The organism is Vibrio cholerae (assembly GCF_008369605.1).
Lineage (GTDB): Bacteria > Pseudomonadota > Gammaproteobacteria > Enterobacterales > Vibrionaceae > Vibrio > Vibrio cholerae.
Genome location: NZ_CP043554.1, coordinates 1 through 57,671 on the forward strand (window position 1 = coordinate 1; position 57,671 = coordinate 57,671).

Below are 57,671 nucleotides of genomic sequence, written 5' to 3' on the forward strand. Positions count from 1 at the left end.
GTGTTTGACACAACAGTTTATCTCGCTAAAATGGCCGCCTCTTCTGAAGCAGACCGCTAAGAAGAACGCTCTTTAACAATATAAACCAATCAATCTGTGTGGGCACTCGTTGATGATAATCAAAAAAGATTTATCAATGAACTGAGTGACCATTTGAGTGAGCAATCATTCAGCACAGTCAATTCACTATCGAAAGATAGTATCAGTATTCATTGAGCCGAAGCGAAAGCTTCACAAAACTTTTAATTGAAGAGTTTGATCATGGCTCAGATTGAACGCTGGCGGCAGGCCTAACACATGCAAGTCGAGCGGCAGCACAGAGGAACTTGTTCCTTGGGTGGCGAGCGGCGGACGGGTGAGTAATGCCTGGGAAATTGCCCGGTAGAGGGGGATAACCATTGGAAACGATGGCTAATACCGCATAACCTCGCAAGAGCAAAGCAGGGGACCTTCGGGCCTTGCGCTACCGGATATGCCCAGGTGGGATTAGCTAGTTGGTGAGGTAAGGGCTCACCAAGGCGACGATCCCTAGCTGGTCTGAGAGGATGATCAGCCACACTGGAACTGAGACACGGTCCAGACTCCTACGGGAGGCAGCAGTGGGGAATATTGCACAATGGGCGCAAGCCTGATGCAGCCATGCCGCGTGTATGAAGAAGGCCTTCGGGTTGTAAAGTACTTTCAGTAGGGAGGAAGGTGGTTAAGCTAATACCTTAATCATTTGACGTTACCTACAGAAGAAGCACCGGCTAACTCCGTGCCAGCAGCCGCGGTAATACGGAGGGTGCAAGCGTTAATCGGAATTACTGGGCGTAAAGCGCATGCAGGTGGTTTGTTAAGTCAGATGTGAAAGCCCTGGGCTCAACCTAGGAATCGCATTTGAAACTGACAAGCTAGAGTACTGTAGAGGGGGGTAGAATTTCAGGTGTAGCGGTGAAATGCGTAGAGATCTGAAGGAATACCGGTGGCGAAGGCGGCCCCCTGGACAGATACTGACACTCAGATGCGAAAGCGTGGGGAGCAAACAGGATTAGATACCCTGGTAGTCCACGCCGTAAACGATGTCTACTTGGAGGTTGTGCCCTAGAGGCGTGGCTTTCGGAGCTAACGCGTTAAGTAGACCGCCTGGGGAGTACGGTCGCAAGATTAAAACTCAAATGAATTGACGGGGGCCCGCACAAGCGGTGGAGCATGTGGTTTAATTCGATGCAACGCGAAGAACCTTACCTACTCTTGACATCCAGAGAATCTAGCGGAGACGCTGGAGTGCCTTCGGGAGCTCTGAGACAGGTGCTGCATGGCTGTCGTCAGCTCGTGTTGTGAAATGTTGGGTTAAGTCCCGCAACGAGCGCAACCCTTATCCTTGTTTGCCAGCACGTAATGGTGGGAACTCCAGGGAGACTGCCGGTGATAAACCGGAGGAAGGTGGGGACGACGTCAAGTCATCATGGCCCTTACGAGTAGGGCTACACACGTGCTACAATGGCGTATACAGAGGGCAGCGATACCGCGAGGTGGAGCGAATCTCACAAAGTACGTCGTAGTCCGGATTGGAGTCTGCAACTCGACTCCATGAAGTCGGAATCGCTAGTAATCGCAAATCAGAATGTTGCGGTGAATACGTTCCCGGGCCTTGTACACACCGCCCGTCACACCATGGGAGTGGGCTGCAAAAGAAGCAGGTAGTTTAACCTTCGGGAGGACGCTTGCCACTTTGTGGTTCATGACTGGGGTGAAGTCGTAACAAGGTAGCGCTAGGGGAACCTGGCGCTGGATCACCTCCTTACACGAAGATTATCGTGATGAGTGTCCACACAGATTGATTCGGTTTAGATTTGAGCATTAAGTGGGGCTATAGCTCAGCTGGGAGAGCGCTTGCATGGCATGCAAGAGGTCTGCGGTTCGAACCCGCATAGCTCCACCATCTTTAAGCGTTTTCGCTGAGAATGTTTAAAAATGGTTTTCATCAGAAAATCTTGCTCTTTAACAATTTGGAAAGCTGACAAAACAACAAATTATTGTTGTTTGTAAAGTTCTCAATGTTTATCGAAAGATAAACACCAACAACACATTCAAGTGTGCTTGGTATCGAATAAGACTTCGGTCTTGTTCAAAATTTGAGTCCGGCAAAATCTGTCTCGCACTCATGTAAATTAAACGCGAGACAACTTAGGTTGTTTAAACAACAACCCGAAACTCCTTCGGGTTGTATGGTTAAGTGACTAAGCGTACACGGTGGATGCCTGGGCAGTCAGAGGCGATGAAGGACGTACTAACTTGCGATAAGCGCAGATAAGGCAGTAAGAGCCGTTTGAGTCTGCGATTTCCGAATGGGGAAACCCAACTGCATAAGCAGTTACTGTTAACTGAATACATAGGTTAACAGAGCAAACCGGGGGAACTGAAACATCTAAGTACCCCGAGGAGAAGAAATCAACCGAGATTCCGGTAGTAGCGGCGAGCGAACCTGGATTAGCCCTTAAGCACTCGGTGAAGTAGGTGAACAAGCTGGAAAGCTTGGCGATACAGGGTGATAGCCCCGTAACCGACGCTTCATCGAGCGTGAAATCGAGTAGGGCGGGACACGTGATATCCTGTCTGAATATGGGGGGACCATCCTCCAAGGCTAAATACTCCTGACTGACCGATAGTGAACCAGTACCGTGAGGGAAAGGCGAAAAGAACCCCTGTGAGGGGAGTGAAATAGAACCTGAAACCGTGTACGTACAAGCAGTAGGAGCACCTTCGTGGTGTGACTGCGTACCTTTTGTATAATGGGTCAGCGACTTATATTCAGTGGCAAGGTTAACCGTATAGGGGAGCCGTAGCGAAAGCGAGTCTTAACTGGGCGCTCAGTCTCTGGATATAGACCCGAAACCGGGTGATCTAGCCATGGGCAGGTTGAAGGTTGAGTAACATCAACTGGAGGACCGAACCGACTAATGTTGAAAAATTAGCGGATGACTTGTGGCTAGGGGTGAAAGGCCAATCAAACTCGGAGATAGCTGGTTCTCCCCGAAAGCTATTTAGGTAGCGCCTCGGACGAATACTACTGGGGGTAGAGCACTGTTAAGGCTAGGGGGTCATCCCGACTTACCAACCCTTTGCAAACTCCGAATACCAGTAAGTACTATCCGGGAGACACACGGCGGGTGCTAACGTCCGTCGTGGAGAGGGAAACAACCCAGACCGCCAGCTAAGGTCCCAAAGTATTGCTAAGTGGGAAACGATGTGGGAAGGCTCAGACAGCTAGGATGTTGGCTTAGAAGCAGCCATCATTTAAAGAAAGCGTAATAGCTCACTAGTCGAGTCGGCCTGCGCGGAAGATGTAACGGGGCTAAGCAATACACCGAAGCTGCGGCAATATCTTTTAGATATTGGGTAGGGGAGCGTTCTGTAAGCCGTTGAAGGTGAATCGTAAGGTTTGCTGGAGGTATCAGAAGTGCGAATGCTGACATGAGTAACGACAAAGGGGGTGAAAAACCTCCTCGCCGGAAGACCAAGGGTTCCTGTCCAACGTTAATCGGGGCAGGGTGAGTCGACCCCTAAGGTGAGGCCGAAAGGCGTAATCGATGGGAAACGGGTTAATATTCCCGTACTTCTGACTATTGCGATGGGGGGACGGAGAAGGCTAGGTGGGCCAGGCGACGGTTGTCCTGGTTCAAGTGCGTAGGCTTGAGAGTTAGGTAAATCCGGCTCTCTTTAAGGCTGAGACACGACGTCGAGCTGCTACGGCAGTGAAGTCATTGATGCCATGCTTCCAGGAAAAGCCTCTAAGCTTCAGATAGTTAGGAATCGTACCCCAAACCGACACAGGTGGTCGGGTAGAGAATACCAAGGCGCTTGAGAGAACTCGGGTGAAGGAACTAGGCAAAATGGTACCGTAACTTCGGGAGAAGGTACGCTCTTGATGGTGAAGTCCCTCGCGGATGGAGCTGACGAGAGTCGCAGATACCAGGTGGCTGCAACTGTTTATTAAAAACACAGCACTGTGCAAAATCGCAAGATGACGTATACGGTGTGACGCCTGCCCGGTGCCGGAAGGTTAATTGATGGGGTTAGCGCAAGCGAAGCTCTTGATCGAAGCCCCGGTAAACGGCGGCCGTAACTATAACGGTCCTAAGGTAGCGAAATTCCTTGTCGGGTAAGTTCCGACCTGCACGAATGGCGTAATGATGGCCACGCTGTCTCCACCCGAGACTCAGTGAAATTGAAATCGCTGTGAAGATGCAGTGTACCCGCGGCTAGACGGAAAGACCCCGTGAACCTTTACTACAGCTTGGCACTGAACATTGAACCTACATGTGTAGGATAGGTGGGAGGCTATGAAGACGTGACGCCAGTTGCGTTGGAGCCGTCCTTGAAATACCACCCTTGTATGTTTGATGTTCTAACTTAGACCCATTATCTGGGTTGAGGACAGTGCCTGGTGGGTAGTTTGACTGGGGCGGTCTCCTCCCAAAGAGTAACGGAGGAGCACGAAGGTGGGCTAATCACGGTTGGACATCGTGAGGTTAGTGCAATGGCATAAGCCCGCTTAACTGCGAGAATGACGGTTCGAGCAGGTGCGAAAGCAGGTCATAGTGATCCGGTGGTTCTGTATGGAAGGGCCATCGCTCAACGGATAAAAGGTACTCCGGGGATAACAGGCTGATACCGCCCAAGAGTTCATATCGACGGCGGTGTTTGGCACCTCGATGTCGGCTCATCACATCCTGGGGCTGAAGTCGGTCCCAAGGGTATGGCTGTTCGCCATTTAAAGTGGTACGCGAGCTGGGTTTAGAACGTCGTGAGACAGTTCGGTCCCTATCTGCCGTGGGCGTTGGAAGATTGAAGGGGGCTGCTCCTAGTACGAGAGGACCGGAGTGGACGAACCTCTGGTGTTCGGGTTGTGTCGCCAGACGCATTGCCCGGTAGCTAAGTTCGGAATTGATAAGCGCTGAAAGCATCTAAGCGCGAAGCGAGCCCTGAGATGAGTCTTCCCTGATACTTTAAGTATCCTAAAGGGTTGTTCGAGACTAGAACGTTGATAGGCAGGGTGTGTAAGCGTTGTGAGGCGTTGAGCTAACCTGTACTAATTGCCCGTGAGGCTTAACCATACAACACCCAAGGGGTTTTGTAGTGGACTCAAAGCTAAGCGCATAAGAATGTGTGTGAGAACGAAAACAGCTTTCCAGAATTGTTGGTTATCACTTTTTAAGAAAAAGTGAAATCAAAAACAGAATTTGCTTGGCGACCATAGCGTTTTGGACCCACCTGATTCCATCCCGAACTCAGAAGTGAAACGAAACAGCGTCGATGGTAGTGTGGGGTCTCCCCATGTGAGAGTAGAACATCGCCAGGCTTTTAATTTGGTCTAACCAGACAGCGGAGCGGTAGTTCAGTCGGTTAGAATACCGGCCTGTCACGCCGGGGGTCGCGGGTTCGAGTCCCGTCCGCTCCGCCACTTATTCGAGCTTAAGCTCAAAAAACTACAGGGGTGTAGCTCCAATTGGCAGAGCAGCGGATTCCAAATCCGCGTGTTGGGAGTTCGAATCTCTCCACCCCTGCCATATATTGAACCTCAGCAGAAATGCTGAGGTTTTTCTTTATCTGCCATTTAATTAATCTCGTCCTAAGAGTTTTTGTAATTAAGTGACGCATGTAACTTTTCTATTTTTCTCCTTATTGTTAACGGCAATCCGCCACATTGTTTTTGCTCAATCTATTATTTCGTTGAAGTTTTGCGCTTTATCCCGAGGAGTGTTTAGAATACCCTCTTAGTTGGTAGATAAAGGAATCGGCATGTCATTCGCGATATTGGGTTTTATTGCTTTAGGCGGCGCGGTTGGTGCTTGCGCTCGTTTCTTAGTGTCCGAAATATGCATCACTTTATTTGGGCGTGGTTTCCCGATTGGGACACTGACCGTTAATGTGGTGGGGTCATTTATTATGGGGGTTTTGATCGCTTGTGTTGAAAATGAGTGGTTAAGCCCTTACCCATGGAAACAAGTGATTGGCCTTGGTTTTCTCGGAGCATTAACGACTTTCTCGACGTTTTCTATGGATAACGTCCTTTTAATGCAGCAGGGCGCTTTTTTTAAAATGGGGGCGAATGTACTGTTGAATGTTATTTTAAGTATTTCTGCTGCTTGGATTGGTTTTCACTGGTTAATAAAAAGTTGATCAATGAAACAGCCATTTTACTTGGTTAACGAATAAGCTTTATCTATAATGCTTCCACTTGTCGGAGTGCCATTGGGCTGAGACCGTTTATTCGGGATCCGTTGAACCTGATCAGGTTAATACCTGCGAAGGGAACAAGAGAAGACTCTCTTAGGTGAGCTATTATTATTAATAGCGTACCTACCTGTCGACTCATCTCTCATAGCATCTTTCCGTCAAGCATTTCTCCCTCTTATTAAAAAGGAAATGCTATGTCGAACCGTAAACAAGCAAGACTGGAAGCGAAGCGCTTTATTGATACCCTTTCTGTTGAACCCTATCCGAACTCTCAAAAATCTTACCTATTAGGCTCTCGCCCTGATATTCGGGTACCTGTCAGAGAAATTACTCTCAGCGATACTTTGGTCGGTGGCAGTAAAGATGCACCCATCTTTGAGCCCAATGAGCCTATCTGTGTGTATGACACATCTGGTGTCTATACAGACCCTTCACATGATATTGATCTCTACAAGGGGCTTCCTAAGCTCAGAGAGGAGTGGATTGAAGAGCGTCGAGATACGCACATTCTGCCTAGTATGAGCTCTCATTTCGCCCGTGAACGCTTAGCGGATGAAACTCTAGATGAACTGCGTTATGGCCATTTACCGCGAATTCGCCGAGCGATAGGCAAGCATCGAGTCACTCAGTTACATTACGCACGGCAGGGAATCATTACGCCGGAAATGGAGTTTGTGGCGATCCGTGAAAACTCTCGTCGTCTTGCTCATCAAGATCCAAGTCTACTTCAGCAGCATGCTGGGCAGAATTTTGGCGCTCATTTACCCGATCTGATTACTCCTGAGTTTGTGCGTCGTGAGATTGCGGAAGGGCGCGCCATCATCCCATGCAATATTAATCATCCTGAATCTGAACCCATGATTATTGGCCGTAATTTCTTGGTTAAGGTGAATGCCAATATCGGTAACTCTTCTGTTAGCTCTTCTATTGAAGAAGAAGTCGAGAAGTTAGTTTGGGCGACCCGCTGGGGCGCAGATACTGTGATGGATCTGTCGACAGGGCGAAATATCCATGAAACCCGCGAGTGGATCTTACGTAATAGCCCCGTGCCAATTGGTACTGTACCTATGTATCAGGCGCTGGAAAAAGTGAATGGTGTAGCAGAAAACCTCACATGGGAAGTGATGCGCGATACCTTACTAGAGCAAGCTGAGCAAGGTGTGGACTATTTTACAATTCATGCGGGCTTGCTATTGCGTTATGTGCCGATGACAGCGAAGCGCGTAACGGGCATCGTTTCTCGTGGCGGCTCGATTATTGCGAAATGGTGTCTTTCTCACCATCAGGAGAATTTCCTTTATACCCATTTTCGTGAAATCTGTGAGATTTGTGCGCAATATGATGTGGCTCTGTCTCTAGGGGATGGACTTCGTCCTGGCTCGATTGCTGATGCTAACGATGAAGCGCAATTTGCTGAGTTACGTACCCTTGGTGAGCTAACCAAAATAGCTTGGGAATATGATGTTCAGGTCATGATTGAAGGGCCGGGGCATGTACCTATGCACTTAATTAAAGCCAATATGGATGAGCAGCTTAAGCATTGTCATGAGGCGCCATTCTACACCCTTGGTCCATTAACGACCGATATTGCTCCGGGTTATGATCACATTACCTCCGGTATCGGTGCGGCCATGATTGGTTGGTTTGGCTGCGCCATGCTCTGCTATGTCACACCTAAAGAACATTTGGGGCTGCCAAACAAAGAAGATGTCAAAACAGGATTGATTACTTATAAGTTAGCGGCTCATGCTGCTGATTTGGCGAAAGGGCATCCGGGAGCACAAATTCGTGATAATGCATTATCAAAAGCACGTTTTGAGTTTCGTTGGGAAGACCAGTTCAATCTTGCGCTTGATCCTGTCACAGCACGCGCTTTCCATGATGAGACGCTACCGCAGGAATCGGGAAAAGTCGCGCACTTTTGCTCTATGTGTGGCCCTAAATTCTGCTCGATGAAGATCTCGCAAGAGGTCAGGGATTACGCAAATAACCAGACATTAGACACCACGGTCATTGACTTGGTTATGCCTGCAGAATCTATACAGCTGGCGATGCAAGATAAGTCTCGTGAGTTTTTAGCCTCAGGTGCTGAACTCTATCATCCTTTGGTGAAAGAGCCGATCGAGGAGTAAGTCATGGTACGTTTGGTTTTTCCACGTCACCTATCAGCCTTAATCGGTCACGTGCAATACGCACTGTTGCAAGCCAAGGAACAAGGGTTCGCTATTCAGCATATCCGTTTGGATGTGGGCTCTGAGGCTCAGTTTATTTTAGAGAAGAGTGAAGAGTCTTTGCGAATTGGCAGTAGTTTGTGCTCTCAAGAGGAGGGTTTTGAGCCTTGCGACTACTACCTAGACTATGTGTCTGAAAACCGAGTGTTAGCCGAGGCAATGGTGTGTAACGCTCGCTGCACTGTGACTGTAGGTCTTCATTATGAATATGGTTTTACGCTGGATAAGTGGCAGTATGGGCATGCTGCAGAGCAACTTATTATTTATCCATCAGAGAACTATCGATTAAATAGTAAGTTAAATCAGCATCTTGCTTGGGTTTTAGCTACGTTGACCTTAGATTTTCCGATTGAAGATGGTTTGTGCATTGCAAGAGCGGCAATCACTCAAGGGGATAGCGTTTCACGTGAAACATGGCCAACGCAATTCGAGCGTTTCCCAGCGATGCAATCGAATATTCGCGCTCTATCTAACCAAGTATTTCCGACCACTAGAGCATTTCCAACGATAGATAAAGCAAAATTTAATCTCTATCCCGTAGTGGATGATGTGAATTGGATTGAGCATCTTCTGAAGCTCGGTGTTAGAACGGTTCAGCTGCGAATTAAAGATCCTAAGCAGGGTGATTTGGAAGCGCAGATTATCCGAGCCATCGCGTTAGGTCGTGAATTCAATGCACAGGTTTTCATAAATGATTATTGGCAATTAGCCATTAAGCATCAGGCTTATGGTGTGCACCTTGGTCAAGAGGATTTGACGAGTGCGAATTTAACCGAGCTATTAGATGCAGGTATTCGATTGGGGCTTTCGACGCATGGTTATTATGAGTTACTGATAGCCGCAGGAATACAGCCTAGCTACATCGCCCTTGGGCACATTTTTCCCACGACCACTAAACAGATGCCATCAAAACCACAAGGGCTAGTGCGATTGGCCGCCTATCAGCGGTTGGTTAATCAAATGCCTTACCAAGGACAACATGGCATTCCAACGGTGGCGATTGGTGGTATTGACCGTAGCAACATTCGCGATGTTCTCGATTGTGGCGTCACGGCGGTTGCAGTGGTGCGGGCTATCACCGAGTCACCGGATCCTAGCCTTGCAGTACAAGCATTGAGTTCTGTTTTTGCAGATTTTGTAGATGCGGAGTACAAGTTGATGCCAGCCAGCGAGTCATGCGAGCCACTCAGTTGCTTGGCTAGGGAGGTAGCGGATGCTCACAGATAAACAGTTTCTCCGCTATCAAAGACAGATCAGCCTTGCTGAGCTTGGAGAGGAAGGGCAGCAAAAACTGCTTAATTCACGTGTGTTGATAGTTGGCTGCGGGGGGCTCGGTAATGTGGTTGCCCCTTATTTGGTTGGTGCAGGTGTTGGACAAGTCATTATCGCGGATGGTGATAGGCTGGAGTTACACAACTTACACCGTCAGATTTGCTATCACGAGACACAAGTTGGTCACAATAAAGCCGAGCTTCTTGCTCGGCACTTACGTGAACTCAATTCAGAAGTACGAGTGCGGGTGATTGCTCGGGAAGTAGATGAGCTGATCCTGAACTTAGAAATCAACCAAGTGGATTTGGTGCTGGATTGTAGTGATAACCTTCCAACCCGGCACGCAATTAATCGAGCCTGTTATGCAGCGCAGCGGCCACTCGTCAGCGGTGCCGTCATTGGGTGGGAAGGGCATCTCATGGCGTTTGACTATCGTCAATCTGCACCTTGTTATCAGTGTGTCGTACCTGATATGGCAGAGCGCCAAGGCTGCAGTGACCGAGGCGTTGTTGGCCCTGTTGTCGGTATGATTGCTAACGGACAAGCCTTAATCGCACTGCATGCTCTGGTGGGGAGCGCCCATTTTCCTGCTAACCAATTACTGCGCTTTGACGGTAAGTCTATGAACTGGCAGAGCCTACAGCTTCATCAAGATAAGGTTTGTCCAGTTTGCAGCGTATCGTCACCTGTACAACAGAAGGAGCCGCAACCGTGCTAATGACTATCTACTTGAATCAGCAAGCCATCCAGACCGATATCTCTAGCTCATTATTCCATTTACATGCGCAGCTCAGTCTGCCTAGCCAAGGTTGCGTCTTCAGTCTCAATGGGCAGGTTGTCCCAAGAAGTGAATGGCAACACACCAAGCTTAATTCAGGGGATGAGATTTCCCTTTTCCAAGCGATAGCAGGAGGCTAAATCAGATGCTCAAGATTGCAGATAAAACGTTTCAATCCAGACTGTTTACCGGGACTGGAAAATTCTCTAATCGCCATGTCATGGCTGAAGCATTGGCCACCTCAGGTTCCGAGTTGGTGACCATGGCGTTAAAGCGGATTGATTTGGCTCAGCGCGACGATGACATTCTTGCGCCGCTACTCAGTATGCAGATGAATCTCTTACCTAACACATCTGGAGCCAAAAATGCTGCTGATGCGGTGTATGCCGCCGAGCTAGCCCGAGAAGCCTTAGCCACGAACTGGCTTAAATTGGAGATTCATCCTGATCCCAAATATCTAATGCCCGATCCCATCGAAACCCTGCTTGCGGCTGAGCAATTGGTGAAGCTAGGTTTTATTGTGTTGCCGTATTGCCATGCTGACCCTGTCTTGTGCAAAAGATTGGAAGAGGTTGGCTGCGCTGCGGTTATGCCGCTCGGTTCACCGATTGGCAGCAATCAAGGCTTAGCGTCGAAAACCTTTCTTGAAATCATCATTGACCAAGCCAAGGTGCCGGTCATTGTGGATGCGGGGATTGGGTCGCCATCCGATGCTGCGCAAGCGATGGAGCTTGGCGCCGATGCTGTGTTAGTGAATACCGCTATTGCCGCGGCGCATGACCCCATCGCTATGGCAAAAGCCTTTAAGTTAGCGGTCGAAGCGGGGCGAATGGCTTATGAGTCGGGCTTGCCATCACGAGTAAAAATGGCGACGGCATCAAGTCCATTAACTGGATTTTTGGATTTTGTATCATGAGCTTCATTACCCACTTCCAACAATTAGGCTGGGATGACAGTCGGCTATCGATATATGGTAAGACAGCGCGGGATGTTGAACGCGCTTTATCTTCACCTAAACGGACGTTAGACGATTTCAAAGCGCTGATTTCACCTGCCGCAGAGCCTTATCTGGAAACAATGGCGCAAATGGCTTATCAGGCCACTCGTCAACGTTTTGGCAATACCATGTCGATGTACATTCCGCTCTACCTCTCTAATCTCTGTTCGAATTCCTGTACCTATTGCGGTTTTTCAATGGATAACCGAATCAAGCGTAAAACACTGAATGAAGTGGAGATTGAACGAGAGATCGCGGCGATTAAACGAATGGGTTTTGATAGCGTTTTGCTGGTGACTGGGGAGCACGAAACCAAGGTGGGTATCGAATACTTCCGTCGGGCACTGCCTATCATCAAGCAAGCTTTTCATTATGTTGCGATGGAAGTTCAGCCGTTGCAGCAAGAAGAGTATGCCGAGTTAATTGGGCTAGGCTTGGATGCGGTGATGGTTTACCAAGAAACGTACCATCCGTCGACTTATGCGCAGCATCATTTGCGAGGCAATAAAACCGATTTTCAGTATCGACTAGAAACACCCGATAGGTTGGCTAGAGCGGGCATCGATAAAATTGGTATTGGCGCGCTGATTGGGCTTGAGGACTGGCGAACTGACAGCTTTTTTGTTGCGGCGCATCTGGATTATCTTGAGCGACAATATTGGAAGACGCGCTACTCAATTTCTTTTCCGCGTTTACGCCCGTGTGAGGGCGCTTTACAGCCTAAATCAGTGATGACGGATCGACAGCTTGTGCAGTTGATTTGTGCATTTCGTCTGTTCAATAGCGAGGTTGAGCTTTCTTTGTCTACCCGTGAGTCACCGATGTTTCGTGATCAAGTGGCTAAGCTCGGGATTACCTCAATGTCGGCAGCGTCTAAAACTCAGCCGGGAGGGTATTCAGACCCTAAGGTTGAGTTAGAGCAGTTTGCGGTAAGTGATGAACGTTCTGCCGCAGAGGTGAGTAGCGCGTTAATGGAGCAAGGTTTACAAGTGGTATGGCATGACTGGCATCGAGCCTATTCAGGCTAATGTTTCACTCAAATTAATGTTTCACGTGAAACCCAAAGCTTGTATTTTACAAAAGCGGCATTTGAGATTCGGATAGAGCCTTTTCTGGGTTGAAACTTGGAGTAGAACTGCGATTTCTCGAGGCTAAATCCCATCCACGATAGCGACAAAACAAATAGCAGCAACAAAAAGAAAACCGCCATACGACGGTTTTCTTTTCTATTCTATGCGGATAACCAGCCAGTTTATACGTGACTCAAGGGTGAGGTGGCTTGTTGCAACCACTCACGAACGTGAGCCTCTTTGATAAGCGGACTCACTTCATCCCACACTTTTTGATGATACTGATTGAGCCAATGGAGTTCCGGCTTAGTCAGCAAATTCACCTCAATCGCACGTTTATCGATAGGGCAACGAGTCAATGATTCAAAGCCAAGTACAGAGAAATCGCCCTGAGTTGCAAACTCGGTGACCAGTTCTAAGTTCTCGATTCGAATACCAAACGCATCGGCACGGTAATAACCCGGCTCATTGGAAAGCACCATTCCGGGGCGCAAAGCCACACTATTGTGAACCTTCGCGATACGCTGTGGCCCTTCATGTACACTCAAGAAATGGCCGACACCATGGCCAGTACCATGATCGTAGTCGTAACCTTGTGCCCATAAGTGCTGTCTGGCCAAAACATCAAGTTGTGAACCTGTTGTGCCTTTCGGGAAGCGAGCGCGAGCCAAGGCAATGTGACCTTTGAGTACTAAGGTGAATTGTTGCTTCATCTCTGCGCTGACCTGACCAATCGCCAACGTGCGAGTAATGTCTGTGGTTCCATCAAGGTACTGGCCACCAGAATCGACTAAATACAGGCTATCCATAGAAAGCTGACCCGGCTCAGGCTGATTTTGGTGGTTGTAGTGGCACATAGCGGCGTTTGTACCAGCTGCTGAAATCGTATCAAAACTCAAGTCAACCAAGGTTGGGTCTTGGCGACGGAAGGCTTCCAGTCGATCCGCCAGCTCGGCCTCATTATGCAGGCGACCATTAGCCACTTCATTGTCCAGCCAAGCGAGAAATTGCACCATAGCCGCACCATCGCGAATATGACAGGCACGCATGCCTGCAATTTCCGTGTTATTTTTTGCCGCTTTCGGCAGGAGGCATGGATCCGCTTCGTTGAGCAGTTCAGCGCCCGCATTTTGTAAGGTGAGTGTGAACCATGCATTGCTGGTCGCAGAATCGAGCATGACGCGGCGACCAGAGAGTTGATGCAGTTGAGCTTCAAGCTGATCCGGATGATGCACGCGAACCGTACCTGCTACATGGGCATCAAAATCGGTTGCCAAGCGCGCCGGATCGAAAAAGAAATCCACACTGCTATCGTTATGGACAATGGCGTGAGAAAGCAACACGGGTAAGCGAGATACATCTAAACCGCGGATATTGAGTAGCCATGCGATAGAATCTAGCTCGGTCAACACGACACAATCGGCGTTTTTGTCGCGCAGAGTGCTGGCGATCGATTGACGCTTTTCAAGGCTGCTTTGTCCAACACGATCAAGAGGCATTAAGCGCATTTCAGAGGCTGCGGGAACTGGACGATCCTGCCAAAGCACATCAATCGGGTTACTGCTGACTGCACACAAGTTAATTTTTCCTGCGAGCTGTTTTTGTGCCTGTGTTAGCCAGCTACCACGGTGCATGCGAGGATCGTACCCCACTTTCGCTCCTGCGGGCAGTTGAGTGACGAGCCAGTTTAAATAAGGTTGTTCGATCAAGTGGCAATATTCGAATAGCTCACTAGACACTTGTTTGCGGACTTGAACGGTATAGCGGCCATCAACAAAAATCGCTGCGCCGGAGACGGTAACGATGGCGGCTCCCGCGGAACCTGTAAACCCAGTTAACCAGTGTAAGCGCTCATTATGCTCAGGAACGTATTCCCCAAGATATTCATCTTCATGAGGAACAATGAAGGCATCAAGTTGCTGGGTGTGTAGCCAGTGGCGAAAATCCGCGAGGCGTTGAGAGTGTAGGTTTGACATCTGAAGTGATCCTTTTTCTAAACAGTCCTTGTTATCTCTTGTGTATGGATTATACGAACCACATACAGCAAGTGGACGAGAGCGAATAAGCTACTCTTTTTGTGTACGCTGCGCAAATATCCGACTATCAACTCAGCGTAAATGAAGCGTATTGGTTTGTATCAGTTCTCGTAACCAGCGCAGCGCAGGGTCATTCTCTCGTTCACGATGCCAAAACAGTGTGTATGCCATAGGTGGAAACTCCATCGGTAATGGTAATTCAACCAGATCCATCTGCTTGGCGACCCAGTGAGTAAAGTGGCTCGGTGCGGTGAAAATAAAGTCCGTATAGGTGCACAAACTGGCTGCACTATTGAAGTCTGGTACGGTAATCGCGATGTCGCGCTCATAGCCGAGATCGGCTAATCGATAATCCAGCAGCCAGCGATCATTTCCATCACAGCGCACTTGTACATGACGGAGGTTAAGATAGCTGGATAAATTCCAATCATACTGAAGTACCGGGTGGCCGCGGCGCACCACGCAGCGCTGATTATCGCGGTAGATCTCTTGTTCACAAATGTCAGCAGGAGGCAATAAGGTTAACTTCGCATCATTGATATCAATGTCTTTACCAGTCAGACCGAAATCCAGTTCGCCAACTTGCAATTTACGGAAGGTTTGTTCAGTCCATGCATGGGTGCTGATGCTCAGATGAGGGCCGTGGCGAAAAATCGTCGGTAAAAAGTAGGGCATGATCAATGGATAAACACTTTCGACCGCCGCGATCTGAAAGCGATATTCGCTGGATTGGGGGGAGAAATGTGCGGGCTGAGTGAGTAGCTCAAGTTGGTTCACCAACACATCCAGTTTGGGTTTTAAGAAGAGCGCCTTCGGGGTCGCATTCAGTCCATAAGACGTGCGAACAAACAACGGGTCGTCGAACTGCTCGCGTAGCTTGGCTAAGGATTTACTCACGGCCGATTGGCTCAGACATAAACGTGCAGCCGCGCGAGTGACACTTAACTCTTCAATCAAGACTTTTAGACAGACCAGTAGATTGAGATCGATACGGGCCAATTTTTCAATTTGCATGAGTTTTTCCAAAATAGAATAACAGCAATGACGATATACCACTGTTTAGCATATCTTGAGCCACGTATCATGCATCGATCTTTAAAATTCAGTCGGAGTGTGAAGTGAAACAAGCAATGCCATCTCAGGTCAGTAAGCAGCAAATGGTGCTACTGACACTACTCGTTCTATTTAGCCCATTGGCGATCGATATTTATCTACCGGCATTGCCTCAAATATCACAAGCGTTTCACGTGGAACACGCTTTAGCACAAGATACGATTACCTGGTTTTTGTTTGCGATGGGCGTCGGACAGTTATTTGCTGGCCCATTAGCAGATAAGTATGGTCGACGAACTGTTGCATTAGGGGGCATTAGCATTTATGCCTTGAGCGCTTTATTGGCGTGGAGTGCTCAAAGTATTGAATGGATGTTAATGGCTCGGTTGCTACAAGGCTTAGGAGCGTGTGCGACTTCCGTAGCAGCTTTTGCAACAGTTCGCGATTTATTTGGGCCGCAACGCAGCGGTAAGATGATCAGTTACCTCAATGGAGCGATCTGTTTTATTCCGGCACTCGCGCCGATTCTGGGCAGTTGGTTAACTCAGCAATTCGGTTGGCGAGCAAACTTCAGTTTTATGACCGGATTTGCGCTGCTGGTAGGGTTAGCCATGGCTTTACGTCTGCAGGAGAGTAATCCGTACATGGGCAGTCGACCTGCCGTCTTTAAGCTCTCTCGTTATGCCGCCGTATTAAAAGCGCCGACCTTCCTCTTCCACGCATCGCTGTGTCTGCTGGCGATGGCGGTGATCCTCGCTTACGTGACCTCCGCGCCAGTGATTCTCATGGAGCGTTTACAGCTCAGCATGAATGAATTCACCTTCTGGTTTGGCGTTAATGCGGTGATCAATATCATTGCCTGCATGACGGCCCCCAAAGTGATGGATAAATTGGGTACTCGTTGGTCTTTGATCATTGGCATTACTACGTTAATGATCGCTGGCAGTCTAATGCTGGTGCTGCGTAATCAGGCAAGTGCACTGGCGTTCATGTTGCCAGTGTTTTTATCATCGATTGGTTTTGCATGGATACTGGGCGCAGCCGCCGGTAAAGCGTTAGCTCCGTTTGGCGATAAAGCCGGTACGGCGGCGGCATTGCTCGGACTATTCCAGATGAGTGGTTCTGGGCTATTGGTCGGTACGCTGCAACGCATTATGCCTGAGCCGCAACTACTGATCGGTTTGACCATGTGGTTAGCGGCACCTGCGTTACTCATTTTATTCTCACCGCTTGGTTTTCGTTGGCACGCCAGTGTCTCTGAGTGTTGATAGAACAAGATAAATTCACGCTGAGGCTATTTTACTCAGCGTGCATCCTGTGTATATTGTTTGCCTCTTCGATACTGACTAACCGTTTGGAATCCAAAACACCATGTCTCTAACCACCTATGAAATGGCTCGCATTCTGGAACAACTTGATGAATCTCCAGAAAAGGTGATGTATGGCAAGTTGCTTAATGAATTAGGCAATCAAAGCAGTGAACGTATTCGCAGTGCGGCCAAGCAAGTGCCACTGACCGTGCTACGCGATCTGGTTTACCAGTTCCAGCAAGTGATCGAGTCACGCAAGGGCGAGCAAGTCGAAACCATGGCTAAAGAACTCGCTAAACAGGGCATCTCTGCGGAAGAGCTTCTGAATTACTTACAAAAACGCTAATCGAACGCTCGTTCCCTATATCGCCTTGTTCGTGTACCACGATAAGTCAATGACAAGGCTTAGTGATACTCAGTGAGCCGTTATGCCGTTAAGGATTAACGTTACGGCTGATCGGGTTTTGCAGGGAAATCAGCGTTTCGGTGGATTGTACTTCATCGATGGCTTGCAGTTTATCGATCAATACATGCTGCAGTTCTTCAATCGAGCGGCACATCAGCTTGACGAAAATGTTATAAGCTCCGGTGGTGTAATAAGCTTCAACCACTTCATCCAGTGCATTCAGTTTGGCGAGCGCTGAATGGTAATCACGCGCGGCATTCAAATTAATCCCAATAAAACAACAGACGTCATAGCCGAGCTTTTTGGTATTTACGACCACTTCGGTGCCTTGGATAATATCGGCCGCTTTCATCTTCTCTATTCGCACGTGAATCGTAGCTGGACTAACATTAAACTGTTTGGCCATTTCTGCGTAAGGCGTGCGAGCATCGTCCATTAGAATTTTCAGGATGGCGCGATCCAATTCATCGAGTTTGGTGGTGGTTTGCATTGTCTTTCCTGACAGTCATGCCGACATGAAATTAAAGTGTGCTTACTTTACCACCATTAAAACGATTGTTTAACCTTGGAGTCTGACTTGAGCCGATTGCGACACTGGTACAACAAATACGCGCTGCCTCTTGCTGTTGGGTTGGGCTGCTTTTGGACGGCCAACCTAGTCGCGCAAGAACCAACCTTATCGAGCCAACCGTTAGACAATCTAGGAACGAGTCGCGTACCATGGGACAGCGAGCTTGCAGCAAACGCCATGTTGTGGATTGTGGTGCTTGTCGCCATCATGGTTTTAAGCATCCTAACAGTGCGCCAGTACCACTATATTCAACGCTTACGCACCAACCAAAAATTACTGGAGTCGATCTTTGATCAAAGCACACACTATATCGGTATCTTTGACTTAGAAGGTCGGATTATTTCCTGCAATGGCAAGTTACAGGAACTGCTGTATCGACATGGTGAAAGTTTGCTAAGACCGATCTGGCAGCACAAAGGTTGGGAGGATTCAGCGGTCGAACACATTCAGAACTATTTCTCTGAGTCCGTGCCGCAAACTCGCCAGTTTAACGCCGAAATTTGGCATCCTGAGCTTGGAGCCATCGTGCTGGAGTGTCAGTTTAAGCCGCTACCGACTCGCGAAGAGTCGCAAATTCTGCTTGAAGCACAAGACATTACTTGGCGAAAAATTACCGAAGATAAACTCTTTCAACGTGAAGCCAGCCTTCGCCATTATTACGATCAGCAGCCAGTGATGATGCTAACCTTGGATGAGCGTAACCACATTCAACAAGTGAATCATTTTGCTGAACAGCTGCTGGGTTATCCCGCTGATGCCATGCTTGGGCACCATATCCGCGATTTTTATCAAGATGAAGAGGTACTGACACCAAGGCAGATGCTACTGCTACCGAGCCGCCATGCTTCTTCTGTTTGGCGGCGAGAAGTGTGTTATCGCCATCACTCCGGTGAAACGGTGTGGGTACGGGAGAACATTCGTCCGCTGGTCGAAACGGGCACGCTGTTAATCGTTGGGGAAGACATTACCGAAACCCGCCAGCTTGCCGACCAACTGGCGTATCAAGCTCGCTATGACTTATTGACCCACACTCTAAACCGAAACCAGTTTGAGCTAGAACTGGCCAAGGCGCTGAAAGAAACCGAAAGTCAATTACGCACCCACGCCATGCTGTATCTCGATCTCGATCAGCTTAAAGTGCTCAACGATACCGCGGGCCATGATGCAGGCGATGGAGCGATTCAGTTCTGTGCCAGCATGCTGGAAGATGTGTTGCCCTTTAAAGCCACCTTGGCGCGTATGGGCGGCGATGAGTTTTCCGTATTACTGCGTGATTGCACCGAGCGTGATGCAGTGTTGGTGGCGCAAAGTATTATCCATGCGCTCAGTGAAGTGGCGTTTGTCTGGGAGCATATTCGTTTTAATCTGACCTGTTCGATCGGGATCCGTATGATTGACCATACCGCGACATCACCACAAATGGTGCATGCACAAGCGGATACGGCGTGCCATGCCGCCAAAGAGGAAGGACGCAATCGCTTCAACCTCTATCGGCAGGATGATGAGGATTTGCGCCGGCGCCAATTGGAAATGGAGTCGGTGAATCTAGTGCACGATGCGCTCGCCAATGAGCGAATTGAGCTATTTGCTCAGCGCATTGTGCCGCTCAATCAACCCGATGTGTTGCTTCATTTCGAAGTCTTAGTGCGAATTAAAAACGCCGCAGGGGAGTACGTTTCACCGGGCATTTTCGTTCCCGCCTCTGAGCGTTATAACTTGGCGCACCGTCTGGATCGGAAAATTGTCGAGCAGACCTTTAACTGGTTGGAAGCGCGTCCGCAAGTGTTAGATAAACTGGGGCGCGTTTCGATTAACCTATCGGGTAACTCGATTGGCAATCCAGATTTTGTGGCCTTCCTGCTCGAAAGATTGCGCGATAGCCGCATTCCATGCAGTAAAGTCTGTTTTGAAATCACCGAAACGGCTGCGATGCGCAATCTCAATCAAGCGATCAAGGTGTTATCTCAGCTCAAAAGCTTAGGTTGCGTGTTGGCTCTGGATGATTTTGGCTCGGGGCTCTCCTCGTTCGGTTATCTGCAGAAACTGCCGGTCGATATCGTCAAAATTGATGGCATTTTTGTGTGTGATATGGACAAAAATGAGATGGATCGCTTGATGGTCCGCTCTATCCATGAATTGACCAAGCAGATGGGCAAAAGCACCGTGGCGGAGTTTGTTGAAAACCAGCAGATACTTGAGGCTTTGCAGCAGATTGGTGTGGATTACGCGCAAGGCTATCTATTCAGCCGTCCACAACCGATCGCCGATTGGGTTGCCGAGCAACTCAAAGAGAAAGCGTAGGGTTTGCCGATAAAATCCGCTACACTGAGCGCCGTTTTATCTCGGTTTTCGGAGTTCCCTTGTTGATTCAACTGATTTGCCAAGCGCCTCACCGTGCGCAAGAGTTGGAGCAGATTGCTGCGCGTTGGCAACTGCAAGCCAGTGATGATAGCCCATTTGCTTTGGTACTCAGCGAAGAGCGCCTTGAGCTACGCAAATTAGATGAACCTAAACTGGGGGCCATTTACGTCGATTGGGTAGAAGGTGCAGTCGCACACCGCCGCAAATTTGGTGGTGGTAAAGGGCAATCGATCGCCAAAGCGGCTGGGCTAAATAAAGGCGTCACGCCAGTGGTTTTAGATGCAACGGCGGGTTTAGGCCGTGATGCGTTTGTGTTGGCGTCTTTGGGTTGTCGGGTACAGATGGTAGAACGACATCCTGTGGTTGCCGCCTTACTGGAAGATGGCTTACAGCGCGCCAAACAAGATGATGAAATCGGTGCTTGGGTCAGTGAGCGCATCAGTCTGCTGCACGCCTCAAGTCATGATGCACTGCAGCAATTGGCCTCCGATCCGAATTTTGTTGCACCCGATGTGGTCTACCTAGACCCCATGTATCCACACCCCGAAAATAAGAAAAAAACCGCCTTGGTCAAAAAAGAGATGCGCGTATTTCAGTCTCTGGTGGGGGCGGATAATGATGCCGATGCTCTGCTTGAACCTGCGCTGCAACTGGCGCAAAAACGGGTTGTGGTTAAGCGGCCTGATTACGCGCCTTGGCTGAGTAATCGTAAACCGAGCATGGCGATGGAAACCAAGAAAAACCGGTTTGATGTTTATGTGATTGCCGCAATGAGTGGCGAATAGCGCGCTGGCCAATCAAGCCGCTTTACTCACGAAGCGAGGGCACACCACAATCTGACTTGTGTTTTTGGATGAAGGACGTAATATCTGCGTCTGAGAATAATTCGTATTTTAGCTGGAGTGGTTGTGGCTAAACGTCTATGCAAACTCAGTCGTCATGAGATTGCGACTTCCCTAAGTGAAATTGAGCGTCTGGTCGCTGAGCCGCAGTTTTTGTGTCGGGATTGCGCGCGTGTGGCGGGGGATAAAAAAAGCTTGTGTAAACCGCAAGCCATGAGTCTTCCGGCGCCCGTAGCGACTGTGGTGGCACTTCCTGCTCATGAAAGTGGGGTGGTCAGCCTGCTTCCCAAAGCCAGCCTTAAAAAGCAGCGCAAATTCCACAAAAAGCTGGAAAAAGTGCTTAAAAAGCAGCGTAAGTTAATGAAAAAGCAGCAACTGCTAGAAGGCAAAGTTGGACCAAGGCATCCAACACCAGTGGTAGAGAGAGCGACAGCGCAGAGTATGCATTGAGCCGAATCATTGCGCTGAAGTGTCAACTATCGCAGATCTAAAAAAGCCCATCTCCGATGGGCTTTTGCGTCTCTTGATGAGTCATTTCATCTCGGTTAGAGCAAACCTTGACGCTGATAATCCCTTTCTACTCGGCGTTTCACCCAAGTTTCATTAATCCACAGCGAGCCAAGAATAATCGCACCACCTAGCGATAAGCGCACCAAATCGACTTCGCGGTTCCAAATCAGAATATTTACCACCAAGCCAGCGGGTACTAAAGCGTTATTCATGATGGCTAAGGCTCCCGCGTTGACCATGCAGGCGCCTTTGTTCCAAGCAAAGTAACCAAGCCCAGAAGCAATCAGTCCCAAATAGATCAAGATGCTCCATTGTACTGAGGTCGTCGGAAGCTTTTCCGGATTACCCAGCAGCAGAAAAGCAACGCTGGCCACCAGCAAAGCGCCAAGATAGAAATAGCCAAATACCGTGTGTTGGGGTAATTCGGTAGACTCTTGTTCCATCACATATTTGTAGCCGACTTGGCCAATCGCAAAGCAGAGGTTGGCTCCCTGCACGACAAGAAAACCGGTCACGAAGTGTTGATTAATGCCAGCGAATTTAATGAACACGGCACCGAGCACAGCGATGAAAGCGGTCACTAAATACCAAGGCGAGAAACGCCCTTTAAGAAAATCGTAAATCAGCGTGACATAAATCGGGGTAAAAACGGTAAACAGTAAGACTTCGGGAACCGAGAGCAGCAAGAAAGACTGATAGTAGAAACAGTACATCAAGCCAAGCTGAACGCCGCCAATCGCCATTAATTTGGCAATCAGGGCGCGCGGTACACCTTTGAAACGCAGAAAGGGAATGAAGACTAAACTCGCGAGAGCCACTCGCATCCAAACGGCAAACCAAGAATCAACTTGACCGGCGAGATAAACGCCGATCAGGCTAAATGAAAATGCCCATAACAGGGTGACTGCTGAAAGATAAACCATAACGCTATTGAATGAGTGAATGGAAATCAGCAGTCTACCTGAGTATTTTCTGTTCGTCAGTCGTTGAGTGGAATGACTAACATATCCACTGGCGAGCTGTTGATCAGTTGCCGTGTGGAAGAGAGCAGTTTGCTCCAGAAATCTTGGTGATGGCCACACACCAGTAAATCCACGTTAAACTCGCTGATGGTTTCGCACAGCTCATTGGTTAAATCGCCGCTACCGACCAAGGTATGCTTGATGGGGTAATTGGCATGCTGCGCCAAATCCTGCAGTTGCTTTTGTGACGCTTCCATCGCGTGATGTTGCGTTTCGGCCAAATTAATGTCGATAAGGCCCGTGTACAGCTCGGCGTAGTTTACGTCGATATGAATAAATGAGACTTCCGCATTGAGAGGTTTGGCCAGAGCCACCGCTTTTTCAACCAGCAGTTTGCTGTCTTCAGACAGGTCGACCGCAACCAAAAGATGTTGATAACTCATTGTACTGACTCCTATTCGGGTGACTAAACACAGCGTAGCACTGGAGTGGCGATTTTTTTGTCGCAGCGATCTCAGTTTGATGGCGATGGGTTAGGTGATGACTACAATAACTACCGAACATGCTATAGTGCGTTCAAATAGTTAGAGTGAATCAGGAGTTTTTTATGTTGTCGCAAGCGATGGTAGAACATCTCAATGAGCAAATTAACCTCGAATTTTTTTCATCCAATCTATACTTACAAATGAGTGCTTGGTGTGAAGACAAAGGATTTGACGGAGCTGCAGAGTTTTTACGCGCTCACGCGGTAGAAGAAATGCAGCACATGCAGCGTCTGTTCACTTATGTGAGTGAAACCGGTGCATTGCCAATCCTTGGTGCGATCGCTGCGCCACGCCACGAATTTGCTTCACTGGGTGAAGTGTTTCGTGAGACGTACCTACATGAACAGAAGATCACCCAACAGATTAATAAACTGGCTCATGTGGCGTTCACCTCCCAAGACTACTCAACATTTAACTTCCTTCAGTGGTACGTGGCTGAACAGCACGAAGAAGAGAAGTTGTTTAAAGGGATTTTAGATAAGCTAGAGCTGGTCGGTGAAGATGGTAAGGCGTTGTTCTTTATCGATAAAGATCTAGCTGCATTGGCAAAAAAAGGCTCATCTTCTGTCATGGATGCCCCTGCTGAGTAAGATCAGCAAAAAGACAAACTGAAGCGATCGTCTTTTTCTCTGGGCATTCTCAACACAAGATGTAGGGAGGAAAAGATGATCAGTGGAGATACCATTCTATTTGCGCTTATGCTCGTGACTGCGATTAATGTGGCACGTTATGTGACAGCGCTGCGCTCGCTTATTTACATCATGCGTGAAGCTCACCCGCTCCTTTATCAACAAGTCGATGGGCGCGGCTTTTTCACCACCCATGGCAATGTGACTAAGCAGGTGCGTTTATACCATTACCTGAAAAGTCGTGAGTATCACCACCATCATGATCCTGTGTTTACTGGTAAGTGCGATCGGGTACGTGAGCTGTTCATTTTGTCGGGTTCACTGTTGGTGCTCACCACAGTCGTCGCGTTTATGCTTTAGTGCGCCGGAGAGCTTTTCGAATGCGGTTTGCCAACACGTGCATTGCGTTGGCAGAGTAGCGATTTGCCGTTAGAATAGCCGCCCAAGTGAGTAAGGATGTGCACTCAGCACATCCTTTTTTTATGCGATTAGGTGGCAGTGATGAGCAAAACAGTCGATGTGGTAATTATTGGCGCAGGTGCGGCGGGATTGATGTGCGCAGCACAGGCGGCGCGACGCGGCCGTCAGGTATTGCTGCTCGATCATGCTAAAAAACCGGGTCGAAAAATTCTGATTTCCGGTGGTGGACGCTGTAATTTCACCAATTACGATGTCTCGGCGGCGAACTACTTGTGCCAAAACCCACACTTTGTGAAATCGGCGCTGTCGCAATACACCAACTGGGATTTTATCTCGCTGGTCAGCAAATACGGTATTGCCTTTGAAGAGCGCGATCACGGTCAGCTGTTTTGTCTTGATTCGGCCAAAGAGATTGTGGACATGCTACTCAGCGAGTGTAACCAACCGAATATCGAGCAGCGCTATCAAGTTGAAATCAGCGCAATAGCCCACACCGAGCAAGGTTTTACTCTGCAAACCACCATAGGTGAGATTGAGTGCGCGTCACTGGTGGTTGCCACCGGCGGTTTATCGATGCCGAAACTCGGTGCCACGCCGTTTGGCTACAAAATCGCAGAGCAGTTTGGCTTGCCCGTGATCAGTACCAGCGCAGGTTTAGTGCCATTTACGTTGCATGTGCAAGATAAGGAAGATTTCGCGCCGTTATCGGGTGTGGCGATTCCTGTTGAGATGCGCGCAGAATGCGGCAAAACCTTCAAAGAAGCCTTGCTCTTTACTCACCGCGGCTTATCTGGCCCTGCAGTACTACAAATTTCCTCTTATTGGACGCCAGGACAAACAATTACCACCAATTTAGTCCCCGACGTGGATTTGGCTGAGTTGTTGAGCCGTGAAAAAGAAGCGCACCCGAACCAGAGTTTGAAAAACACCTTATCGAAAGTGTTGCCCAAGCGGCTGGTTGAAGTGCTGATTGAACGCCAACTGTTTGCCGATAAACCGCTGAAACAGTATTCCCCCAAAGAGCTCGACGCATTGCAAACCCGTTTAGAGCAGTGGTCGATTGTGCCAAACGGTACCGAAGGTTATCGCACCGCAGAGGTGACGCTTGGTGGAGTGGATACCGATTGCCTCTCATCCAAAACCATGGAGTGCAAAACCGTCAAAGGCTTATTCTTTATCGGTGAAGTGATGGATGTGACTGGCTGGCTCGGCGGCTATAACTTCCAATGGGCTTGGTCGAGTGGCTACGTCGCCGGCCAGTGGGTTTAGGGGTTCAGTTTTGCTTCGCTAGGTTGCGCTTTACGGCCTTGCCACTGCTGAACCACAAGCCCCGCAATAATCAGCACTAAACCGATCAAAGTGGTTGGGTGGATCGCTTCGCCAATGATGGTCGCGAGTAGAAACAGCGAAATAAAAGGCGAAGCAAAAATCAGGTTACTGATGCGCGCGGTGTTCTGAGTATTTTTCAGTGCGCTGAGCCAGAGTACAAACGTAATGCCCATTTCAAACAGTCCCACGTAAGTGACCGCTAACCAACCTTGGGTGGTGATGCCTTGCCAATTGAGGTTTTCGTGCCAACACAGCGCCAGTGCAAACGGGATGGCGAGCAGAAAGCCGAGTAACACCCCAACGATCGGATCAGCTTTATTTTTGGTGTTGAGAATCCAATATCCCGCCCACAGCAGAGTCGACAGCAGGGCGAGACCAACCCCGAGTGGACTTTCAAATTGCAAACCGAGTAAGTCACCTTTCGTGGCAATCACCACCACACCAAAGTAACTCAGAGCACAGGCGATCCAATCTTGTTTACGAATACGTTGGCCGAGAAACAGCGCCGCCATCAAGGTGAGGGTGATCGCCCAACTGTAGTTGATGGCTTGTGCTTGTGAGGCGGGCAGCAGCGAATAGGCTTTAAACAAAATCAGGTAATAGGCGAGTGGGTTAATCAGCCCAAGCAACAGGTAGTAAAACGGATTGGCCAGTAAAGTGGGGACGATCAGCTTAAGCTTGCCCATCGCAGCACAAATCACCAGTAACGCGAGTGCGGAGACAATGCTCGCCACGGTCACCATTTGCAGCGGGTTTAACTCGGCCAGCGTTAATTTAAAGGCAGTCGCGACTGTTGACCACAACAGCACCGAAGCCAAGCCCAAACCCAATGCGCGTTTTTCATTCATCCTGAAACTCTCTTATCCTTGTTTTTCGCTAGTCTAGGGGAGAATAAACGCGCAACAAACTGGACATTTATCCAGTGTCGAAATACCATTTTGATCGAGATAAATCACAGTAAGTGTTCAACATGCAATGGATTTTTGAAAATCAAAGCGCATTGTGGTCGGCGTTAGTGAGTGCAGGTGCCACTGGGGTGGCGATCGGCTGGTGGGTCAAGCAGCGCTACCAACTGAAAACCCAATTGCTTGAGCAACAACTTGAGCAGCAGAGTCACTGGCATGCGCAGCAAATTCAGCAACTTAATGAGCAGCTCACCACAGCGCAGCAAGAGTTAGATGAGCTGGATGCGTTACGTGACAAAAACGAATTTGAACTCAAGCAATCACACGGCAAGTTAATGGCAGTGCTGGAAAAGCTGCGTTACTTTGAGGCGGTGAAACAAGAGCGCCAGCAGTATGCCGATGAGCTAAACCAAGTACGCGCCGCGAAAGCCGAGTTAGAAAGCCAATTGCGTGAACAAGAAGCGCGTCATCAGCAACAGTTGGTGGCGAGCCAAGAAAAATTGCAACTGCTTGAACGAGCCGAAGAGCGCCTAAAGCAGCAATTCGAGCATTTAGCCAATCAGGTGTTTGAGCACAAAACCGCAACGGTCGATGTGCAAAACCGCCAGAGTTTGGAAGGTTTGCTCACACCACTTAAAGAGCAGCTCGAAGGTTTTAAAAAGCAGGTCAATGATAGCTTTAACCATGAAGCCAAAGAGCGTCACACCTTAGTGCATGAACTGCGTAACTTGCAGCGCCTTAATGAGCAGATGGCCAAAGAAGCGGTCAACCTGACTCAAGCGCTGAAAGGGGATAACAAGCAGCAAGGCAACTGGGGCGAAGTGGTGTTGGCGCGTGTGCTGGCAGAATCTGGGCTGCGCGAAGGGCATGAATACCAAACTCAAGTCAGCTTACAAAACGAAGCGGGTAAGCGTTATCAGCCAGATGTGATTGTCCATTTGCCGCAAAACAAACAGGTAGTGATCGACTCGAAAATGGCTTTGGTGGCGTATGAGCGTTACTTCCATGCTGAAACCGATAGTGAGCGAGATCGCGCATTACGTGAGCACTTACTTGCGCTGCGTAACCATATTCGTGGGCTAGGGCAGAAAGATTACCATCAACTCAAAGGCATTCAGAGCCTCGATTACGTGCTGATGTTTATTCCGGTTGAACCCGCGTTTCAAGTCGCGATTCAAGCCGACCCAAGCTTGGTCAAAGACGCGATGGAGCAGAACATTATTTTGGTCAGCCCTACTACTTTGCTGGTGGCGCTGCGCACCATTGATAACTTATGGCGCAACGAGCGGCAGAATCAAAATGCGCAGGTGATCGCCGAACGTGCTAGCAAGTTGTACGATAAGCTGCGTTTGTTCGTAGAAGATATGGAAGGGCTAGGCGGCGCGCTGGATAAAGCCAATCAGAGCTACCAAGGGGCGATGAATAAGCTGGTGACTGGGCGTGGTAACGCCATTCGTCAGGCGGAAAGCTTCAAACAGCTTGGGGTGGAAATCAAACGTTCTATCCCTCAGCCATTGATTGAACGCGCACAACAAGCGCCGGATCAGGAAAATGCCCCTTTAGTAGAAAGACATCCGATTGAGGATAAAGTAAACTAATCGCCCGCAGTCGCCGCAGTCATGACGGCCAAAGAGGAAAAATAATGACGGACACCAACGTGCTAGCAAACTCTGCAACAGACAATCAGGAAACGACCCATTTCGGGTTTGAAACCGTACGTAAAGATGAAAAAGTACATAAAGTCGCGCAAGTGTTTCACTCGGTTGCGGCCAAATACGACATCATGAATGACCTGATGTCGGGCGGTATCCACCGTTTATGGAAGCGCTTTACCATCGATTGTTCAGGCGCACGTCCGGGACAACGCATTCTCGATTTGGGCGGCGGTACAGGCGATTTAACCGCGAAATTCTCGCGTATTGTGGGCGAGAAAGGCCATGTGATTTTGGCCGATATCAATAACTCTATGCTCAATGTTGGCCGCGATAAACTGCGCGACAGCGGCGTGGTAGGCAATGTGCATTATGTGCAAGCCAACGCCGAAGAACTGCCTTTCCCAGACAACTATTTTGACTGCATTACCATCAGTTTCTGTCTGCGTAACGTGACCGACAAAGATAAAGCGCTGCGTTCGATGTTCCGTGTATTGAAACCCGGCGGCCGCCTGTTGGTGCTGGAGTTTTCTAAGCCGATCCTTGAGCCGCTGTCTAAGCTTTATGACACTTACTCGTTCCATATTTTGCCTAAGATGGGGCAGTTGATCGCCAATGATGCAGACAGCTATCGTTATCTCGCTGAGTCGATCCGCATGCATCCGGATCAAGAGACTCTAAAAGGCATGATGGAAGAGGCGGGTTTTGAACAAACCACCTATTACAACCTGACCGGCGGCATTGTGGCGCTGCATCGTGGTTACAAATTTTAAGGGCTGCTATGTCATTGCTTGCAACCATGCCACTGTCTCCTTTGCTGACCGCAGTGATTGAAACCACGCTCAATACGCTCATCAATGATGATCCGGCGTTAGGCCGCAAACTGCTGCGCCTGAAAGGCAAAGTGATTTCGCTGCATCTGCGAGAGTTAAATCAATCCCTGACCTTTGTGTTCAGTCAGCGCATCGATGTGATGACCGGCTTTGAAGGCCAGCCGGATTGCTATCTGGCATTAAACCTCTCGATTCTTCCTCAGTTGCGTGAGCAAGCCAATATTACCCAGTTGATCAAGCAAGATAAGCTAGAGCTGGAAGGCGATATCCAACTGGCGCAGAAGTTTTCCGAGCTGATGAGCGATTGCAAACCGGATGTGGAAGAGTGGTTATCGCGCATCACGGGTGATGTGGTGGCACACAGTGTCGTGCATGGTGTGAAAAGCATCGCCGGCGCGCTAAAACAGCAAGCGCATAAGCATCAAAACCACTTGGCACAGGTGCTCACCGAAGAGTGGCGGATTGCGCCGCCACCGTTGGAAATTGCCCATTTTTGCGATCAAGTGGATGACGTGAAAAGTCACGCTGCGCGTTTAGAAGCGCGTTTGAACCAGTTACTGGAAAAAGCATGAAACCTGCAGAGCTGAAACGTTTATACCGGATAGTTAAAGTTCAACTCGAATATGGCTTAGATGAGCTGTTGCCAGAGCATCATCTGACCCGAGCGCCGCTACTGGCGCGTAAATCTCTTTTTTGGCTGCGCAATCAACACGCCGATAAAGCGTTAGGTGATCGTTTACGTTTGGCACTGCAAGAACTTGGCCCGGTGTGGATCAAGTTTGGGCAGATGATGTCGACTCGCCGTGATTTGTTTCCGCCGCACATCGCCGATCCCTTGGCCATGTTGCAAGATAAAGTTGCGCCGTTTGATGGCCTACAAGCCAAGCAATTGATTGAAAAAGAACTCGGCGCGCCGCTGGAAACTTGGTTCGATGACTTTGATATCAAACCGTTAGCTTCCGCTTCGATTGCCCAAGTACACACCGCCAAGCTCAAGAGTAATGGTCGTGATGTGGTGCTGAAAGTGATTCGTCCGGATATTCGCCCGCAAATCGATGCCGACATCAAGCTGATGTATCGCGTGGCACGCATTGTGGCTAAAGCGCTGCCGGAAGCACGCCGCTTAAAACCGGTGGAAGTGGTACGCGAATACGAGAAAACCTTGCTCGATGAGTTGGACCTGCGCCGTGAAGCGGCCAATGCGATTCAGCTGCGCCGCAACTTCGAAAACAGCGAAGAGTTGTATGTCCCTGAGGTGTTAACTGATTTCTGTAATGAAACTGTCATGGTTTCTGAGCGAATATACGGCATCCAAGTTTCTGACTTGGCAGGACTTCATGCCAACGGTACCAATATGAAGTTACTGGCGGAACGTGGTGTGAGTGTGTTTTTCACCCAAGTGTTTCGCGACAGTTTCTTCCATGCGGATATGCATCCGGGTAACGTGTTCGTCAATCCTAACCATCCTGAAAACCCGCAATGGATTGGTTTGGACTGTGGCATAGTCGGAACACTGAATAGCGAAGATAAGCGCTATCTGGCCGAAAACTTCCTCGCCTTCTTCAATCGTGACTATCGCCGCGTAGCGCAACTGCACGTCGATTCCGGTTGGGTACCACTGGATACCAATGTTGATGAGTTTGAAGTGGCGATCCGCATGGTGTGTGAGCCGATTTTCGCCAAACCGCTGTGTGAGATTTCATTTGGTCACGTGTTACTGAATCTGTTTAACACCGCGCGACGCTTCAATATGGAAGTGCAGCCGCAGTTAGTTTTGCTGCAAAAAACACTGCTGTATGTCGAAGGCTTGGGGCGTCAGCTCTACCCACAACTCGATTTATGGCAAACCGCCAAACCGTTTTTAGAAAAGTGGATGGCTAACCAAGTGGGGCCACAAGCTTTCTTGCATGCATTGAAAGAGCGTGCACCCTTATGGTTTGAAAAAATGCCTGAGCTGCCAGAATTGCTGTATGACAGCTTAAAGCAAGGTCGTAACTTGAATCAGCGTTTAGATAATCTTTATCAAGGTTATCGCCAATCCAAACGCCAACAAGGGACGGGAAAGTTTTTGTTTGGTGTTGGAGCCACATTAGTCGTATGCTCGGCGATATGGATCTCCAACCAATTAGAACCTTTAGCGATCGGTAGCGCGACCATTGGCGTGTTATGTTGGCTATTGAGTTGGCGAGCTTATCGCCAGTAAGCGCCTTGTCGCGTCGATAAGTTCGAAGATTTGTTCACACATAACCCGAGGTAAAAGAGATGGGTGGTATCAGTATTTGGCAACTTCTTATCATTGCAGTGATCGTGGTATTGCTGTTTGGCACTAAGAAACTGCGCGGTATTGGCAGTGATTTGGGCAGCGCGGTCAAAGGCTTTAAGAAAGCCATGTCGGAAGAAGAGTCAAACAGCGCAGCAAATCAGAAAGATGCTGACTTCGAAACCAAAAATCTTGAGCAGGCCAAAACCAATGCGTCTGCTGAAGTGAAAAAAGACAAAGAGCAGGCATAAGTCGTGTTTGATATCGGTTTTTGGGAACTGGTATTGATCGCTATTGTGGCGCTGGTGGTGCTTGGCCCTGAGCGATTACCCCATGCAATTCGCAGCGTGGCAAAGTTTGTCTCTGCAGCGAAAAGCATGGCCAATAGCGTGAAGGATGAGTTAGCGCATGAGTTGAAAGTGCAGGAGTTGCAAGAAAACCTGCGCAAAGCCGAGCAGATGGGGATGCAAAATTTATCTCCTGAACTGCAAAAATCGGTGGAATCACTCAAGCAAGCCGCGCAGGAAGTGCAGCGTCCTTACGCCGCAACGCCGAGCAGTGAAGCTAGCTCTACCAGTAGCAACCCCAGTTCGGCTACAGAGCCCGATGTTCGCCTCGATAGCGCATCGCAACCGGCGGAAAAAAAGGCCGAATAAGCGTTTTTTAAGCTCTCTTTATCAAGAGTTATCCTAGGTTTCAGTACTGATGTGATAACTCTTTTTTGATCTGTTACATGAGGTTTGCATGTCTTCCGTTGAACAGACCCAACCTTTGATCAGCCATTTGCTGGAACTGCGTAATCGCCTGCTGAAAGCGGTGGCGGCTGTGGTGGTGATATTTATTGGCTTGATCTATTTCTCGAATGAAATTTACGAGTTTGTCTCAAAACCCCTAGTCGAGCGACTTCCCGCGGGCGCAACCATGATTGCGACCGATGTGGCATCACCGTTTTTCACACCTTTAAAGCTGACGTTGATTGCCGCTGTGTTTCTCGCGGTGCCTTTCATTTTGTATCAGGTGTGGGCGTTTGTAGCGCCAGGCTTATACAAGCACGAACGGCGTTTAATCTTCCCGCTGCTGGTCTCTAGCTCGCTGCTGTTTTACTGCGGTGTCGCGTTTGCCTATTTTGTGGTGTTTCCGCTGGTGTTTGGATTTTTCACCGCCATTTCACTCGGTGGTGTGGAGTTCGCGACCGATATCGCGAGTTATCTCGATTTTGTATTGGCGCTGTTTCTAGCCTTTGGTATCGCGTTTGAAGTGCCAGTTGCGATCATTCTGCTGTGCTGGACGGGCGCAACCACGCCTAAAAGCCTATCGGAAAAGCGTCCATACATTATCGTTGGTGCGTTTGTAGTTGGTATGTTACTGACGCCGCCGGATATGATTTCGCAAACGCTACTCGCCATACCTATGTGTTTGTTGTTTGAAGTTGGTTTGTTCTTCGCTCGTTTTTATACCCGTGATGAACCCGATGAAGCGCAAGAAGACGAATAAAACCATGGCATCAATGATGGCGTAAGCGATTGATGAGAATAGGGAGCACATGTGTGCTCCCTACTTTTTAGCTAGATTGCAAGAAGGTGCCAGCGCGCCATTGGGCTGCTAAAGCGATGCCAAGTGTCACGCCACGCAGTGCCATAAAGCTGAGCATGGCTAGCCACAGAGCGTGATTACCGTAGTGGGTCATAAACCCGTAAATGGCAAAGAAGGCGACGGCCGAAATAGCCATGCTATTTCGCATCTCTTTGCCTTTGGTCGCGCCGATAAACACACCATCCAATAGAAAACACCACACGGCGATTAATGGCATGGCGACCAGCCAAGGCAGATAATGTTCCGCCGTTGCTTGAACGCTCGGAATGTTAGTGATCATCTGGATCAGATCCGATCCAAAACCTAAGAAGATCAGGCTTAACAGCAAACAGATCATGGTCGCCCAAAAGGTACTGCTAATCATGGCAGTACGCAGTTGGCGATCATCCTTGGCACCAATTGCTTTACCGACCATGGCTTCCATCGCGTAGGCAAATCCATCCATACCGTAGGAAATCATCATCAAAAAGCTCATCAACACCGCATTAGCAGCGACGATGTCATCTCCCAACGCTGCGCCTTGAAAGGTCATAAAGCTAAATACGGCTTGCAGACAGAGTGAGCGTAGGAAGATGTCGCGATTGAGCGCCACTAAACGGGAAAGCTCTTTGCTGAGAGAGGAGATGAAAGAGAAAGGGGCTGGGAGCTGATGCTGCCGCCAGTAACGCACCACGCACAGGAGGCCAAACAAGAGACCAGCATAATCGGCGATAACCGACGCAATGGCGGCTCCTTCGACTTTCAGCCCAAGCCCGAGTACCAACAGTAGATCGAGCACAATATTGGTCAGGTTGGTAATGATCACCATCCACATCGGGGCGCGGGCATTTTGCGTACCGAGTAACCAGCCCAATAGCACAAAGTTAAGGAGTGCGGCTGGAGCACTCCAAGCACGAAGGTAGAAATATGTTTCAGCGTAGGTTTTGACTTCGCTGCTGGCATCGCTGAAGTGAAAAATCAGTTCGGCGACAGGGCGATGAAACAGTAAAAACAGTGCGGCTAAACCCAGTGCAATGACGCTGCCTTGCAGTAAAACTCGAGCAAGCTGCTGTGAATTTTGCGCACCGTGCGCTTGGGCGGTCAGGCCTGTGGTCGACATGCGTAAAAAGCCGAGCAGCCAGAATGTCACGCTAATCATAGTGCTGCCGAGTGCCACGCCGCCTAAATACCAAGCGTGTTCGAGATGACCGATCACCGCGGCATCGACCAAGCCGAGCAGTGGAACGGTAATGTTAGACAGCACCATAGGCAGCGCGATCGCCAGCACTTGGCGATGCACGTTCGGTTGTTTCAACGTTTGCAAAATCAGTGACACACAGAAAACCTCAGTAACGACTTGCGGTTAGTGTAACTGAGTGGGGATGGTTGGGCTATGACATGACCGATATGGCGAGTTACCAATCCAGGTTAACAACAACAGGAGTTAAGCGTGTTTTGTAAATGCCGGAGCGTGCAATCGCGCGTTGCCAAAATTTCCAGCGATCACAATGGCGATCCAGTGGGGAAAATGTGCGTACCGATTTCGCCCACGGCAAGCAATTGATGATGGCATCACCTGCGCAGGTAAACCCGTGGGCATAAGCTTCACAGCCCAGTTTTTGGCCTAGATAGCTAGAGGTTTTATCTCCCGCCACCACAAGGCAGGCGCTGGCTTTGGCAAAATGCAATCCGATAGAGCGCACGAAACGCGCCACTTGCTGAGCATCGCAATCGAGCAAGGCATGTTCACAGACCAACAGCACAGGAGCGAATTCAGGGATCGGCAGTTCGGCAAGTCCTTGTGGTTGCATCACATCACCACACACCAGTTGATAGCGCTCACTGCGGTGAAATAGCTTCTCTCGCCATAAAAGGTTTTCAGTGATATCCCACTCAATCCAGTGGCAGCGGCCGTTATCTACTCGATAAAAACGGGTGTCGAGGCCTGCACCGACATTAATGATCCAGCCATCAGGATGAGTATCAAGAAAATGGCGAACTTGTTGGTCACAAAGCTGAGTTAGCGTGACATGCAGTAACTGCTTTTGAGCGATATCGCCCGTCAGGCAGTCTTGCGCTAAAGCGCAACGACGACAAGCATTGGCGGCAATCGGATCATACACCAAGCCATTATCGACCAAGCTTTCTCGGCTGCGTAGCCAAAGTGGCTGAACCAAATTCGCAGGAACTTGGTATGGGTCTGAGGTGGGTGAATCTGAGTGGCGCATGCTCATCTTCCTATGCTGGGATAGGAAGATGATAATGAATCTCAAATAAGAAGGCAAGTTGTTGAGAATTTATCTCAACAATATTCACATCCAAGTGCTGTTGCGAATGACGCCTACTGCAATGCCTTCAATGGTGAGCGATTGCGCGGCTAAATCGACTTCGATTGGCGCAAACTCTTCATTTTCCGCATGCAGGAAAACTTTGGAACCTTTGCGTTCCAGACGTTTCACCGTGACGTCATCTTCTACGCGCGCCACCACCACTTGGCCGTTGCGTACATCTTGCGTTTTGTGCACAGCAAGTAAGTCACCATCGAGGATGCCGATGTTCTTCATACTTTCGCCATGTACACGCAGCAGAAAATCGGCTTGCGGGCGGAACATGCTTGGGTCGACTTGGTAGTGTGCTTCCACATGCTCTTGGGCAAGAATCGGTTCACCTGCGGCAACGCGGCCAATCAAAGGCAAGCCAGTTTCGGCTTCTTCTTCGTTCGCGGCATTATCGACGAGGATGCGGATCCCGCGTGAGGCGCCGGGCACCATTTCAATCACTTGTTTACGAGCCAGCGCTTTGAGGTGTTCTTCAGCCGCATTGGCCGAACGAAAACCCAGCTCTTTAGCAATTTCGGCGCGGGTTGGGGGCATTCCGGTTTCATCGATCTTACTTTTGATCAGATCAAACACTTCTTGTTGGCGAGGGGTTAACGGCTTCATGAGTCACCTGTCTTTTTATACAGTTGACTGTGAGTATATCCAGTGCAATGAGAATTGCAAAGCCAATTGCTTGTTTTTTGTGTGATTGTGAAGTTAGCCACTGGATTGCGTTCTCCATAATGGCTTCAAAGACGGTGTGGCTGCCTCCCATTTCACTCGGAAATGCTGCGCATGTAAGCAATTAAATTAAAAGGTTTGACCAGTTTCTGGTATTCTTGGCGCGCAAAAAACGATACCGCACGATGGTGAGCTCTCGCGTTGGCCGTGAAAGCAGACGTACCGTCGCGCTTATTTCAAGAATCTTGAGGCTTTGAACTCTATGTCTTCAGGACACCTATTATCCCGTTCACTACTGAAGTTGCCGATGTCGGTGCTGGTGAAAGGGACGGCGATTCCGTCTAATCCGATCCAAGATCTGGATATCGATACTCATAAACCGGTGATTTACGCCTTACCGTTTCGCTCCAACGTCGACTTGCTGACGTTGCAAACACATGCCAAAGAAGCTGGGCTGCCTGACCCTTTAGAGCCTTTGATGCTGAATGGCAAAGCTTTCCAGCGCTATGTGTTTATTGCTTCGCGCCCAACGCTGCTGAGTAGCGATCAACATGTGCCGAGTGACTCTATTGCGCTATTTTCTGAGCTGCTGACCGAACATAAGCTCGACAGTGAGTTGGATGTGCAGGTGATTCCAGCAACGGTTTTGTGGGGACGTAAACCGGGCAAAGAAGGGCAAGAAAGACCTTATTTGCAAGCGTTGAATGGTCCGGAGAAAGCACTGGCCGTCTTGGCTTCTGGCCGTGACTGTTTGGTGCGTTTTAGCCCTGTCGTTTCGATGCGTTACATGGCGGATACCCACGGCACCGATGCCTCGATCGCGCACAAATTGGCTCGTGTAGCACGCATTCACTTCTCACGGCAAAAACTGGCGGCGTCAGGCCCCAATTTGCCGCAGCGAGCACAACTGTTTGCCCGCTTGATGAACTCTCCTGCGATTGAAAAAGCGATTGCGGACGAAGCGAAATCCAAACAGATCCCGCTTGAGAAAGCGCGCAAAGAAGCGCACGACATTCTGGATGAGATCGCGGCGGATTTTTCCTATTCGCTGGTGAAAAAAGGCGATCGCATTTTAGGTTGGTTGTGGAACCGCATCTATCAAGGGTTGAACATCAATAACGCGGCCACCGTTCGTCGCTTGGCGCAAGATGGCCATGAAATTGTCTACGTGCCTTGTCACCGTAGCCATATGGATTACTTGCTGCTTTCTTATGTGCTTTATCATGAAGGCATGGTGCCGCCGCATATTGCTGCTGGGATCAATCTGAACTTTTTCCCTGCCGGGCCGATTTTCCGCCGCGGCGGCGCGTTCTTCATTCGTCGCAGCTTTAAAGGTGCGCCTCTTTATTCAACGATTTTTCGTGAATATCTTGCTGAGTTGTTTGCGAAAGGCTATTCGGTGGAATACTTCAGCGAAGGTGGCCGCTCGCGTACTGGTCGTCTATTACCTGCCAAAACCGGCATGTTGGCGATGACCATTCAAGCTATGTTGCGTGGTTTGAATCGTCCAGTGACTTTGGTCCCAGTCTACATCGGCTATGAGCATGTGATGGAAGTGGGTACTTACGCCAAAGAGTTACGCGGCAAACGTAAAGAGAAAGAGAATGCGGGTTTAGTGCTGCGCACGCTGCGTAAGCTGCGCAATTTTGGTCAAGGTTACGTGAACTTCGGTGAGCCGATCCCACTCAACCAGTTTTTGAATGAAACTGTACCGCAATGGACGCAAGATATTGACCCGATGGGCGAGAGCAAGCCGCAATGGATGACGCCAACGGTGAATAAACTCGCGACCCGTATGATGACGCACATCAACGATGCGGCAGCGGTGAATGCGATGACCTTGTGTGCGACGGCGCTGCTTGCTTCGCGTCAGCGTGCCTTGGCGCGTGACAACCTGATTAAGCAGGTGGATTGTTACTTATCACTGCTGCGCAATGTGCCGTATTCAGCCACTTCAACGCTGCCGAGTGAGAGGGCAGAAAAGCTGGTTGAACATGCGGAGTCGTTGGATAAGTTTGTGGTGGAAACCGATACCATGGGCGACATTATTTCGCTGGATCGCAACCAATCGATCCTGATGACTTATTATCGCAACAACATTATCCACCTGTTGGCTCTGCCATCGCTGATCGCTCAGTTGTTGATTCGTCAGCAAAGCGTATCGCTGGAAAAGGTGCAAGCGACCGTTGCACAAATCTATCCTTTCCTGAAACAAGAGCTGTTTTTGCGTTTTGAAGCAGAAGAACTCAACGATCTGGTACTGCGTTATGTGGCAGAGCTAGCACGCCAAGGTTTGGTCACGGTGGAAGGGAAAACCGTCACCCTGAATCAAGCGCAAACTCAAGTGCTGATGCTGCTGGGGCGCATTATCTCCGAAACGCTGCAGCGTTATGCGATTGCGCTGAACCTGCTGGTGAGCTGCCCACATTTGGGTAAAGCAGAGCTGGAAGAGAAGAGCCAGGAAGTGGCGCAGCGTCTTGGCCGTTTGCATGGCATTAATGCGCCTGAGTTCTTTGACAAAGGGGTATTTGCTTCGCTATTCGTGACGTTGCAAGAGCAGGGATATCTCGATGATCAAGGCCGCTGCGTATTAGAAACGGCGAAGCCGCTCTCTCGCCAGCTTTATGCGCTGATCTACCCAGAAGTGCGCATGACGATTCAAGAAAGCTTATGTCAGGTTGACGCGTAACGATTGTGTTCTAGCCAATCGAAAGTGTTCTAGCCAATCGAACCGAATGAAAAAGGCATCCTGCGGATGCCTTTTCTTTTACCTTAAGCTGGGATTACCAAACGCTGAGCAGAATGCCTGCGGTGATGGCCATACCGACATAGTTATTATTTAAAAACGCCTGAAAACAAGGCATACGTTCGCGATAACGGATCAAATGTTGTTGGTAAGCAAACAGCCCCGCTGCGATCAGCAGACCCCAGTAGTAACTGGTGCCAAGCGCTAAACCTTGGCCTAGAGCGACCAGTAAACTCAAAGTGGTCAATTGCAGTAGGCCAATGATGCGTTTATCCCAACGCCCGAATAAGATCGCGGTCGATTTGATGCCAATTTTCACATCATCATCTCGGTCGACCATGGCGTATTGGGTGTCGTAAGCAATCGTCCATAACGCATTAATCAAAAACAGTACCCAGACTTGTGGAGGCAGCGTATCTGCTTGAGCAGCCCAAGCCATAGGAATCGACCAACTGAACGCGAGGCCAAGCACCAGTTGAGGCAGGTGAGTGAAGCGCTTCATAAACGGGTAAACAAAGGCTAACAGAATACCGATAAAAGAGAGCTGGATAGTTAGGGTATTCATAGTCAACACGAGTAAGAACGAGCTGACAGCAAGAAGGGCAAACAGCAGTAAGGCTTCTTTGGCCGAAACTAACCCTGCTGGCAATGGACGTTGGCTCGTGCGCTTCACATGGCCATCGACATGGCGGTCGGCGTAATCGTTGATCACACACCCAGCTGAGCGCATTAAAAAAACCCCCAACACAAATACGACTAAGACGCGAAGATCTGGCAAGCCTTGAGCGGCTAAAAGCAGCGCCCACAGAGTAGGCCAAAGTAAGAGTAGGGAGCCAATCGGGCGATCCATGCGCATCAGTTGCCAGTAAGCGCGCGCTTTAACAGCGGTCATTTACACTCTCTCCTTAGAGTAAATCGGGGATGTGGCGAGAAACAGCTCCGTCACTAACATGGGTTTGTTGTTCATCCATAAGCGAGAGCGACGAGCTAATAGTCGTCCGAGTTCTGTCTCTACCCAGCCAACTTGCAGTGCATCTCGCTTAACATTATCCGCACTAAATACGGTGAGACCTAGTGGAATTTTCCCTTGTTGGGTGAAATCAAACGGCTGATTATGCATGGATGAGCGCGGGATCAAAGTATGGCCAAATACCCAAGGTTGTTGGTCGCCACAAATAATCACTTGGCGCAGAAGATACTCTTCAGAGGCGAGCAACTGAGTCTCATCATAGCTCAGGGTGTCCGCCGGCATGATTTGGTTACTTAATAAGTCTACGGTCAGATGCTCACACTGCGTCGCCATTCGGCGCGAAAGAGAGCCTTGTTCGAGTAGCCATTGCTGAGCTAAAGGGGCTGGAAATTCAATGTCATCAGGCTGTTGCCAAGTGACGCGATTCAGTGCGGCTAAATAGAGCGAAGTTAATTGATTCATACTATTATTCAATTTGACGCTTTACCCGATTACCCTAGCTACCTGCAATACCACCGAGTTTGGGTATACAATAAAGCTCAGATTTTGATTCCAAACCAAAGAGTTCGAACGCGGAAAGCATTTTATTTACCAAATGGATGCTCTATTGTAACAAGACTCCGGCGGTTCGAGTATTGCGAACAGAATAAAGAGCAGACAGAAATATGCTAAAACGTTACGTCGTCCAAATAATGCTCGCTTTGAGCTTCATTATTCCTTTCCATAGCCATGCGGAAGAGAAATCTGCTGTACCTCAGTTGGCTTATTTCACTTTAGAACCTGATCTCACCACCAATTTTTTTACCAAAGGTAACAAATTGGGTTATATCCAAGTACGCATCGATATTATGGTCGCCAATGCTGCAGATCTCCCCGTTGTGGAGCAGCATCAACCTTTGATTCGTGATGCCGTGGTTGAGCTGCTCGGTAAGCAAACCGAAGACACCATCAAATCCTTAGCGGGCCGTGAGGATTTGCGTAAGTCGCTTGTCAATCGCCTCAACAACATCCTGTTGCCAGAGGTAGGGCGTACTGTGATCGCGGATCTGCTGTTTACGAAATACATCTACCAATAATCGGCTTGTGTTGGGTGCATCGCTCAGCGACGAGTCAGTAAACAAAAAGCGGCGGTTGCCGCTTTTTTACTCTCAGAGTATCGATGTCTGCTGCGTCATGGTTTCATCCAACCCAGGCTCAAAAACTCTCCCATTCTTCATCGTGCGCGACCTGCATAACGGGTTGTGCCCTCGAGCTGGCTTTGGCCGTGATTTTTGCTGGCGTTTTAGCGATGTGGCTGGCCGGATGTCGAGTCACAGGTGCGGATTGCGGGCGCTTATTGACCGCTTTCAACGGTGATGGGGCGCTCGTGTCCTGATCTGGCAATCTGAACATAGCGACATGGTCATAGAGCTGCTCGGCCTGTGCTAATAGGCTTTCTGAAGCCGCGGCTGCCTCTTCGACGAGTGCGGCATTTTGTTGGGTCATCTCATCCATCTGATTGACTGCTTGGTTCACTTCATTGATCCCCGTTGCCTGCTCGGCTGACGCTGAGGCGATATCGGCCATCAAATCATGGACTCGCTTGATCGACACGACTATGTCTTTCATGGTGCTGCCGGAGCGATCCACCAATTCATTCCCATTGCTGATTTTACTCACTGAATCTGAGATGAGCGCTTTAATATCTTTCGCTGCATTGGCTGAGCGCTGTGCGAGTGAGCGTACTTCGGAGGCGACTACGGAAAATCCGCGGCCTTGTTCACCGGCTCTAGCGGCCTCTACCGCGGCATTGAGTGCCAGAATATTGGTTTGGAAAGCAATACCATCGATCACACCTATAATATCGGCGATCTTTTGCGCGGATTCGTTAATCGAGGCCATAGTCACTACCACTTGCTCAATCAGTTCTCCACCGCTGGCGGCGATTTCCGTGGCTTTACCCGCAAGGATGTTCGCCTGCATGGCGTTATCCGAGTTTTGTCGCACCGTACTGTTTATCTCTTCCATGCTGGAGGCCGTTTGCTCAAGATTGGAGGCTTGTTGCTCGGTTCGGCTAGAGAGGTCGGTATTGCCATTGGAAATCTCCGTCGCTGCTAGCTTGATGGTCGCGGCGACGCTGTTGATGTCAGTAATGATTTGACGCAATGTGACAATGAATTGACTGATCACCTCACCGAGCTCAGCAAATTCACCTTCAAAAGGATGCGTGAGTTGTGCACTGAGATCGCCGCTGGAGAGCGCCGTCATGACGCGTTTGACTTCATTGACCACCATCTTACGCTGAGTCACGTTGGTGGCATATTTGACAACCTTATACGGTTTACCCTCGCTGTCCATAATCGGGTTATAGCTGGCTTGGATCCAGATCTCTTTCCCCCCTTTGCCGAAACGTTTGTATTCGTCGACAAAGAATTCGCCGGAGCGCAAACGCTGCCAGAAATGTTGGTACTCTTGACTCTGTTTATACTGCTCATCAACAAACATGCTGTGGTGCCGCCCTTGGATCTCATCCAACTGATAGCCCACCGTTTGCAGAAAATTCTGATTTGCAGTCAGAATGGTGCCATCGAGCGTAAATTCAATCACGGCTTGGGTGAGATTGACCGCATTCATTTGACCACTACGGTCAATTTTTTCCAGCTTGGCCGCAGTGATATCTTGCAACAGTACCACCACGTTTTGTAATTGACCGTTTATCGCCTTGATGGGATACAGATCCGCTTTTATCCAGATTGCCTCTTGCGAGCGGCTGAGCTGTAATTCGGCAGAAACAGGGTGTCCTTTTTTAGCATCCTGCAGCAAGCGCTGCACAGATGGCTGCTGATGAGTGCGCCATAAGTTCGCAAAATCCGCTCCGACCATCGCTTCAGCCGATACCCGACAGAGATGAGCAAACGCATCATTGGCATAGCAAATCGTGCCGTTGGGCTCACATTCCAACAGTGCCAGATGTTCACGAATCACCTGAACAAAAGCTTGATTGACTTGGGGTGTGAGGTCTGACTCTGGCGTGGTGAGCGCAAGGTCAGTTTGATAAGGCGCAACCTGTGGTTCTGGCTGTAATGCCGTCGTCTCGGTTGTTACCGGAGATTGCATCAGCGGGTCTGGCTTAACCTCCGCTGGTTGCGTCGGATGATGTGGTGCTGTAGAGAAAAGACGTGCCAATAAACCCATAACCTGCTCTCCTTGGATGGGACCAACTGATGTTTTTATTTCCCTGTTCTACTTGAAGCGGTCACGCTGGATGCCGTGTTCGTTTCGTCCAGTCACAGAGTTTATCTATGCTTGTAACGATGGTCTCACTGGCCCTCTGCCGTCGCAGCAAGTTGTTAGGGCATGCGATCATTGATCGCGTGATCTTATGGCAACACTAAGGCACAACGCAGTCAGGACAGCACAGAACTGACAAGCATTATGTTGCACATTCGATACTAACTCATAGCAGAGGTTGGGTGATTAGTACAAGTCGGTGAGCCGTTTTACGATCAGCATACGTGCTGACCTTGATCGCGACTCAAAGAGAAGCGGCGCAAGAAAGGAGGAAATGCTTAAGCTTGCTGGTCGCGCTGGCTGTCGAACCATGCCAGTACGACACCGCTGATTAAGCCAGCTAAATGAGCGGTATTGGCAATCGCCATAAACGGCTGCACATAACCTAACACTAACCAGATCAGCATAAAGCCCATCAAGGATCTTGGAATGGATAAACCCAGTTGGGGGGCGCGCTGACCAAGAATCCACAGATACCCAGCCAAAGCATAGACAACACCGGATAGGCCTCCAAAATTCGCGCCTTCAACCCAGTATTGACCAGCACCAGAGATAATCGCGGACACCACAAACAGCTTAATCAGTCTGATACTGCCAAGGCGCTGTTCAAGATCGCCCCCAAATTGCCACCACCAGAGTAAGTTAAAGGCAATATGCATGACGGAAAAGTGCAGTAAAGCATGACTAACCCAGCGCCAAATTTGCCATTGCTGGCCAGCAAGAGCGGGAAAATGTAATGCATTAAACACCGCATCTCCCGCACCAAACGTTTGCAGAGTAAAGATGATGATGCATAGCGCCATAATAAACAGCGTAAACACTCCAGCTTTGGCTTTAATCAGACTGAGTAAATTGGGCGATGCGTAATGAAATTGGGGGCGCTTTTGATCAGCGACTTCCCATGAGGCGGCTTGGTATTTTTCCGCATAAGGATTCTCTAAAAACAGCGCGAGTTCAGCTTGTGCGGTTTCGATGTGTTGATCTTGGATTATCCAAAGAGTGAACTGACCACCTGCATCCGGCATCATCTGAATTTCAATGTGATGGGCGGCCATGTAATCGATAAAAGCTTGTGCCGCACGCGGATTGTTGAAAGTGGTCAGTAAATGCATTAGTCGTTAACTCGCTTCGATGGGGAGATTGGCACGGTGCCAGGCTTCAAAGCCGCCATCGACACTATACACCTCTTCAAATCCTTGGTTAACCAGATATTGGGCTGCGCCTTGGCTACTGATGCCGTGATAACACATGACTAAAACAGGCTGATCAAACTCAGCTTGTTCCATGAATTGCACCATAGACTGGTTTGTCAGGTGGTAAGCGTTTTTAGCATGAGCGAGTTGAAAAGATTGTGGGTCGCGAATATCGACTAAATGAGCCTGTTTCTGCTCCATCATGGCTTGTGCTGCATTAACGTCGATGTGTAAAAAATGGTCCATAGGTTTGCTCTCATTTGGCATGCCGAATCGGGCTAATTGTAACCTATTCAAGTTTAGACAAGTACTGGACAAGAGTAGGGTTATCCACTTGTGATTAAAATGACAGCACCTGTGGGTAATCCTGTGAATTGCGTTGATAAAGTGGTTTTGTGATTTTCGATCCACAATATGTAGCGATGATCCTGATTTTGCTGTGGGTAATTTTGAAAGTATCCCCAATCGATGAATTGTAATAAAGCCTTGAAATAGGCGGTTTGATGACAGTGAATAAAGAAATTTGTCACAGAGTTATCCACAGGTAGATTTGCGCAACGAGATCCCGAGTGCGATCTAAAATCGGATCACTGCAGCGCAATTGAACGTTTGAGTGGAGTCTGTTTCGTGGGAAGTCACAGGAAGGGGGAAAGGCACAAACCCAGAATGACCTGCACGGGCAAGTCATTCGCTCACTTATCGAAGCTTGATTGACGATGAGCTTAGTGCAAAAGAGAGGCTAATAAGGCCACTATGCTCTCACAGCAAAGCAGCCACTATTTGATCTTGATGATATGTCCGCACTCTCTGCAGATGTAGACTTCTTTAATACCAATCAGCTTTTGCCACAGTGTGCGCCGTTTACGTTGCAAATGATTCGTGTGAGTACAATTGAGCATAATATATAAGTTAACCATGAAAAATTGTTACGAATATTACATTTGCTGCATAGGAAATGAAAGTGATCTTGGTTCAATAAAATGCTATGAAATTAAATTAATAAAACTGTCATTTATCTAGTCCAAACAATACCTTAGAATTGTTGTTGGTAATTTTGATAACCTCGCCGAGAGGGAGTGAACGAAGCTGTGCAACTTTCTCACTGATGAGATGGGTGAACATAGGTTCATTGCGTTTTCCACGGTGGGGGACGGGGGCTAAATAGGGACAGTCCGTTTCTAAAATCACGTAGTTGAGGTCGAGCTGCGGGATCACTTGATCCATGCCGCTATTTTTAAAAGTACTGACTCCGCCAATGCCGAGATGAAAACCAAGATCATTGATCGCTTTTGCCTCGTCGACACTGCCGCCAAAGCAGTGAAAAACACCGCGTAAGCGACCATCTTGCGCTTGCTTGAGTAATGCTAATGTCTCGTTGAGCGAATCTCGGGTGTGAATGACCACGGGCAAATCCAGCTCTTTTGCCCAGTTGAGTTGGGTTAAAAACGCCATTTCTTGTTCGGCTTTAAAAGTCTTATCCCAATATAGGTCGATACCGATTTCGCCCACGGCAATAAAAGTGTGGCGAGAAAACCACGCATAAATGGTCGCTAAAGTCTGTTTTACATTGGCATCCACATAGCAAGGGTGGAGTCCCATCATCGAGTGGCAAAGATCTGGGTAGGCTTCTTCTGTTGCCAACATGGGCGCAATGGAATTGAGGTCAATATTAGGCATCAAGATTTTTTCAATACCGACTTGTCTAGCGCGAGCGATCACCTCATCGCGGTCATGGTCAAATTCACTGGCATAAACGTGGGCATGGGTATCAATCATCGGATCATCTCAATATTCGGTTTTGTGGCGAGTATACGTGAGTGTGAGCACGAGGTCATTTTTGGCTTTTTCCTGCTTTGCCGCTAGCATGCCGAGCCGAGAGTGATATGATTTTGCCCAGCACTTCCCTCAGCACCTGATTTTTCAGGCACTGACCACATAAGAAGGAGAATAGAGTGTCGGTATCCATTCAAGGTCAATTTCCTGGGCGTCGTTTACGCCGCCTGCGTAAACATGATTTCAGCCGTCGCCTTGTGGCCGAAAACCAGTTGTCGGTGAACGATCTGATCTACCCGATGTTTATTTTGATGGGCAAAGATCGCCGTGAAAAAGTCGATTCCATGCCGGGCGTAGAACGTTTATCCATCGATTTAATGCTGGAAGAAGCACAATACCTCGCTAACCTCGGTGTGCCTGCGATTGCTCTGTTTCCTGTGGTCAATCAGGATGCGAAAAGCCTATGTGCAGCAGAAGCTTACAACCCTGAAGGCTTAGTTCAACGCGCAGTGCGTGCGCTGAAAGAGCATGTGCCGCAAATGGGCGTGATCACTGATGTGGCGTTGGATCCATTCACAACTCATGGACAAGACGGCATCATCGATGAGCAAGGTTATGTGTTGAATGATGAAACAACGGAAGTGCTAGTGAAGCAAGCACTGTCGCATGCTCAAGCTGGCGCAGATGTGGTTGCCCCTTCCGATATGATGGATGGCCGCATCGGGCGTATTCGTCAAGCATTGGAAGAGGCGGGGTACGTTCATACTCAAATCATGGCTTATTCCGCTAAATATGCCTCGAATTACTATGGGCCATTTCGTGATGCGGTTGGTTCATCTGCGAATTTAAAAGGTGGCAACAAGAAAAACTACCAAATGGACCCCGCCAATTCCGATGAAGCTTTGCATGAAGTCGCGATGGACATCAATGAAGGTGCGGACATGGTGATGGTGAAGCCCGGCATGCCCTATCTGGATGTGGTGCGCCGTGTCAAAACCGAATTGCAGGTACCGACCTTCGCTTACCAAGTTTCCGGTGAGTATGCGATGCACAAAGCGGCAATCATGAATGGTTGGTTGAAAGAGCGGGAAACGGTATTCGAATCTTTACTCTGCTTCAAACGTGCAGGTGCAGATGGCATTTTGACTTACTTTGCGAAAGAGGTGGCTGAGTGGTTGGCGGAAGACAGCGCAAAAGCCGCGCAGTTCTTACCTAAAAAGTAAAGAATACACCGCGCTAATAAAGCAAAGCTCAAGGCTGACGTAAGTCAGCCTTTTTAACATCTCTAAACCACTGTTTTTAGCGATGGCAATTGTTTGAGGAAAAATGATGTTAATTCGTGAAGGTTCCCTGAGTGAAATTGTACAAATCGTTGAGAAAATTCATGAGTTTGCGCAGAAAGAGACGGAACAGAGCTTACAAGCTCGGCTGAACGATAAGACTTGCTTAGTGCTCGTTGCAGAAAATGAGAGCGAATTGCTAGGTTTTAAAATGGGTTACGAGCTCGATAATAAAACGTTCTACAGCTGGTTTGGTGGTGTGACTCCTGCCGCACGAGGGCATGGTATCGCGCAGCGCTTACTTGACGTGCAAGAAAAATGGGCGTTAGAGCAGGGGTATCAACGTATCAAAGTGAAATCGCGTAATCAGTTTCCCGCCATGTTACGGCTGTTGATAAAAAATGGTTATCTCATTGAAGATTATGAGAAAAAAGAATCCATTGTCGAGAGCCGAATCCACTTTGTTAAAGTTCTCTAAAAAATAAATGAGATTTTTTCTCATTTGGGTGTTGACTATTAAATGAGAACTATTATTATTAACCACGTCTTAGGGAACAAGTGAAGGTTCACCAGGACGTTAAGTCACCCTTTATCGAGTCATCGATATGCGGTAGCGAAACGGTCGAACTTGAGCAGGTTCTTTTTGACACGACATTGCTCACATTGCTTCCAGTGTAATTTTTAGCTTTTTGGTAAAGCGAATCAAAAAATTGGCTTTGACCTCGTTTGCTAGGCGACATCTTCGGGTGTCGCTTTTTCTTTTTATGTTATGGTTCTCGCTCTCGCTCATGAAGTTATCCACTGAAGCTTAATATTATCCCAGCAATGAGTGGACAAGTATGAAGTTTCACTGCACTCATCCACTGGCCAATCCATCACGTAAGCAGAGTGAGCAAAAGGGCAGCGAGTGTCTTTTCCACAATTTACGATCCGCAAAAGATCATTTCATTTTTAGTCGATCCTTTTTTTTATTTTTTAAAAACATTAACTTAAAAATTAATCATGCAGTAAATTTATCGGTTTTAAATCGACGTAAATAAATCTATAAACAGAGTTATCCACAGAATGCAGGGGTGGGTAAGTGGGTCGGATATCCCCTGAATGAGCCAAAAACGGTAACAACATGGAATCCAAGCATTAGTCGTGGCATCCTAGGCTCATTTACTTACGTTTGGATAATCCTTCTATGGCTCATATACCTGACAATCCATTGATTTTGATCGACGGCTCCTCTTACCTTTATCGCGCATTTCATGCTTACCCGGGCACCATGAGTAATGGTGAAATCCCAACCAACGCCATCTATGGTGTGGTAAACATGATTCGCAGCATGATGCGCCAGTTCGCTTCGGATCGCATGGCGGTGATTTTTGATGCCAAGGGAAAAACCTTCCGTGATGAGATGTACGATCAATACAAGGCTCATCGTCCTCCTATGCCAGATGAGTTGCGCTGTCAGGTTGAACCTTTACACCAAGTTATTCGCGCTATGGGTTTACCGCTGTTGGCGATTGAAGGTGTAGAAGCTGACGATGTGATTGGTACGTTGGCGCGCCAAGCCTCACAAGCTGGTATGCCTGTTTTGATCAGTACCGGCGATAAAGATATGGCGCAGTTGGTGGATGATAATATTACCCTGATCAATACCATGACCAACGTCGTGCTGGATCGCGAAGGTGTGATTGAAAAATTCGGTATCCCGCCAGAGCTTATTATCGACTACCTCGCCTTGATGGGTGATAAAGTGGATAACATTCCGGGCGTACCTGGGGTGGGTGAAAAAACCGCGACCGCACTTTTGCAAGGGATTGGCGGCTTAGAAGCGCTGTACGCCAACCTCGATAAAATCGCCGCTTTAGGCTTCCGTGGCTCAAAAACCATGGCACAAAAGCTGGAAGAGAACCGCGATAATGCCAAGCTCTCTTATCAACTCGCCACCATCAAATGCGATGTTGAGCTTGAGGAGTCTCCGCAAACCCTGCTAAAACAAACGCCAGATCGAGATGCGTTGATGTCGCTCTACGGTAAGCTCGCCTTTAAATCTTGGCTGACCGAATTGCTTGATGGTGGTACAGGTGTTGTTACGGCGGACGAGCAAACGAAAACCTCTTCAGTTACTGTGTCAACCGCAGCAAGTCATGCGGCTGCGATTCCCGAAAGCCCTGCGGCCCACATCGATCGTAGCCAGTATCAAACCATCCTAAACGAGCAAGACTTCCAGCTTTGGTTAGAGAAGTTACAACAAACCGAGCTGTTTGCCTTTGATACGGAAACCGACAACCTTGATTACATGGTCGCCAATTTGGTGGGGATGTCGTTTGCAGTTGCCGAAGGTGAAGCGGCTTATCTGCCAGTCGCGCACGATTATCTGGATGCGCCGCAGCAGTTGGATCGCGACTGGGTGATTGCCCAGCTGAAACCTCTGCTTGAAGATGAAAGCAAAGCCAAAGTGGGCCAAAACCTCAAATACGATGCGAGCGTGATGGCGCGCTACGGCGTTGAGCTGCGTGGTATTCGTCACGACACCATGCTGCAATCCTACGTCTATAACAGCGTGGGTGGCAAACATGATATGGATAGTTTAGCGCTGCGTTTTTTACAGCACAGCTGTATCTCGTTTGAACAAGTGGCAGGCAAGGGTAAGAACCAGCTCACCTTTAACCAAATCGCTTTAGAAGAAGCGGCACAATACGCGGCAGAAGATGCGGATGTGACGTTGCGTCTGCATCAGCGTATTCATCCGTTGATTGAGCAAGACGCTAAGCTTGAGCAAGTGTATCGCGAAATCGAAATGCCGCTGGTACCTGTGCTATCACGTATTGAACGTACGGGCGTGATGATCGACGACATGCTGCTCAGTGCCCAATCGCAAGAAATTGCGTTACGTTTAGATCAATTAGAACAAAAAGCTTATGAGTTGGCAGGTCAGCCGTTCAACTTAAGCTCGCCGAAGCAGCTACAAACCATTTTGTTTGAGCAGATGAAGCTGCCTGTCTTGCAAAAAACGCCATCCGGTACACCTTCAACCAACGAAGAAGTGTTGCAAGAATTGGCTTTAGATTATCCACTTCCGAAAGTGCTGATTGAGTACCGTGGTCTGGCCAAACTCAAGTCGACCTATACCGATAAGCTGCCGAAGATGATTAACCCAAGTACAGGGCGCGTGCATACTTCCTATCATCAAGCGGTGACGGCCACTGGGCGTCTCTCCTCCACTGATCCTAACTTGCAGAACATTCCAGTACGTAATGAAGAAGGACGCCGTATTCGCCAAGCGTTTGTTGCTCCGCACGGTTGGAAAATCATGGCGGTCGACTACTCGCAAATCGAGCTGCGCATCATGGCGCACCTGTCGGGCGATCAGGCGTTATTGGATGCTTTCCGTGATGGGAAAGATATCCATGCGGCGACAGCAGCAGAAATCATTGGTGTGCCGATTGATCAAGTGAGCAGTGAGCAGCGTCGCCGAGCGAAAGCGGTGAACTTTGGTTTGATCTACGGCATGAGTGCGTTTGGTCTGGCAAAACAGCTCGGTATTCCACGCGGTGAAGCACAAGAGTATATGGATAAATACTTCGAGCGTTATCCCGGCGTGATGCAGTACATGGAAGATACGCGTAGCCGTGCTGCACAATTGGGTTATGTCGAAACCATCTTCGGTCGTCGCTTACATTTGCCGGAAATTACCTCACGTAACGCTATGCGTCGCAAAGCGGCTGAGCGGGCAGCGATCAACGCACCGATGCAAGGCACCGCGGCAGACATCATCAAAAAAGCCATGTTGTTGGTGGATGAGTGGATTGAGCGGGAAGGCGATGGCCGAGTCAAATTGCTGATGCAAGTACACGATGAATTGGTCTTTGAAGTTAAAGAGTCATCTTTATCCGAAATTGAAAGTAAAGTACAACAGCTGATGGAGTCAGCGGCCGAGCTTGCAGTGCCTTTAGTGGCCGAAGCCGGCCACGGCGACAACTGGGATCAGGCGCACTAGCTCGATTTTCCAGCGAAACTGAAGAAATACATGAGCCAGCGCACGTTCGCTGGCTTTTTTTATCACTAAAAAAAGTTTACCTAGCTCAGACAGTTATGTTGTTTAACTAAAATTTAATGAAAAAAAACTACAAAAAATATTTTCAATTCTGACCAATTGTTGTACATTAGCTCGCGTAGGGTACAGAGGTAAGATGTTCTATCTTTCAGACCTTTTGTTTCACGTTATTGGATTAGGCTGATTCAGCCGCCCCAGTCACCATTTGACTGGGGCGTTTTTTATTGGGCGTTATTCTGCGTTTTCAGCTCTACTTTTAGCCTATATCTCTGCCCATTTTGTGGTCGGTCACTTATGTACTTTAAGCGGATTGATTCGACAAAAACACTCCATTCTGTAACTAAACACCATTCACACTTTTATTATTTCTAACGAGAAATCAAGTCTCTAAAACACAGCATTTAAGCCGTCGAACGATACTGAAAGCCAAGAGCAGCAAGGGTTAAGCTATCTGAGTCATCTGATCTCGAGCATTTTGTGCCGACTTGAAAAAGAGCCGCGTTTGCGAAATGCTTGGGCCATAACAATAAAAACCGTTTTCTCTCCCGTTGCCCCACCAGGATGGTGGGGATTTTGTTGCTTTCCCTCATATTTGTTGGCCTACCATCGACAATCCTGAGTGACATCTCTGAATTGTGGTAATAAAAAACCCCGCATGAGCGAGGTTTGTCGTGACATAGTAAGACTATTGGTCGGTAGACGATTCAGGCTGCTCGCCTTCTTCTTGTTCGGCAAGAGCTGCCAACATCGGTGCATACCACTCATCCAGTTTGGCGCGCAGAGTATCGACACCAATTCCGCTTAATGAAGAGAAGGCATCAACGGCCACATCGCCACCAAAGGTTTTTGCCTCTTCACGCACTTTCAATACTTGTGCTTTACGAGCGCCACTTTTTAGCTTATCCGCTTTAGTCAGCATCACTTGTACTGGAATTCCGCACTCTACCGCCCAGATGATCAGTTGCTGATCGAGGTCTTTCATCGGATGACGAATATCCATCAGTACCACTAAGCCTTTTAGGCTTTGGCGCTTTTGTAAGTATTCACCAAGGGCTCGCTGCCACTTGAGCTTCATCTCTAGCGGGACTTGAGCAAAGCCATATCCGGGCAAATCGACGATATGACAGCCGTCTGCTACTTTAAAAAGGTTAATCAACTGAGTACGACCCGGAGTCTTACTGGTTTTGGCCAGATTTTTCTGGTTGGTCAGGCGATTAAGGGAACTTGACTTACCAGCGTTAGAGCGTCCTGCAAACGCAATTTCGATACCTTCATCTTCAGGAAGATGGCGAATATCAGGCGCACTGGTAATGAAATGCGTGTTTTGGTAATGAATTTTTACGCTCACTGTGTTAACTCCATCTCGACTTTGTGTAGTCGATTGATTACTTTTTTGTGAAATTGTGTAAAATAACCGTGCTCGGCATAAGGTCGCCTATTGTACCATGAGAGGTACCCTAGAGTGGTACTGGAAGCTTGATAATTATAAATGGAATGTCATGAAGAAATTAGCGCTAATCTTGAGTGTTTTAGCCAGCTGCTCTGTATGGGCCCAAGGTAGTATCGAAGCTGGTAAAGCCAAATCTCTAACCTGTGCTGCCTGCCACGGTGCAGACGGCAACAGCCCGTTAACCATTTACCCTAAACTGGCAGGGCAACATGAGAAGTACCTTGAGAAACAACTCAAGGAACTGAAATTGGGTGCTTCCAGCGGTGGAAAACAGGGCCGTTATGATCCTGTGATGAGTGCAATGGCGATGCCACTGAGCGATGAAGATATCGCTGACTTGGCGGCATACTATGCCTCTATGCCTATCTCTGGCAATACCACACCGGAAGATGTCGTGGCCCAAGGTAAAGTACTTTATACCGCTGGGGATGCATCACGTGGGTTGACCGCTTGTATCGCGTGTCATGGTCCGCGCGGTAATGGTACGGAGTTATCAGGCTTTCCAAAAATTTCAGGCCAGCATGCTGACTACATTAAAGCGCAGCTAGAAAAGTTCCGTTCCGGCACTCGTGCGAACGATATGAACGAAATGATGCGTGATGTGGCACATAAGCTGACCGATGCGGATATCGATATCTTATCCAAATACGTAGGTGGCCTACACTAATTAGGCAAAACGAGCAAAGATGACTAAACAGCCCTAGTGACCTTACTAGGGCTGTTGCTTTTATGGCTTGCCCACCTCTTTTGGGGTAACGCATCGAACAATTCAGCGTTTTTTGTTTAGGCTGATGAGAAAATCGCCTTTTACACTCCACTCTCAAGGCAGTTTCTGGTATGTTGCGCATCCCGTTGGAGGAGGTCAGCATGCATCTATGCCCGTTATGTCACAGTGAAAATAGCCAAGCGTATTTTGCTGATAAGCAGCGCGACTATTTTCAATGTCAGCAGTGCGAACTAGTGTATGTGAATCCTGAGCAACGCTTAAGTGCGGAGCGCGAAAAGGGCTTCTATGACTTGCATCAGAACATTCCGAGTGATGAGGGCTATCGACGCTTTTTATCACGTGTCTGTTCTCCTATGCTTGAGAGAGTGCCTCCCCAATCACAAGGGCTAGATTTTGGCTGTGGGCCGGGTCCAACCTTGTCTCTCATGTTAGAAGAGGCGGGACACAGCATGGCGTTGTACGACATCTTCTATCATCCAGATACGCAAGTGTTGAACCGTCAATATGATTTTATGACTGCGACCGAGGTGATTGAGCATCTGCACGATCCGCACCGAGTGTGGCAGCAATGGTTAAATTTAGTTAAGCCAGGCGGCTGGATTGGTCTGATGACAAAAATGGTCAAAGACTTAGACGCGTTTGCTGGTTGGCACTACAAGAATGATCTCACCCATGTGATCTTTTTTAGTCGTGCTACGTTTCAGTATCTGGCGGAGCGGGATCAGCTCGAACTTGAATTTATTGGTAATGATGTAATTTTACTGAGGAAAACCCAGTAATGAGTCGCTCAAAAAAATCGAGAAAACCGGGTACCAACAGTAACGATCAACTGGTCGTGGTACGTACACGCAGCGAATCCGAATTGGAAAGCCGCCTGCGTAAAAAACTGAAAAAGCGTAAAGGCTTAAAGTCAGGCAGCCGCCATTCAGAAGGCAGTGAAAGCCAAGTGCGCCAAGCGGCGCAAAAGCGCGACCCGCGTTTGGGGAGCAAAAAGCCGATTCCATTGATTGTGGCAGAGCCGAAGAAGCTCAATAAGCAAGAGCGCAAACTGGCGGCTGAGCAAGAGCTAGCGATGCTAGAGAAAGACGCACAACTCAACGTGCTGCTCGACCGACTCGACAACGGCGAGAAGCTCGGGATTGGCTTGCAGAAATACGTGGATGAGAAGCTGGATCGCATTGAAGTGCTGATGGAGCAGTTGGGCTTGCTCGACGATGAACCAGAGCCAGCGCCGGCACCACAGTCAAAACCGACTAAAAAGCGCAAAACTGAAGACGATCTATTGTCTGAGTTTGAGCAGCTGGATGTGGATAAGTACCAAGATTAAGGAGCGGTGATGAACGGGATGCTACTGGCTAGTGTGGGCGGTGCCATTATCGTGGCATTGGCCAGCTATGCAGCTTACTTGCTGTGGCAAGTGAAAAAGCAGCAGGCGCTACAGCGGCAACAGCAACAGTTAGCGATTGAAAAGCGTAATGCCAACATCTTTGACAGCGTTAATATCCTTTGTATGGCGGGGATTCAGGGACAGTGTGATCTCTCTGAAATCAGTATTCGCGTCTATTGCATTATGGATTACGTACAAGGTGAGCAGCGCATCAATTTTGAACAAGAGTATCCTGCCATCAGCGAGCTGTACCATGTGGTGAAAAATATGCCGCGTGGCGAAGCGCGCCAACAACTCCCCAAACAAGAGCGGATGAAACAGAATCTGGAGCGCACCAAAGCAGAAAGTCGTCTGCAAGATGCGATCATTGTCGAACTCACCGCACTCAAGCAGCGCATTCAGCCGCTGAATAATCAAATCGCGATTCAGATGGTGTGAAACTAACCCGAAAGGGGGAGTGATCGCGCTAGCAGAATCGAATATTTTGTTGCCAGATCCTGTTCTGCCGCCCGACGTTCGTCAATGTCGTGTGGCAGAATAGCCCGTCAAGAATTGAGCAAAACGGAAAGATTCATTATGTCGTCGTATGTCGTACCCAGCCAACAGATCGTATGGGATCAGGCCATTCTGGATAAGTACAACTACTCCGGTCCGCGTTACACTTCATACCCGACTGCGGTTGAGTTCCATGAAGCCTTTACCATCGCTGACTTTGATATGGCCTGTACTCAGTACCCAGAGCGACCATTATCACTGTACATTCATATCCCGTTTTGCCATAAGCTTTGTTACTACTGTGGTTGTAACAAGGTGATCACTCGTCATTCGCACAAAGCGGATGAGTACCTTGATGTGCTTGAGCATGAAATTCGTCAACGCGCCTCACTATTAATCGGAAGAAACGTCACTCAACTCCACTTCGGTGGTGGTACGCCGACGTTCTTGACCAACGCTCAAATCAGTCGTTTGATGACGCTGCTGCGTAGCGAGTTTCACTTCGCCGATGAGGCGGAAATCAGTATTGAAATCGATCCGCGTGAAATCCAGTTAGAGGTGCTTGATCACCTGCGCCAAGAAGGCTTTAACCGAGTCAGCATCGGGGTGCAGGATTTCAATAAAGAAGTGCAGAAGCTGGTTAACCGTGAGCAAGATGAGCAGTTCATTTTTGATCTGGTTGAGCGCGCTAAACAGCTGGGTTTTCGTTCGACCAACCTTGACCTCATTTACGGCTTACCTAAGCAAACCGCAGCAACCTTTGCCCAGACGTTGCAACAAGTGCTGACCATGCAACCGGGGCGTTTGTCGGTATTTAACTACGCGCACATGCCGCAACTGTTCGCGGCGCAGCGCAAAATTAAAGAAGCCGATTTACCTGCCGCCGAAGAAAAACTGGCGATTTTACAGCAGACAATCACCACGCTAACAGGCGCGGGGTATCAGTTCATCGGTATGGATCACTTTGCCTTGCCGGATGATGAGCTAGCGATTGCTCAGCGCAGCGGTATTTTGCACCGTAATTTCCAAGGCTACACCACCCAAGGTGAGTGTGACTTAGTCGGCTTTGGGGTTTCGGCGATTTCCATGGTGGGCGATGCCTATGCACAAAACCAGAAAGAGCTGAAAAAATACTATGCGCAAGTCAATGAGATGCGTCATGCCTTGTGGAAAGGTGTGGCACTGGATAAAGATGATTTACTGCGCCGTGAAGTGATTAAGCAGCTGATTTGTAATTTCAAGCTTGATAAAACAGCGATTGAGCGTGAGTTTAATCTGCGTTTCAATCACTACTTCCGCCAAGATTTAGCTCTGCTACAAACCTTTATCGACGATGGGTTGGTGACGGTGGATGAACGCATGATTGAAGTGACGCTGCGTGGGCGTTTGTTAATTCGCAACATCTGTATGTGTTTTGATAAATACTTGCGTGAGCGGGCGCGTCAGCAGCAGTTCTCGCGAGTCATTTAAGACTGCATTCCACAACAAGACCACCGCATGCGGTGGCCTTGTTGTTTGTGCTCAGCTTAAATTCAGGATGACTGAGCGGAAGGTGACTCCAGCAAAGAGAGCGCTTTACGAGAAACATCGTGTGCGGCACGCGTGAAATTCTGCTTTTCCAGTGCATCAGCCAAATAGGCATAGTCGGAGACGCTAGAGCGCAGTGACAGCGCTTTTTCGAGATGTTTCTGCGCATCAGCCCAATGTTTCTCACGCAGATACAGCTGACCCAAAGCGCTATGTGCTTCGGCATTATTGCCATCCCGACGCAGAGCCTCTTCCAGTAAGGCAATCAGGGGATGGCGATCGCTGATATTGAGCTCCGGCAGTAGCGCGTACAGCTCAGGAGTCGCTTGTTTCTTCAAGCTCTCTTTGATCATTGAGAAGGCCTCATAGTCAGCTTTGCGTTGAATAAGCTGAGTGATAAAGCACATCAAAAGTTCTGGCTCCGCTTTCAGTTTACGTGACAGCTGAGCCCAATGTTGCATCAAGCCTTCACTGCCTTTTTGGCTGGCAATGTCTTGCAAAATGCCACGCTGAGCGGTGATTTCCAGTTGCTGCGCTTCCTCATTGCTCAGACGTTTCGCTTTGACCAGTTTGGGCAGCAAGGCCAACAGTGGTTGCCACTCGCCAAGGGCTTGATAACACTGCTTGAGCAAGTTGAGCACCACCGTATTGTGCGGGTGATTGCGCTGCAGTTGAGTTAAGGTTTCTAGGGCCGCTTGGTTATCGCCATCACCCAGTTGTTGTTTGGCGCGCGTCAGCTCCACCGCCAAAGTCGAGTTATTTTGCTGAGCGGCCAGCGCTAAGTAATGATCGCGCTTAGCTCGATCGCCCATACCATTGGCGGCTTCTGAAGCGACAAGATAGCAAAGCAGCGGCATATCGTGGTGATTGGCCCAACGAGTCACTTTCTTCTCGGCTTGTGTCCAATCGCCTTCCAGCAGTTTGATGATCCCTTCATTGGTATAACGGCGTGAGCGACGCTGCTTACGCACGCTAAACCAGTTCCAAGTGTGAAAGCTGGTGTAGAGGATTTTTTTCACCAAAAACTCTAGAGCGAACAG

50 protein-coding genes, 3 tRNA genes, 3 rRNA genes and 1 riboswitch (1 of these 57 running past the window's edge) are annotated in these 57,671 nt (G+C 48.8%); of the genes, 39 read left to right on the forward strand and 17 right to left on the reverse strand.

The genetic code is table 11. From position 1 onward, the window contains the following. Positions 1-243 precede the first annotated feature (243 nt). From F0316_RS00010 to thiH, 13 genes are all read left to right on the forward strand, one after another. A 16S ribosomal RNA gene (locus F0316_RS00010) occupies positions 244-1,786 on the forward strand. Positions 1,787-1,848: 62 nt separating this feature from the next. Next, a tRNA-Ala gene (locus tag F0316_RS00015) sits at positions 1,849-1,924 on the forward strand. Positions 1,925-2,212: 288 nt separating this feature from the next. Beyond that, positions 2,213-5,099: ribosomal RNA gene (locus tag F0316_RS00020) — 23S ribosomal RNA — on the forward strand. A 129-nt stretch (positions 5,100-5,228) separates the two neighbouring features. Further along, positions 5,229-5,344: ribosomal RNA gene (gene rrf, locus F0316_RS00025) — 5S ribosomal RNA — on the forward strand. The 16S, 23S and 5S rRNA genes sit together here with 3 tRNA genes alongside, the layout of an rRNA operon. Before the next feature lie 25 nt (positions 5,345-5,369). After that, positions 5,370-5,446: transfer RNA gene (locus F0316_RS00030), tRNA-Asp, on the forward strand. A 29-nt stretch (positions 5,447-5,475) separates the two neighbouring features. Further along, positions 5,476-5,552: transfer RNA gene (locus tag F0316_RS00035), tRNA-Trp, on the forward strand. Positions 5,553-5,784: 232 nt separating this feature from the next. After that, the gene (gene crcB, locus F0316_RS00040; RefSeq protein WP_000006443.1) at positions 5,785-6,165 is read left to right on the forward strand and encodes a fluoride efflux transporter CrcB; all 381 of its coding nucleotides are present in this window, start codon (positions 5,785-5,787) and stop codon (positions 6,163-6,165) included. A gap of 52 nt (positions 6,166-6,217) precedes the next feature. After that, positions 6,218-6,316: riboswitch (TPP riboswitch) on the forward strand. A gap of 100 nt (positions 6,317-6,416) precedes the next feature. Then, positions 6,417-8,354, forward strand: a complete 1,938-nt coding sequence (gene thiC / locus F0316_RS00045) for a phosphomethylpyrimidine synthase ThiC (RefSeq protein ID WP_000071103.1) — start codon at positions 6,417-6,419, stop codon at positions 8,352-8,354. A 3-nt stretch (positions 8,355-8,357) separates the two neighbouring features. Beyond that, on the forward strand, positions 8,358-9,680 hold the full coding sequence (locus F0316_RS00050) for a thiamine phosphate synthase (protein ID WP_123163070.1): 1,323 nt from the start codon (positions 8,358-8,360) through the stop codon (positions 9,678-9,680). After that, positions 9,667-10,443, forward strand: a complete 777-nt coding sequence (gene thiF / locus F0316_RS00055; RefSeq protein ID WP_095471451.1) for a thiazole biosynthesis adenylyltransferase ThiF — start codon at positions 9,667-9,669, stop codon at positions 10,441-10,443. Before F0316_RS00050 ends, thiF begins: the two co-directional genes overlap by 14 nt. After that, positions 10,443-10,643, forward strand: a complete 201-nt coding sequence (gene thiS, locus F0316_RS00060; RefSeq protein WP_000158355.1) for a sulfur carrier protein ThiS — start codon at positions 10,443-10,445, stop codon at positions 10,641-10,643. Before thiF ends, thiS begins: the two co-directional genes overlap by 1 nt. Positions 10,644-10,648: 5 nt before the next feature. Continuing rightward, on the forward strand, positions 10,649-11,419 hold the full coding sequence (locus tag F0316_RS00065) for a thiazole synthase (protein WP_000912211.1): 771 nt from the start codon (positions 10,649-10,651) through the stop codon (positions 11,417-11,419). Further along, a complete protein-coding gene (gene thiH, locus F0316_RS00070) occupies positions 11,416-12,528 on the forward strand; it encodes a 2-iminoacetate synthase ThiH (protein ID WP_149560132.1) in 1,113 nt (370 codons plus the stop codon). The genes F0316_RS00065 and thiH overlap by 4 nt, the downstream gene beginning before the upstream one ends. A gap of 224 nt (positions 12,529-12,752) precedes the next feature. Here thiH and F0316_RS00075 read toward each other — a convergent pair whose 3' ends face one another. Together F0316_RS00075 and F0316_RS00080 are read right to left on the reverse strand one after the other, a co-directional pair. Beyond that, on the reverse strand, positions 12,753-14,546 hold the full coding sequence (locus tag F0316_RS00075) for an aminopeptidase P family protein (RefSeq protein WP_149560133.1): 1,794 nt from the start codon (positions 14,544-14,546) through the stop codon (positions 12,753-12,755). A gap of 132 nt (positions 14,547-14,678) precedes the next feature. Then, positions 14,679-15,620, reverse strand: coding sequence for a LysR substrate-binding domain-containing protein (locus F0316_RS00080; protein ID WP_001165357.1), 942 nt, complete (start codon positions 15,618-15,620; stop codon positions 14,679-14,681). 116 nt (positions 15,621-15,736) lie between these two features. Here F0316_RS00080 and F0316_RS00085 point away from each other — a divergent pair, with 116 nt between their 5' ends. Then, positions 15,737-16,927 carry a multidrug effflux MFS transporter gene (locus F0316_RS00085; RefSeq protein WP_001140085.1) on the forward strand — a complete coding sequence of 397 codons (1,191 nt, stop codon included), beginning with the start codon at positions 15,737-15,739 and terminating at the stop codon, positions 16,925-16,927. A gap of 103 nt (positions 16,928-17,030) precedes the next feature. Continuing rightward, on the forward strand, positions 17,031-17,315 hold the full coding sequence (gene tsrA / locus F0316_RS00090) for an H-NS-like global regulator TsrA (RefSeq protein ID WP_000060371.1): 285 nt from the start codon (positions 17,031-17,033) through the stop codon (positions 17,313-17,315). Positions 17,316-17,403: 88 nt separating this feature from the next. Here tsrA and asnC read toward each other — a convergent pair whose 3' ends face one another. Further along, a complete protein-coding gene (asnC, locus tag F0316_RS00095; RefSeq protein WP_001195187.1) occupies positions 17,404-17,865 on the reverse strand; it encodes a transcriptional regulator AsnC in 462 nt (153 codons plus the stop codon). A 258-nt stretch (positions 17,866-18,123) separates the two neighbouring features. Here asnC and F0316_RS00100 point away from each other — a divergent pair, with 258 nt between their 5' ends. The 3 genes from F0316_RS00100 (at position 18,124) to F0316_RS00110 (ending at position 21,599) form a co-directional block, all read left to right on the forward strand. Next, a complete protein-coding gene (locus F0316_RS00100; RefSeq protein ID WP_233344003.1) occupies positions 18,124-20,247 on the forward strand; it encodes a sensor domain-containing protein in 2,124 nt (707 codons plus the stop codon). 59 nt (positions 20,248-20,306) lie between these two features. Beyond that, entirely contained in the window at positions 20,307-21,092 is a 786-nt protein-coding gene (locus F0316_RS00105; RefSeq protein ID WP_000908206.1) for a class I SAM-dependent methyltransferase, read from the forward strand. A gap of 123 nt (positions 21,093-21,215) precedes the next feature. Then, positions 21,216-21,599, forward strand: a complete 384-nt coding sequence (locus F0316_RS00110; protein WP_172625943.1) for a hypothetical protein — start codon at positions 21,216-21,218, stop codon at positions 21,597-21,599. A gap of 95 nt (positions 21,600-21,694) precedes the next feature. Here F0316_RS00110 and F0316_RS00115 read toward each other — a convergent pair whose 3' ends face one another. Both F0316_RS00115 and uspA read right to left on the reverse strand, forming a co-directional pair. Next, positions 21,695-22,582, reverse strand: coding sequence for a carboxylate/amino acid/amine transporter (locus F0316_RS00115; protein WP_000262783.1), 888 nt, complete (start codon positions 22,580-22,582; stop codon positions 21,695-21,697). A gap of 56 nt (positions 22,583-22,638) precedes the next feature. Further along, the gene (gene uspA, locus F0316_RS00120; protein ID WP_000121736.1) at positions 22,639-23,064 is read right to left on the reverse strand and encodes a universal stress protein UspA; all 426 of its coding nucleotides are present in this window, start codon (positions 23,062-23,064) and stop codon (positions 22,639-22,641) included. 164 nt (positions 23,065-23,228) lie between these two features. Between uspA and ftnA the strand changes: the two genes are divergently transcribed. The 3 genes from ftnA (at position 23,229) to F0316_RS00140 (ending at position 25,484) form a co-directional block, all read left to right on the forward strand. Next, positions 23,229-23,756 (forward strand): non-heme ferritin, encoded by a 528-nt coding sequence (gene ftnA / locus F0316_RS00130; protein ID WP_000951037.1) that lies wholly within the window; start codon positions 23,229-23,231, stop codon positions 23,754-23,756. 75 nt (positions 23,757-23,831) lie between these two features. Then, positions 23,832-24,155 (forward strand): universal stress protein UspB, encoded by a 324-nt coding sequence (uspB, locus tag F0316_RS00135; protein ID WP_000623073.1) that lies wholly within the window; start codon positions 23,832-23,834, stop codon positions 24,153-24,155. Between the two features lie 141 nt (positions 24,156-24,296). Beyond that, positions 24,297-25,484 (forward strand): BaiN/RdsA family NAD(P)/FAD-dependent oxidoreductase, encoded by a 1,188-nt coding sequence (locus tag F0316_RS00140; protein ID WP_172625944.1) that lies wholly within the window; start codon positions 24,297-24,299, stop codon positions 25,482-25,484. On the opposite strand, the gene F0316_RS00145 is transcribed toward F0316_RS00140, so the two are convergent. Further along, on the reverse strand, positions 25,481-26,392 hold the full coding sequence (locus F0316_RS00145) for a DMT family transporter (protein ID WP_001003290.1): 912 nt from the start codon (positions 26,390-26,392) through the stop codon (positions 25,481-25,483). The genes F0316_RS00140 and F0316_RS00145 overlap by 4 nt on opposite strands. 122 nt (positions 26,393-26,514) lie before the next feature. Here F0316_RS00145 and rmuC point away from each other — a divergent pair, with 122 nt between their 5' ends. From rmuC to tatC, 7 genes are all read left to right on the forward strand, one after another. Then, a complete protein-coding gene (rmuC, locus tag F0316_RS00150) occupies positions 26,515-28,047 on the forward strand; it encodes a DNA recombination protein RmuC (protein WP_149560136.1) in 1,533 nt (510 codons plus the stop codon). A gap of 44 nt (positions 28,048-28,091) precedes the next feature. Then, a complete protein-coding gene (gene ubiE / locus F0316_RS00155) occupies positions 28,092-28,874 on the forward strand; it encodes a bifunctional demethylmenaquinone methyltransferase/2-methoxy-6-polyprenyl-1,4-benzoquinol methylase UbiE (protein ID WP_000132703.1) in 783 nt (260 codons plus the stop codon). Between the two features lie 26 nt (positions 28,875-28,900). After that, positions 28,901-29,506 carry a ubiquinone biosynthesis accessory factor UbiJ gene (locus tag F0316_RS00160; RefSeq protein WP_162810148.1) on the forward strand — a complete coding sequence of 202 codons (606 nt, stop codon included), beginning with the start codon at positions 28,901-28,903 and terminating at the stop codon, positions 29,504-29,506. Then, the gene (gene ubiB / locus F0316_RS00165) at positions 29,503-31,137 is read left to right on the forward strand and encodes a ubiquinone biosynthesis regulatory protein kinase UbiB (protein ID WP_000801146.1); all 1,635 of its coding nucleotides are present in this window, start codon (positions 29,503-29,505) and stop codon (positions 31,135-31,137) included. Before F0316_RS00160 ends, ubiB begins: the two co-directional genes overlap by 4 nt. 59 nt (positions 31,138-31,196) lie before the next feature. After that, positions 31,197-31,445 (forward strand): Sec-independent protein translocase subunit TatA, encoded by a 249-nt coding sequence (tatA, locus tag F0316_RS00170; protein WP_000508969.1) that lies wholly within the window; start codon positions 31,197-31,199, stop codon positions 31,443-31,445. Positions 31,446-31,448: 3 nt separating this feature from the next. After that, the gene (tatB, locus tag F0316_RS00175) at positions 31,449-31,850 is read left to right on the forward strand and encodes a Sec-independent protein translocase protein TatB (RefSeq protein WP_000459621.1); all 402 of its coding nucleotides are present in this window, start codon (positions 31,449-31,451) and stop codon (positions 31,848-31,850) included. Between the two features lie 88 nt (positions 31,851-31,938). Next, the gene (gene tatC, locus F0316_RS00180; RefSeq protein ID WP_000099889.1) at positions 31,939-32,688 is read left to right on the forward strand and encodes a twin-arginine translocase subunit TatC; all 750 of its coding nucleotides are present in this window, start codon (positions 31,939-31,941) and stop codon (positions 32,686-32,688) included. 67 nt (positions 32,689-32,755) lie between these two features. Here the strand turns inward: tatC and dinF are convergent, their stop codons facing one another. From dinF to lexA, 3 genes are all read right to left on the reverse strand, one after another. Then, positions 32,756-34,102 (reverse strand): MATE family efflux transporter DinF, encoded by a 1,347-nt coding sequence (dinF, locus tag F0316_RS00185; RefSeq protein WP_001897328.1) that lies wholly within the window; start codon positions 34,100-34,102, stop codon positions 32,756-32,758. A gap of 79 nt (positions 34,103-34,181) precedes the next feature. After that, entirely contained in the window at positions 34,182-34,994 is an 813-nt protein-coding gene (locus tag F0316_RS00190; protein WP_001216392.1) for a class I SAM-dependent methyltransferase, read from the reverse strand. 84 nt (positions 34,995-35,078) lie between these two features. Then, a complete protein-coding gene (gene lexA, locus F0316_RS00195) occupies positions 35,079-35,708 on the reverse strand; it encodes a transcriptional repressor LexA (RefSeq protein WP_000803693.1) in 630 nt (209 codons plus the stop codon). A 319-nt stretch (positions 35,709-36,027) separates the two neighbouring features. Between lexA and plsB the strand changes: the two genes are divergently transcribed. Next, positions 36,028-38,454, forward strand: coding sequence for a glycerol-3-phosphate 1-O-acyltransferase PlsB (gene plsB / locus F0316_RS00205; RefSeq protein WP_046121269.1), 2,427 nt, complete (start codon positions 36,028-36,030; stop codon positions 38,452-38,454). Between the two features lie 94 nt (positions 38,455-38,548). Here plsB and ubiA read toward each other — a convergent pair whose 3' ends face one another. Beyond that, positions 38,549-39,403, reverse strand: a complete 855-nt coding sequence (gene ubiA, locus F0316_RS00210; RefSeq protein WP_114732960.1) for a 4-hydroxybenzoate octaprenyltransferase — start codon at positions 39,401-39,403, stop codon at positions 38,549-38,551. Beyond that, positions 39,404-39,943 (reverse strand): chorismate lyase, encoded by a 540-nt coding sequence (locus F0316_RS00215; protein WP_001072875.1) that lies wholly within the window; start codon positions 39,941-39,943, stop codon positions 39,404-39,406. 203 nt (positions 39,944-40,146) lie between these two features. On the opposite strand from F0316_RS00215, the gene F0316_RS00225 reads away from it, so the two are divergent. After that, positions 40,147-40,557, forward strand: coding sequence for a flagellar basal body-associated protein FliL (locus tag F0316_RS00225; RefSeq protein ID WP_000920140.1), 411 nt, complete (start codon positions 40,147-40,149; stop codon positions 40,555-40,557). 118 nt (positions 40,558-40,675) lie between these two features. Here F0316_RS00225 and F0316_RS00230 read toward each other — a convergent pair whose 3' ends face one another. From F0316_RS00230 to F0316_RS00250, 4 genes are all read right to left on the reverse strand, one after another. Further along, entirely contained in the window at positions 40,676-42,655 is a 1,980-nt protein-coding gene (locus F0316_RS00230) for a methyl-accepting chemotaxis protein (protein WP_149560137.1), read from the reverse strand. 374 nt (positions 42,656-43,029) lie between these two features. After that, positions 43,030-43,863, reverse strand: coding sequence for a rhomboid family intramembrane serine protease GlpG (glpG, locus tag F0316_RS00235; RefSeq protein WP_000550452.1), 834 nt, complete (start codon positions 43,861-43,863; stop codon positions 43,030-43,032). Positions 43,864-43,869: 6 nt separating this feature from the next. Next, the gene (gene glpE / locus F0316_RS00240; RefSeq protein ID WP_000349528.1) at positions 43,870-44,190 is read right to left on the reverse strand and encodes a thiosulfate sulfurtransferase GlpE; all 321 of its coding nucleotides are present in this window, start codon (positions 44,188-44,190) and stop codon (positions 43,870-43,872) included. Between the two features lie 762 nt (positions 44,191-44,952). After that, positions 44,953-45,720 (reverse strand): TatD family hydrolase, encoded by a 768-nt coding sequence (locus F0316_RS00250; protein WP_032472909.1) that lies wholly within the window; start codon positions 45,718-45,720, stop codon positions 44,953-44,955. A 176-nt stretch (positions 45,721-45,896) separates the two neighbouring features. Between F0316_RS00250 and hemB the strand changes: the two genes are divergently transcribed. From hemB to F0316_RS20415, 4 genes are all read left to right on the forward strand, one after another. Next, a complete protein-coding gene (gene hemB / locus F0316_RS00255) occupies positions 45,897-46,940 on the forward strand; it encodes a porphobilinogen synthase (RefSeq protein WP_119780415.1) in 1,044 nt (347 codons plus the stop codon). A gap of 106 nt (positions 46,941-47,046) precedes the next feature. Next, complete coding sequence (locus tag F0316_RS00260; RefSeq protein WP_162922744.1) at positions 47,047-47,475, forward strand: GNAT family N-acetyltransferase; 429 nt, start codon at positions 47,047-47,049, stop codon at positions 47,473-47,475. A gap of 708 nt (positions 47,476-48,183) precedes the next feature. Continuing rightward, positions 48,184-50,988 carry a DNA polymerase I gene (gene polA, locus F0316_RS00265; protein WP_149560138.1) on the forward strand — a complete coding sequence of 935 codons (2,805 nt, stop codon included), beginning with the start codon at positions 48,184-48,186 and terminating at the stop codon, positions 50,986-50,988. Positions 50,989-51,181: 193 nt separating this feature from the next. After that, the gene (locus F0316_RS20415; RefSeq protein WP_438356636.1) at positions 51,182-51,229 is read left to right on the forward strand and encodes a hypothetical protein; all 48 of its coding nucleotides are present in this window, start codon (positions 51,182-51,184) and stop codon (positions 51,227-51,229) included. Between the two features lie 501 nt (positions 51,230-51,730). Here F0316_RS20415 and yihA read toward each other — a convergent pair. After that, complete coding sequence (gene yihA, locus F0316_RS00270; protein WP_000111625.1) at positions 51,731-52,393, reverse strand: ribosome biogenesis GTP-binding protein YihA/YsxC; 663 nt, start codon at positions 52,391-52,393, stop codon at positions 51,731-51,733. Between the two features lie 151 nt (positions 52,394-52,544). Between yihA and F0316_RS00275 the strand changes: the two genes are divergently transcribed. From F0316_RS00275 to hemN, 5 genes are all read left to right on the forward strand, one after another. Next, on the forward strand, positions 52,545-53,162 hold the full coding sequence (locus tag F0316_RS00275) for a c-type cytochrome (RefSeq protein ID WP_000731839.1): 618 nt from the start codon (positions 52,545-52,547) through the stop codon (positions 53,160-53,162). 200 nt (positions 53,163-53,362) lie between these two features. Continuing rightward, the gene (locus F0316_RS00280) at positions 53,363-54,001 is read left to right on the forward strand and encodes a class I SAM-dependent methyltransferase (protein ID WP_000549852.1); all 639 of its coding nucleotides are present in this window, start codon (positions 53,363-53,365) and stop codon (positions 53,999-54,001) included. Next, positions 54,001-54,549: a Der GTPase-activating protein YihI gene (gene yihI, locus F0316_RS00285; protein WP_000091428.1), complete on the forward strand. Its 549-nt coding sequence runs from the start codon at positions 54,001-54,003 to the stop codon at positions 54,547-54,549. Before F0316_RS00280 ends, yihI begins: the two co-directional genes overlap by 1 nt. 9 nt (positions 54,550-54,558) lie before the next feature. Then, positions 54,559-55,047, forward strand: coding sequence for a DUF2489 domain-containing protein (locus F0316_RS00290; protein ID WP_001013982.1), 489 nt, complete (start codon positions 54,559-54,561; stop codon positions 55,045-55,047). 138 nt (positions 55,048-55,185) lie between these two features. Beyond that, positions 55,186-56,574 carry an oxygen-independent coproporphyrinogen III oxidase gene (gene hemN, locus F0316_RS00295; protein WP_000100647.1) on the forward strand — a complete coding sequence of 463 codons (1,389 nt, stop codon included), beginning with the start codon at positions 55,186-55,188 and terminating at the stop codon, positions 56,572-56,574. Between the two features lie 62 nt (positions 56,575-56,636). Here the strand turns inward: hemN and F0316_RS00300 are convergent, their stop codons facing one another. Further along, positions 56,637-57,671, reverse strand: partial view of a heme biosynthesis protein HemY gene (locus tag F0316_RS00300; protein WP_000620217.1) — the 3' portion only. The gene runs 162 nt beyond the window's last position; only the last 1,035 of its 1,197 coding nucleotides appear in the window; the start codon falls outside the window, past its right edge; the stop codon is at positions 56,637-56,639.

Bases quoted from the DNA above. Each gene is read 5' to 3' on its own strand.
- crcB (WP_000006443.1), top strand. From the start codon at position 5,785: ATGTCATTCGCGATATTGGGTTTTATTGCTTTAGGCGGCGCGGTTGGT.
- thiC (WP_000071103.1), top strand. From the start codon at position 6,417: ATGTCGAACCGTAAACAAGCAAGACTGGAAGCGAAGCGCTTTATTGAT.
- F0316_RS00050 (WP_123163070.1), top strand. From the start codon at position 8,358: ATGGTACGTTTGGTTTTTCCACGTCACCTATCAGCCTTAATCGGTCAC.
- thiF (WP_095471451.1), top strand. From the start codon at position 9,667: ATGCTCACAGATAAACAGTTTCTCCGCTATCAAAGACAGATCAGCCTT.
- thiS (WP_000158355.1), top strand. From the start codon at position 10,443: ATGACTATCTACTTGAATCAGCAAGCCATCCAGACCGATATCTCTAGC.
- F0316_RS00065 (WP_000912211.1), top strand. From the start codon at position 10,649: ATGCTCAAGATTGCAGATAAAACGTTTCAATCCAGACTGTTTACCGGG.
- thiH (WP_149560132.1), top strand. From the start codon at position 11,416: ATGAGCTTCATTACCCACTTCCAACAATTAGGCTGGGATGACAGTCGG.
- F0316_RS00075 (WP_149560133.1), bottom strand. From the start codon at position 14,546: ATGTCAAACCTACACTCTCAACGCCTCGCGGATTTTCGCCACTGGCTA.
- F0316_RS00080 (WP_001165357.1), bottom strand. From the start codon at position 15,620: ATGCAAATTGAAAAATTGGCCCGTATCGATCTCAATCTACTGGTCTGT.
- F0316_RS00085 (WP_001140085.1), top strand. From the start codon at position 15,737: ATGCCATCTCAGGTCAGTAAGCAGCAAATGGTGCTACTGACACTACTC.
- tsrA (WP_000060371.1), top strand. From the start codon at position 17,031: ATGTCTCTAACCACCTATGAAATGGCTCGCATTCTGGAACAACTTGAT.
- asnC (WP_001195187.1), bottom strand. From the start codon at position 17,865: ATGCAAACCACCACCAAACTCGATGAATTGGATCGCGCCATCCTGAAA.
- F0316_RS00100 (WP_233344003.1), top strand. From the start codon at position 18,124: ATGTTGTGGATTGTGGTGCTTGTCGCCATCATGGTTTTAAGCATCCTA.
- F0316_RS00115 (WP_000262783.1), bottom strand. From the start codon at position 22,582: ATGGTTTATCTTTCAGCAGTCACCCTGTTATGGGCATTTTCATTTAGC.
- uspA (WP_000121736.1), bottom strand. From the start codon at position 23,064: ATGAGTTATCAACATCTTTTGGTTGCGGTCGACCTGTCTGAAGACAGC.
- ftnA (WP_000951037.1), top strand. From the start codon at position 23,229: ATGTTGTCGCAAGCGATGGTAGAACATCTCAATGAGCAAATTAACCTC.
- uspB (WP_000623073.1), top strand. From the start codon at position 23,832: ATGATCAGTGGAGATACCATTCTATTTGCGCTTATGCTCGTGACTGCG.
- F0316_RS00140 (WP_172625944.1), top strand. From the start codon at position 24,297: ATGAGCAAAACAGTCGATGTGGTAATTATTGGCGCAGGTGCGGCGGGA.
- F0316_RS00145 (WP_001003290.1), bottom strand. From the start codon at position 26,392: ATGAATGAAAAACGCGCATTGGGTTTGGGCTTGGCTTCGGTGCTGTTG.
- rmuC (WP_149560136.1), top strand. From the start codon at position 26,515: ATGCAATGGATTTTTGAAAATCAAAGCGCATTGTGGTCGGCGTTAGTG.
- ubiE (WP_000132703.1), top strand. From the start codon at position 28,092: ATGACGGACACCAACGTGCTAGCAAACTCTGCAACAGACAATCAGGAA.
- F0316_RS00160 (WP_162810148.1), top strand. From the start codon at position 28,901: ATGCCACTGTCTCCTTTGCTGACCGCAGTGATTGAAACCACGCTCAAT.
- ubiB (WP_000801146.1), top strand. From the start codon at position 29,503: ATGAAACCTGCAGAGCTGAAACGTTTATACCGGATAGTTAAAGTTCAA.
- tatA (WP_000508969.1), top strand. From the start codon at position 31,197: ATGGGTGGTATCAGTATTTGGCAACTTCTTATCATTGCAGTGATCGTG.
- tatC (WP_000099889.1), top strand. From the start codon at position 31,939: ATGTCTTCCGTTGAACAGACCCAACCTTTGATCAGCCATTTGCTGGAA.
- F0316_RS00190 (WP_001216392.1), bottom strand. From the start codon at position 34,994: ATGCGCCACTCAGATTCACCCACCTCAGACCCATACCAAGTTCCTGCG.
- lexA (WP_000803693.1), bottom strand. From the start codon at position 35,708: ATGAAGCCGTTAACCCCTCGCCAACAAGAAGTGTTTGATCTGATCAAA.
- plsB (WP_046121269.1), top strand. From the start codon at position 36,028: ATGTCTTCAGGACACCTATTATCCCGTTCACTACTGAAGTTGCCGATG.
- ubiA (WP_114732960.1), bottom strand. From the start codon at position 39,403: ATGACCGCTGTTAAAGCGCGCGCTTACTGGCAACTGATGCGCATGGAT.
- F0316_RS00215 (WP_001072875.1), bottom strand. From the start codon at position 39,943: ATGAATCAATTAACTTCGCTCTATTTAGCCGCACTGAATCGCGTCACT.
- F0316_RS00225 (WP_000920140.1), top strand. From the start codon at position 40,147: ATGCTAAAACGTTACGTCGTCCAAATAATGCTCGCTTTGAGCTTCATT.
- F0316_RS00230 (WP_149560137.1), bottom strand. From the start codon at position 42,655: ATGGGTTTATTGGCACGTCTTTTCTCTACAGCACCACATCATCCGACG.
- glpG (WP_000550452.1), bottom strand. From the start codon at position 43,863: ATGCATTTACTGACCACTTTCAACAATCCGCGTGCGGCACAAGCTTTT.
- glpE (WP_000349528.1), bottom strand. From the start codon at position 44,190: ATGGACCATTTTTTACACATCGACGTTAATGCAGCACAAGCCATGATG.
- F0316_RS00250 (WP_032472909.1), bottom strand. From the start codon at position 45,720: ATGATTGATACCCATGCCCACGTTTATGCCAGTGAATTTGACCATGAC.
- F0316_RS00260 (WP_162922744.1), top strand. From the start codon at position 47,047: ATGTTAATTCGTGAAGGTTCCCTGAGTGAAATTGTACAAATCGTTGAG.
- polA (WP_149560138.1), top strand. From the start codon at position 48,184: ATGGCTCATATACCTGACAATCCATTGATTTTGATCGACGGCTCCTCT.
- F0316_RS00275 (WP_000731839.1), top strand. From the start codon at position 52,545: ATGAAGAAATTAGCGCTAATCTTGAGTGTTTTAGCCAGCTGCTCTGTA.
- F0316_RS00280 (WP_000549852.1), top strand. From the start codon at position 53,363: ATGCATCTATGCCCGTTATGTCACAGTGAAAATAGCCAAGCGTATTTT.
- yihI (WP_000091428.1), top strand. From the start codon at position 54,001: ATGAGTCGCTCAAAAAAATCGAGAAAACCGGGTACCAACAGTAACGAT.
- F0316_RS00290 (WP_001013982.1), top strand. From the start codon at position 54,559: ATGAACGGGATGCTACTGGCTAGTGTGGGCGGTGCCATTATCGTGGCA.
- hemN (WP_000100647.1), top strand. From the start codon at position 55,186: ATGTCGTCGTATGTCGTACCCAGCCAACAGATCGTATGGGATCAGGCC.